This is a genomic window from Flavobacterium sp. P1_E4, from assembly GCF_056405915.1.
The window spans coordinates 288358-346028 of the sequence record NZ_JBFUBE010000002.1; the positions used below are offsets into that span (position 1 = coordinate 288358).

The following is a 57671-nucleotide window of genomic DNA, read 5'->3' on the forward strand; positions in this document are numbered from 1 at the left end:
GCCTGTGGATCTGCAGCCACAATGAATGAAGGAACACAATTATTTAAAGGTACAGATGCGCAACGATTATATGATTGGTTGAAGGATAAATAGAAATGGTTTATGACCCATTCGCGACTGTCTCATTTATACCATAGCCAACGGTTTCAACCGTTGGAGACAATGAAGAGAAATACATGGTTTCGTTAGTATATCCAACGCAACGTATCCATGGTTGAAACCTTGGGCTATAGTTGTGCTCAACAACTTGCATTTCATAAAACAAAAAACCTGATAATTTTACATCATCAGGTTTTCTCTATCATCTAAACGTCTATTCTCTATATCTATTTTCTTTCCTCTAAAAAAGATTAATCATTCAATTTCAATACCGCCATAAAAGCTTCTTGTGGAATTTCCACATTTCCTACTTGGCGCATACGTTTTTTACCTTTTTTCTGTTTTTCCAATAATTTACGTTTACGGGAAATATCTCCTCCATAACATTTTGCTGTAACGTCTTTACGTAAAGCTTTAATCGTTTCACGCGCAATGATTTTAGCACCAATAGCTGCTTGAATTGGAATATCAAATTGTTGTCTCGGAATCAACTCACGTAATTTCTCGGTCATTTTTTTACCAATATTATACGCATTGTCTTCGTGAATCAACGCAGAAAGCGCATCAACTGTTTGACCATTCAATAAAACATCCAAACGAACCAATTTTGAAGTTCTCATTCCAATTGGAGAATAATCAAATGAAGCATATCCTTTAGAAACCGTTTTCAATCTGTCGTAAAAATCAAATACAATCTCTGCCAAAGGCATATCAAAATTCAACTCTACACGCTCCGTTGTCAAATATGTTTGATTTGTAATTTGACCACGTTTTTCAATACACAAACTCATTACGTTTCCAACAAAATCAGATTTGGTAATGATAGTCGCTTTAATATAAGGTTCCTCAACTCGGTCCAGACGCGAAGGTTCTGGTAAATCTGATGGATTGTTAACTACAAAAGCATCTTCTGGATGTTTTTTGGTGTAAGCCAGATACGAAACGTTAGGAACTGTAGTAATTACAGTCATATCAAACTCACGCTCCAATCGCTCTTGAATAATCTCCATGTGCAACATTCCCAAGAATCCACAACGGAAACCAAATCCTAAAGCAGCAGAACTTTCAGGTACAAATACCAATGAAGCATCATTCAATTGCAGTTTCTCCATAGAAGAACGCAAATCCTCATAATCTTCTGTATCTACAGGATAAATCCCAGCAAATACCATTGGTTTTACATCCTCAAAACCAGTAATCATATTTGTAGTAGGCGTTTTGGCATCTGTAATCGTATCACCTACTTTTACTTCTTTGGCTTCTTTAATTCCAGAAATCAAATACCCAACATCTCCTGTCGAAATCACATTTTTAGGAACTTGATTCAATTTCAATGTTCCAACTTCATCGGCAAAATATTCATTGCCGGTAGCCATGAATTTAATTTTTTGGCCTTTTTTAATTTCTCCGTTTTTCACACGGAAAATTACTTCAATACCACGAAACGGATTGTAATGCGAATCAAATATCAAAGCCTGAAGAGGCTCGTCTTTTACTCCTTTTGGAGCTGGAATTTTTTCAATAATCGCAGCCAATATATTTTCTACACCAAAACCAGTTTTACCCGAAGCATGAATAATATCTTCCAATTTACATCCAAGCAAGTCAATAATATCATCACTTACTTCCTCTGGGTTAGCACTTGGTAAATCCACTTTGTTCAAAACAGGGATAATTTCCAAGTCATTCTCCAAAGCCAAATACAAATTAGAAATCGTCTGTGCCTGAATGCTTTGTGCAGCATCAACAATCAACAACGCACCTTCGCAAGCCGCAATAGAACGCGAAACTTCATAAGAGAAATCCACGTGACCCGGAGTATCGATCAGGTTCAAGATATATTCTTCGCCTTTATACGTATATTCCATTTGTATCGCGTGACTCTTGATTGTGATACCACGTTCACGTTCCAAGTCCATATTATCAAGCAATTGCGCCTTTTCTTCGCGAGCCGTTACTGTTTGGGTTGCCCCCAATAATCGATCCGCCAATGTACTTTTCCCATGGTCAATATGTGCAATAATGCAAAAATTCCTTATATGTTTCATCTTCTTCTGATATCAAATTTATTTGGGCGTGACCACAAGGGTCGGGCTATTCGCTACAATCTTTTCCTTTTTAAAGAAAAAAGGAAAAGGATTTCCACTTCTATCCCTCACGCAAATGCCGTAAAGCAGCAATTAATCTGCAAATATACTCTAAATTCAACAGTTTCAAAGTTTCAAAATAGGAAACTCAAGCATTTACCCAAAGTCTTTTCAAATTGTAATACATATACCTCTTAATTAGTTAGCAAATTATTCAAAATCATCTCCTTACTCATCTAATGTCATTAAGTTTTTTATCCTTTCGCTTAAAAGATGTAATTTTGCAAAAAATTTAAAGGACGATGATTAAGATTGGCAACATTATATTACCCGAATTTCCCCTACTGTTAGCACCTATGGAAGATGTGAGCGACCCTCCATTCCGCAGATTATGCAAAACACACGGCGCCGATTTAATGTACTCCGAATTTATTTCTTCCGAAGGCCTAATCCGCGACGCCATCAAAAGCCGAATGAAATTAGACATCTTCGATTATGAAAGACCAGTAGGAATTCAAATTTTTGGTGGAGACGAGGAAGCAATGGCCTTATCCTCCAAAATAGTTTCTACCGTAAACCCTGATTTAATAGATATTAATTTTGGCTGTCCTGTCAAAAAAGTTGTTTGCAAAGGTGCCGGTGCTGGCGTTTTAAAAGACGTAGATTTAATGATTCGTTTGACTCAAGCCGTTATCGATAGTACCCATTTACCTGTAACGGTAAAAACGCGTTTGGGTTGGGACGACAGCTCTATAAATATAGATGAGGTTGCCGAGCGTTTGCAGGATATTGGCGTTGCCGCTTTGAGCATCCACGCTAGAACTCGTGCCCAAATGTACAAAGGCCACTCCGACTGGTCGCATATTGCACGCGTCAAAAACAATCCAAGAATCACAATGCCAATTTTTGGAAATGGCGATATTGATTCCCCTGAAAAAGCATTGCATTACAAAAACGAATACGGTATCGACGGAATAATGATTGGTCGCGCCGCAATTGGTTATCCTTGGATATTTAACGAAATCAAACATTACTTCAAAACAGGCGAGCATTTAGCAAAACCAACCGTTGCCGATAGGGTAGAAGCAGTGCGAAATCACCTCACTTGGGCTATGGAATGGAAAGGTGAAAGACTTGGAATTGTAGAAACACGTCCTCATTATACCAATTATTTCAAAGGAATTCATTCTTTCAAAACCTACAAACAAAAATTAGTTACCCTAGACCGTCCAGAAGAATTATTCGCTGTTTTGAATGAAATCGAAGAAGCGTATGCAGATTATCAAATGGTGTAATAATTGATTCTTCTCTTTGATTTTGTAAAATAAAAATTACTTTTGCAAAAAATATAAGATGAGAAATTATTTAGTTTTAGGTTTAGTTTTAATAAGTTTTTTAGCAAAAGCACAAGAAGAAGCTTCAGTAGAAAAAAATTTATATGGTGCTCAGTTGGGTTTGCCAAGTACAGGTTTTTATTTTGAAACTCAATTACAAAGAAAAATTACACTTCGAACAGAAATAGGTTTAACATTTGCATTTTCTACGAAAGATTATGCAGATCCTGCAATTAAAGATGAAAATTCTACGCTTATTGTTCCTTATCTAACACTTGAACCAAGATGGTATTATGGTTTAGATAGACGTAAAAGACTTGGAAAAAAGACCTACAACAATTCTTCAAATTATGTTTCATTGGCAACATCCTATATTTCTACTAAAACTCCAATAATAAATAACGGTGATTTTGATGTTGTTTCAGCAATTACTTTTATTCCTAAATATGGAATTCGTAGAGCTTTTGCAAAGCATTTCAATTATGAATTTTCGGCTGGCGTGGGATATCAGTATAATATTTTTAGTAGCTCTGATGGTTGTAATTGTGATCATAACCTGATTGAAGTTGATGTTCAGGCAAGAATTGGATATGATTTTTAATCCAATAATTTCTTGCTCACTCGGCTACTCGCAATCAGCGAAGCAATAAAGCCAAGAGTAACAATAGTGGCCATAACAATCAGTACATTTTCTATTGTAAAAACCACTGGATAAGCCAGTGTAGGAGTTATCATTATCAGTTCATACTGTTGTTGTAATAATACAAACACAACACCCAACAACAAACCTATAATCCCTCCAAAAAAACTCAGTAAAACTCCTTGCAGTAAAAATATATTCCGCAGATCCTTGATAGCTGTCCCTAGATTAAAAAGGGTTTTAAGATTTCCTTTTTTATCCAAAATCATCATAATGAGCGCTCCAATCAAGTTAAAAAGTGCCACAATAATCACCAAAGTAAATATCAAATACACCGCTATATTTTCGGTGTTCAGCATTTTATACAAAGCTTCATTCAGTTGTTCTTTGTTTTTTACGGTAATTTTATTCTTGAAAATTGATTGGAGCTTCGCGATAACAGAACTTTCATCAGCACCTTGTTTTAATTTAATTTCAAGACCCGAAATCTGATCAGTTTTGTATTCTAATAATTCTTGTGCCAAACCCAAATCGGCAAACACATACTTAGAATCCAGATCTTCACTGATTGCATAAATTCCAACGGGAAAAACATCGGTTTTATTAAAAGCCTGAGCAGGATTTTCAATAGCTCCCTTGCCAGGTTTTGGAACAAAAACCTCAAAAGCATTATTGTAATCCAGCAAACCCATCGAGAATTTTTGAGCAATGCCATATCCAACAACTACCTGGTAGGTGTCTGGTTTCAGCCATTGTCCATTATAAAGTTTTTTATTATAATCACTAACAGTGTTAAAAGTAGAATCAACACCTTTAAGGAAAGTAACTTCTTGTTTTCCATTAAAAGTAAACAACACCCGCTCTTCAATAACCTTCGAAAAGGAAGCGACTCCTTCAATTGCTGCAATCTCTTTTTCCTGTTTTGGTACAACAAAAAAAGATTTCCCAAGCGTACTACTTACTTTAAGATCGGGGTCAATATCATTGGTAAACGAAAGACTAAATTCCTTCAACCCCGTAAAAACAGAGAGCACGACAAACAACGCCATTGCGCCCACAATAATCCCCATACTGGCAATACGATTAATAATATTGATAGCATTATTTTTGCTTTTGCTAAAAATATACCGCTTGGCTATGTAAAGAGGGAAATTCAAATTTTATTGAAATCTGCGTTTGTCCAACAAATCTCTATTCTCAATCGGATTTTCTTGATTTTTCAAGGCATTGTCAATCTTCTCGATATAATCCAGAGAATCATCAATAAAGAAAACCAAATTAGGTACTTTACGCAATTGCAAACGCACTCTTTGCGATAAATCGTGCTTAATCAAAGTCGAATTAGCCTTAATCCCAACTAAAGTTTCGGCCGCTTTTTCTTGGGGAAAAATACTTAAATGTACCGTCGCCACAGACAAATCTGTAGTCACCGTAACCTTGGATACTGAAATTATCAAATTTGTAATTCCATTTTTTCTCACTTCACCTTGCAAAATATCAACCAAATCTTTTTGGATAACCCCGCCTATTTTTTTCTGTCTATTTGTTTCCATAGTGCAAAAATACTATTTTTTTGAGAGACCACCTTACAAAGTCATAAACTCATAAAGTTTTTTATATTTGTTTTGTGATTTAGGAGCAGAAAATTAGGCTTTTTCAGGAGACAAAGTTCCTGCTGTCCGCTATATTCCCGATTAACAAAAACTACGGCAAAAAAGCCTTGTTTTTCTAAATCGGGAGATGCCGCTTCCATCAGGGCTAAAGAGAGACAATAGTTCTCTTTTGAAAATATTTAAAAATAATTACTACAAACAACACAATGAGAAAAATAGAACACATTGGCATTGCAGTCAAAAACCTTGAAGTATCCAACTTGTTATTCGAAAAATTATTTGGTGCACCAGCCTACAAACAAGAAGAAGTTGCCAGCGAAGGCGTAAAAACATCTTTCTTCATGAATGGCCCTAATAAGATAGAACTCCTCGAAGCCACCAATCCTGAAAGTCCCATAGCCAAGTTCCTTGAGAAAAAAGGAGAAGGAATCCATCACATTGCCTTTGATGTAGAAGACATTCTCTCCGAAATCGAACGTCTCAAATCAGAAGGATTTACAGTCTTAAATGAAATTCCAAAAAAAGGAGCCGACAATAAGTTGGTCGCTTTTTTACACCCAAAAGGTACTAATGGAGTTCTAATTGAATTATGTCAAGAAATAAAATAAAAAAATATATAATTTAGTCGATTCATAATCAGTCGTTTTCGAAATAGATTTCGGCGAACCACTAAACTGTCGAAAAATCTACTCTTAAAATGCTTGTAGCAATAAAAAAAATGTAGTAATATTGCAAACTCTTAACCGGTCCTATAGCTCAGCTGGTTAGAGCACCTGACTCATAATCAGGTGGTCCCTGGTTCGAGCCCAGGTGGGACCACTAGTAAAATAAGCCTTTGCAGCAATGTAGAGGCTTTTTTTTTTGACACAATAATTTTTTTCTTGTTTTAATCCAAACAATTCTATAGGTGTTGAGTTTTATGGTTAGTAGTTAAAAAAAAGCAGTAACTTAGTTGTATTGTTGTGAAAATTGTAAATTAAGGAATTTTTATTTTATAAGAATTTAGCTTCGTATGATTTGCAAAAGCACATTTTAACGTTAAAAAAAGCACTTAGTACAAATAAGATTTGCTCTGCAGTAAATATATGTATAGTTTTGCAAACGTTTGTTATTAGGGTTCGGAGTTTTAGATCAGAAGATCTTGTTGTTAAATGAAAATGATTTATTACTTTTTATAAAACTATGAAAATTATCAAAAATAAATTCTTTATCTGTATTTTGCTCCTTCTCATGAGTGTAGATGGATATTCTGGTGCTTCAGGTCCTAATCAGCCGAGTGTAAATCAAACGGCAGATCTTGATTGTGGTGTGGATGAGAACGGAGATCCTATACCGTGCCCTGATCCAGATCCGGGTGATGGACCTATAGATGAAAACTTAGCTCTGTTAGCATTGTCGGGAGCGTTATTCGGTATATTTGTCATGTATAAAAATAATCAAAACAAAAAAAGACCTGTTTAAAGGTCTTTTTTTTGTTTTAATAAATTATTTTAGTCTATTTATTAGAATATAGTCTAGAAACATATTTTCCAATTACATCAAATTCCAAATTTACTTTGGTTCCAACTACAAACGAATTAAAATTGGTGTGTTCGTGTGTATAAGGTATAATTGCCACGCTAAAATTACTTTTACCGGAATCCACTACTGTTAAACTAACGCCATTTACTGTAATAGAACCTTTTTCTATCGTAATGTTTTGCAAAGTCGAATCATACTCAAAAGTATAAAGCCAACTTCCATTGGTTTCTTTAACTGAGATGCAAGTCCCTATTTGATCAACATGTCCTTGTACAATATGTCCATCAAGACGATCTCCTAACTTCATTGCCCTTTCCAGATTGACACTATCACCAATCTCCCAAGTAGAAATATTGGTTTTTTTAATCGTTTCTCCTATTGCGGTAACTGTATAATGATGATCCTTAATGGCAACAACCGTTAGGCATATTCCGTTATGGGCAACACTCTGGTCAATTTTTAATTCATCTGCCACTGGAGAATCTATCGTGATATGAATATTATCTTGCTCTTTCTTAACTTCTTGGACAATCCCAAGTGTTTCAATAATTCCTGTAAACATTTCTTATTTTATTTTACTAAATTTGCACTTCAAAATTAGCAATAAATAACTAGAGGACATTATGAAAAAAGCAGAAAATATAATCGTAGGAATTTCAATAGGAGATTTAAACGGTATTGGAAGCGAAGTCATTCTAAAAACATTCGAAGACTCTCGTATGTTGGAACTGTGCACTCCTGTTATTTTTGCGAATGTAAAAATACTCTCGTTCGTCAGAAAGAATTTTGAATCTACTGTCGCTTTACACGGCATAGACAAACTGGATCAAATTGTTATTGGCAAAGTCAACGTATTCAATCTTTGGAGAGAAGGAATTGATTTAAACCTTGGAACAAATGACGAAAAAGTGGGTGAGTATGCCATAAAATCATTCGTTGCTGCTACCAATGCACTAAAAGAAGGTGTTATAGACGTATTAGTAACAGCTCCAATAAATAAGTACAATATTCAATCGGAATCCTTTAAATTTCCTGGACATACTGATTATTTAGACCAGGAATTAGAAGGAGATGCATTAATGTTAATGGTGCAAGACAATCTCAGAGTAGGTTTGTTAACAGATCATATTCCAATTAATGAAGTGGCTTCGCATTTAACTGAAGAGTTAATTTTTAAGAAAATAGAAACCATCAATCAAACTTTGATTCAGGATTTTAGCATCAACAAACCTAAAATTGCTGTTTTAGGATTGAATCCTCATTGTGGTGATGGTGGGGTTATTGGAACAGAAGATGACAACGTACTAAAACCGGCATTGAAAAAATTATTCGAAAAAGGAACTTTGGTTTTTGGACCATTTCCTGCAGACGGTTTCTTCGGTAGTAATCAATACGAAAAATATGATGCCGTTATTGCAACCTACCACGATCAAGGTCTAATTCCTTTTAAAACATTATCCTTTGGGAATGGTGTGAACTATACCGCTGGATTGAATAAGATAAGAACTTCCCCAGATCACGGAACCGCTTATGATATTGCTGGAAAAAATAAAGCCGACTATAATTCTTTCAAAGAGGCTGTTTATCTTGCTATTGATGTGTATAATTCAAGAAATCAATACGCAGAAATCAGCGAGAAGCCTTTAAAAACAAAAGAAAAACAGTTATAAACAAAAAAAGGTGAATAACATTATTAGATTTCCAATTATTTTATATCTTTGCACTCCCGAAGTTTAGGGCAAATTGTTGTTGAAATGAGCAAGACAAAAGAATATGTAATTCCTTTCGTAGGATTGAAGCTAGGGAAACACAAATTTGAGTATCAAATTAGTAACGCGTTCTTTGAAATCTTTGATTATAACGAATTTCAAAATTCAGATATCAAAGTAAATGTAGTTTTAGACAAAAAAAGCAACCTGTTAGAGATTAGCTTCAAACATCAAGGAACCATCAACGTACCTTGTGATCTTACAAGCGAAGATTTTGATTTACCAATTAAAGGTAAAATAAAATTAATTGTTCGATTTGGAGATAGTTATAATAATGAGAATGAAGAGTTGTTAATATTGCCTTTTGGAGAGTTTGAAATTGACATCGCTCAATATATATATGAGATGATTGTACTTTCAATACCACTAAGAAGGGTTCATCCTGGAATAAAGGATGGCAGTTTAAACACAGAAGCTTTGACAAAACTGAAAGAATTGACAATTAAAGAGCAAAAGAAAGAAAAGAAAGAAGAAAAAGAAGAGAATATAGACCCGCGTTGGGACAAATTAAAGCAACTATTAACGGATAAATAATATAGTAAAATGGCACATCCAAAGAGAAAAATCTCGAAAACTAGAAGAGACAAAAGAAGAACACATTACAAAGCTACTGTAGCTCAAATCGCTACATGTCCTATCACTGGAGAAGCACATTTATACCACAGAGCTTACTGGCATGAAGGTAAAATGTATTACAGAGGACAAGTTGTTATCGATAAATCTGTCGTAGCTCTTGCTTAATACGTTTTTGTAAATAATACTGGAACTCTCACTTCGTGAGAGTTTTTTTTGTTGTTTATAATTTACGCCCCAAATAAGAAAAACTTAACACAATTAGTTTGGTTTTTTTATTGTAATTTTAGAGACTTTTAAAAATTTTGCAAATGGCAACATTTGACAATAAATAATCGCATATAATGAGTACAATTACAGCCGCAATTACCGCAGTTGGTGGTTATGTTCCAGACTTTGTTCTTTCCAACAAAGTTCTTGAAACTATGGTCGACACAAATGATGAATGGATAACCACGCGCACCGGAATTAAAGAAAGAAGAATACTAAAAGATGCTGATAAAGGAACTTCTTTTCTTGCTATAAAAGCTGCAGAAGATTTGATAGCAAAAGCAAACATTGACCCTCTTGAGATAGATTTAATTTTAATGGCAACTGCAACAGCAGATATGCCAGTAGCTTCTACAGGTGTATATGTTGCAACCGCAATTGGCGCTACAAATGCATTCGCATACGATTTACAGGCCGCTTGTTCAAGTTTCCTTTATGGAATGTCAACAGCAGCTGCTTATATTCAGTCTGGAAGATACAAAAAAGTACTACTTATTGGTGCCGATAAAATGTCTTCAATTGTAGATTATAAAGACAGATCAACTTGTATTATTTTTGGAGATGGTGCAGGAGCTGTTTTATTTGAACCAAATTATGAAGGTTACGGTTTGCAAGATGAATATTTACGAAGTGATGGTGTTGGTCGTGATTTCTTGAAAATTTCAGCTGGAGGATCTCTTCTTCCAACTAGTATGGAAACGGTAAATGACAATAAGCATAATATCATTCAAGATGGAAAAACTGTTTTTAAATATGCAGTTACCAATATGGCCGATGCAAGTGAATTGATTCTAAAAAGAAACAATTTAACTAATGAAAATGTGAATTGGTTAGTACCACATCAAGCGAACAAACGTATTATTGACGCTACAGCTCACAGGATGAACTTAGAAGATTCGAAAGTATTGATGAATATTGAAAAATATGGAAATACTACTTCGGCTACATTACCTTTAGTACTGTACGATTTTGAACACGTTTTCAAAAAAGGCGACACTATAATTTTTGCTGCTTTTGGCGGCGGTTTTACTTGGGGATCCATTTACCTAACTTGGGCTTACGATAAAAAATAAAATAAACTAAAAAGAAATAATTATGGATTTAAAAGAAATTCAAAATCTAATCAAATTTGTAGCAAATTCAGGTGTTGCAGAAGTAAAATTAGAAATGGATGATGTTAAAATCACCATCAGAACTACTTTAGAAGGAAACGTTACCGAAGCAACTTACGTTCAACAATTACCGGTTCAAAACGCTCTTCCTCAAGCTGCAGCTCCACAACAAATAGCTCCTGTTGCTGCAGCTCCAGAAGCTCCAGTAGTAGAAAATGCTCACTACATCACTATAAAATCACCAATTATTGGTACTTTTTACAGAAAACCTTCTCCAGACAAACCAATGTTTGTAGAAGTTGGTAAATCTATTGCAAAAGGAGATGTTCTTTGTGTTATTGAAGCCATGAAATTATTCAATGAAATTGAATCTGAAATATCTGGTAAAATTGTAAAAATATTGGTAGACGATATGTCTCCAGTAGAATTTGACCAACCTTTATTCTTAGTAGATCCATCATAAGAAATTTTGAATGATGAATTTTGAATGATGAATTTATCTCATTCAAATAATTTAAAATTTATAATTTATAATTTACAATTTCAAGAAGATGTTTAAAAAAATACTAATAGCAAATAGAGGAGAGATAGCACTTCGTGTCATCCGTACTTGTAGAGAGATGGGCATCAAAACGGTAGCCGTTTATTCTACTGCAGATGCAGAAAGCTTACATGTGAAATTTGCTGATGAGGCCGTTTGTATCGGACCACCTCCAAGTAACTTGTCTTATTTAAAGATGTCCAATATTATTGCTGCTGCCGAAATCACAAACGCAGATGCAATACATCCAGGTTACGGGTTCCTTTCTGAAAATGCAAAATTTTCTAAAATTTGTCAAGAACATAATATAAAATTCATCGGTGCGTCTCCAGAAATGATTGACAGAATGGGTGATAAAGCTTCTGCAAAATCCACGATGATCGAAGCTGGTGTTCCTTGTGTACCAGGTTCAGTTGGAATCTTAGAGTCTTTTGAGCAAGCTGCAGAATTAGCCAATAAATTTGGATATCCTGTAATGTTAAAAGCAACTGCTGGTGGTGGAGGTAAAGGAATGAGAGCTGTTTGGGCTCCAGAAGATTTACTAAAAGCATGGGAAGGTGCTCGTCAAGAATCAGCAGCCGCTTTCGGAAACGACGGAATGTATCTTGAAAAATTAATTGAAGAGCCACGTCATATCGAAATTCAAGTTGTTGGTGATTCATACGGAAAAGCATGTCACCTTTCAGAAAGAGACTGCTCTGTTCAACGTCGTCATCAAAAATTGACCGAGGAAACTCCTTCTCCTTTTATGACCGAAGAATTGCGTACAAAAATGGGTGAAGCAGCTGTAAAAGCAGCTGAATACATTAAATACGAAGGTGCTGGAACTGTTGAGTTTTTGGTTGACAAACACAGAAACTTCTACTTCATGGAAATGAATACTCGTATCCAAGTGGAGCACCCTATTACGGAACAAGTTGTTGATTATGACTTAATCCGTGAGCAAATCCTAGTAGCAGCCGGTGTGCCAATTTCTGGAAGAAATTACCTTCCTCAATTGCACGCTATCGAATGCCGTATCAATGCTGAAGATCCTTACAACGACTTCAGACCGTCTCCAGGAAAAATCACTACGCTACATATGCCGGGTGGTCACGGAGTACGTCTTGACACACACGTGTATTCAGGCTATACGATTCCACCAAATTACGATTCGATGATTGCCAAATTAATTACTACAGCCCAAACTCGTGAAGAAGCTATCAGTAAAATGAGAAGAGCATTAGACGAATTCGTAATCGAAGGTATCAAAACAACCATTCCATTCCACAGACAGTTGATGGATGATGCTAGATACATCGCAGGGGATTACACCACTGCCTTCATGGACGATTTCAAAATGAATGACCCCGAATAAATTAATTCAAATATTCAATCCCATTCTCTCAACAGAATGGGATTTTTTTTGGCCTTCTAACAACCAAAATAGTTCTCTTTAAAATCATTTGGGCGTGCCCCCGTTGAGAAAAGGGGCTTACTTATAGCGCCGCTTATACAGCCCCTTTCCTCAACGGGGTCGGGCTATCTGCGCTACTTTGGTAGCTAGCTTCTATCCCTCACGCGACAGTACTGCTTTATTCAACTTTAATAGCAATCTCCGCAATTCACTTCCCTCAATCTTGTCATCCCGAGAAACGAGGACACGAGCGAAAGCGAATTGGCGAAGCAATCTCCACAATCCTATTTTGCAATAACTAGCTTTCAAAACCAACAGTGCTAAATACTGTTGGTTTTTTATGCTCTTTTGCCAAATTATATATAGAATTATATAGTAGTACTATATTTTTATATAACTCAATTATGAAATTCTATAATTCGATTATGATATTGTATAACTCAATTATAGATTTCTATAATTCAATTATGAATTTATATGGTTCAATATATAAAAAAACATAACTCAATTATAGTTTTATATAGCTCAATTATGAAATTCTATAATTCGATTATACCTGGATATCACTCGATGATGAATTTCTATAGTTCAATTATAGTTTTATATGAATAATTACACTTTATCAAAAATTAAAACTGCTCGAAGCCGAAAAACAACTTTTATTGCAGTTGATTGGTATAAAAGGCAGAGTGAAAAGTAATCGTTAAAAAATATTTCGGACATTCAACAAAAAATCTATTTGAAGATTTATAAGGAAAAATCTATATATTTGAAATATAATAAAGTACGATGTTTGTTATTTTTATCTATCCAAAATTGGGTGGATTTGTCTGATTTTGTCAGATCTATATATTAGTTACCTGCTATTTTGCAAAAAAAAAACGAAAGAAAACAATCAGAAAGAACAAGCTGTTTATGTCAAATTTTAGAGAATATACTTTCCATTTTTTTACAATAGTGTTGATTTTTTTATGCATTTTTTTTGTGATTCCGAATTTATCATCGGATTTAAAAAACTATAATAGTGATATTAAAACCATAGAAAGTTCAAGAATTGATGAAAGAGAATATACGGGCAAATACGGAGACAAAAGAATTGAACATACATTAGTTATTGTAATGACTGACCAAACTGAACTTGAATTCAGCGCTTCTGAATATTCTAAATTTTTTGAAGAACTACAAAGTGAAAAAAATATTGGAAAAAACATAAAATATTATCTTGCAAATTACACTGCTGATAATATGAATCCAATACAAGTCGAAATTGAAAACAAAATAATTTATGATACCAGCGAAAGTGCTAAATCAAAGTATTTTTTCCTTTTACTTACATTAGGCTTTTCATTATACTCTGGACATAAATTGAGAGAATATTTAAAGATAAGAAACATAAACTAAAAAAACAGCAGGTAACACACGCTACAAGCAATTTGAGGATTTGGCTTAATGGAAAAATTGGTTTTGTATTTGGATGATTTAGCAAATTTGAAAACAAGGCTTAATTTAACTCCAAACCTGCTTTAGTACCAAAACGTTAGTTAGAATTATAAAACCAAAAAATATGAACAAATTAAATTTAATGTTCGTGATACTTTTTCTCTTGCCAAATTTTATTTTTTGCCAAGATATTATGGATTACTCTAAATTAAAAACAAATTCCGGGGAAGTAAAAATTCCAGGAAATTGGGAGCAATTAAATAAAGAGGATGACTCTGGTCAAACTTATTTAAAAAATAAAGAGGGAGTAATTATTGCAATTGCTCAAAATCCTAAAAAAGCATATCCTTTTTTTAAAAGCAATGAATCGGATTTTGAAAACGTAAAATTGTTTTACACATGGGACTCAGACTATTATAAAGAGAATAAGTTCAAAACGGAAAAGATTAAAGAAAATACGGAATTAGAATATGTAATTTGGAAATATAATGACAAGAAACTCGATAATGTATTTCTATTCGGTTCGAGTAAAAATAATTTTTTAAATCTACTCGTTTACACAAATAAATGGAGTGAAAATGAAAAGATAATTTTTTTAGAAAATCTATATAAATTAAACAAATAACTACTCACAACAGCCACTAGATTGGATTTGTGTAATTGGCTTAATGGAAAGTTGGTCTTGTATTTGGATATTTTGCTTCGCCTGTTCCCTGTCGCTCGGGTGGCAAACTCGAAAATTGGATTAATTTAATCCCAAACCAGCTGTAGCATGAGAACGTTATACGATATTCTATAAAAATTCACTTCAAATATTATCCTATATGAAACTAAAACTTGTTTTGATAACTCTTTTTGCTATTTCTTTTAATTTCTCATTCGGACAAAATAATTTTTCAGACAATCCTTTAGATGCAGTTTTTGAAACAAAAGATTCAAAAATTTTTTGGGAAGCATTTGATAAAATGGAGAAATCAAGTGAAAATCCATTTATTGAATATATGCAAAAAGGTTCTCTAGGTGTTAAAGGATTTACTCAAAACCGAATAATAAATGCAGACTCTCTTTTTGCTGTAGTAAAGAAAAGAAAAGCAGATTATGAACTTTCAAGAAATGTTTTAAATGGTATTTCTTCAAAGGAAAAGAGAGTAAGAGCAATTTATAGTGCATTAAAATATTGGTATCCAAATGCAAAATTTCCTCCAATTTATTTTGTTTACGGAAGATTTAATTCGGGCGGGACTTCTTCTCCAGATGGAATCATCATTGGAACTGAAATGCTTAAAAATTTGGATGGAGTTTCAGGTTTAATAGCACACGAACTTATTCACTATCAACAAAATATAAAAGGTAAAGATGTGCTGTTGAAATGGTGTTTGCTTGAGGGAGGCGCTGACTTTATCGGTGAACTTATTTCAGGAGAATCAATAAATCAGTTTTCATATAAATATGGAGAGCAAAACCTAGACAAATTATGTCAAGAATTTGTGATGAGATTAAAAAATGCTGATTATCAAGATTGGTTATATGGAACTTCTAATAAAGATGACAGACCAAGTGATTTAGGATATTGGATTGGTTACAAAATAACCGAATTCTATTTCAATAAACAAAAAGACAAACAAAAAGCAATTGATGAAATACTTAATATTAAAGACCCAATGCAATTTTTAAAACAAAGCGGTTTTTTAGATTCATATATTGAAAAGTATCAGAAATCAAAAAAGGAAAGTTATGATGAATTTTTCAAATAATAAAACTGATAAAAAGAACGTCGCATAGCAGCTAGTACAATGTATTTGAGATGTTTTGGCAAATCAGAATAATGTGCTTAATTTAATCCCAAACCAGTTGCAACAAGAGGGCATTGATAATAATTTTAACAAAAAAATAAATTCAATAACTTAACTTAAAAATGAAAACAAATCAATTAATAATAATTTTAATAATAAACTTAATTATTACAGCTTGCTCTTCTGACGATGGAAATAATGAAAACTCAAATGATTCAGGGAAATTTTTAAAATCCAGAATTTACTTAAATCTTCCATCTGATGCTCCAAATTATGACGAGTTTTACCAATATGAAAATGGTCTATTAAAATCTGCTTCGGGATTTACTCACTTGCTTGGAAACTATACTTATAGTAATGGAAAGCTCATAAATTTGAAAAATCAGTATGAAGAATTCTCATATGAATATGACCAGAATGGAAGAATAAAAAAGCGAAATGAAATTGGCACAAATAATTATATCGAATTATTTTATGAACCTAATAAGGTAATAACTCATAGATTCTATGAATTTGGAGGAACTAATGGAATTCCTAATAGTGTTTTAGAAAAAAGAGAGTTATTATTAGATAATCAAGGACGAATAATAAAAATGACTGATTTAGCACAAGATCAGAGTGCAATCGATACAGAATATGAAATATATGTTTATGATAATAATGGAAATATAATAAAGCGAACAACAAAATATTTGAATAATCCACAAGAAGTTATAACAAATTATGTTTATGAGAACATTAAAAATCCTTATTACTATTCTTATAAAAAATATTATCAATTAACTTATTATCTAGAAAACTTTATAGGACTATCAATATATAATAATTTTGGATTAACACCGAATTTAATAAAATCTGCTAATTCAACTTATGAAAGTAATATTGAAAATAATCCAATCTTAGAACACAAAAACGAATTTAATATAACTTACGAATATTTTGAATAAAAACTATTGCAAACGTTTGTTATAATTGATTTGGGCAATTTTATAATCTAAATCAAAAATAAAGCAAAATTTTCTTTTTTTAATGATGGCAAAAAAGCAAAATACCTCCCTTTAGCCCAATGTCATTAAGTTAAGGAATTACTATTTTTATTTTCACGCAGATTTCGCAGATTTCCGCAGAAAAATGGGTGAAAAAATCTGCCGAATCTGCGTGCTGTTTTTTTAATTTCTCCCTTAACTTAAGGACATTGCCCTTTAGCCCTGATTGCAGTGGAAATCCTTATAAGCCGGGGTTCGGCTTATAAGATTGTAACGGAAAGCGGGATCAATGTTTCCAAAAAAGCCTAATCTTTCTGCTCTTAATCAATAACCGAACTCCGGTTTATTCCAATAAAAAAAAGCCTGTCTTGATCAATTCAAGACAGGCTTTTTATAATTGAAAGAGGTGAAAATTATGCTCCTATTTTCTTAGCAATATCAGATGGAATACCACCTTTATTAACCATCAATGAAGTCGTTTTGTATTTTACAAAATTCTTAGTTACATACAAATAACCTTTATAGTCATTGGTCGCTCCCCAAGAGTTTTTTACAATATAATATTCTTTACCCATTTGATCTTTGGCAATACCTACAATATGCATTCCGTGATCATCGGTAGTTTGATAATTATCGAATGCCTTTTGGCGAATTTCATCTGTGATTTCCAATTCTTGTTTTGGACCATTGAACATGTTTTCTTTTTCTTCGGCAGTCATTTCATCATACTTTTTGGCTGGAACATAAGCTACCCCATTTTTCCAACTAAAGCTTTTCTCACTCACATCCGTAGCCCAAGCTACTGTATAACCGTTTTTCAATGCATTATCAATGATAGCCGTCATATCGTTCATTTTTACATTGTAAACCAAATCAAATGACCAGTTATCAGGAACCATCATCATTGTTTTGGTATAAAACGGAACGCTGGCATAAGAAGCAAATTCAACATATTCATCAGGATTAATTCCTACTACCTCTTTAGCAAATGTTTGTGGAGTGTAGCTTTTTCCCTTGTACATAAATTTCTCTGGAACTTCTCCCAAATAAGAATCAATCACTGCAGCATATGCTTTTTCCCAATTAGGAGTTAATTCCCCATTTGGGTTTTTTACAACTGCTGTCAAGATAGCTTCAGTCAAAGCACCCATTTCTGCAAACTTATTTTTAGAAGTACCATAGTTCAAACCAGTATACACCTCTTGAGGTACAGCACCATATTTTTTGTACATATTAGTCACATCATGCAATTCTCCTCCGTCTCCCAATGTTACGGCACCGTGCATACGCACATAATTTTTACCTTTTTCAACATAGGCATTTCGAGCTGAGAAAACTTGTGATAATTCTACTGGTTGTTTTCCCATCCTAATCATTTCTGATTCTAAAAAAGAATTAGTAGAATAACTCCAACAAGTTCCTGAAGATCCTTGATTCTTGATAGAAGTATTTGCCAGATTAATTACGTCTGTAAACTTGAAACTTTCTGCGCTTTTTTCGCTAACATTTACTTTCAACGAATTGACTAATCCGTCTTGAGCAGTCATCGTATGCATACCAACAACTAAAGTTGTTGCAATAAAAAACGATTTAATGGGTAATTTATACATCTTTAAATAGATTAAGGTTTTGTAATATGTAACAAAAAATTTTATTTTGTTACATTGTCGTTGCTAAATTATTAATTAATTTAGGACTTACAAGGTTTCTTCAAGCCATTTATAGAATTCTTTTTGCCAAACTTGAGCATTTTGCGGTTTTAGAACCCAGTGATTTTCTTCTGGGAAATAAAGGAATCTACTTTTTATTCCGCGTATCTGTGCCGCTTGAAAAGCTTCTTGACCTTGTCCAATTGGTACTCTGTAATCAATTCCTCCTTGGATAATCAAAATTGGTGTGTTCCAGTTTTGTACATAATTTATAGGATTGAATTTCGTATACGCTTTTTGTGCAGTTGCGTTGTCTTTTTCCCAATAAGGTCCGCCAAAATCCCAATTATTGAAGAAAACTTCTTCGGTAGTTCCAAACATACTTTGAGTGTTGAAAACTCCATCATGTGCAATAAAAGTTTTGAATCTATTGTTGTGAATTCCTGCCAAATAAAACACAGAATATCCACCATAACTAGCACCAACACAACCCAAACGAGCTTTGTCAACATAACTTTCTTTTGCAACATCATCAATAGCCGAAAGATAATCGTCCATCACTTGTCCTCCCCAATCTTTACTAATTTGCTCATTCCATTCTACACCGTGACCTGGCATACCACGACGGTTTGGAGCTACAACTACATATCCATTTGCGGCCATTAATTGGAAATTCCAACGGAAAGAATATGATTGTGTTAAAGGAGATTGTGGTCCACCTTGACAAAATAAAAGAGTTGGGTATTTTTTAGTGGCATCAAAATTTGGAGGTAAAATTACCCAAACCAACATTTTTTTTCCGTCGGTTGTTGTTACATAACGTCTTTCGGTTTTGCTTAATGCCAATGTTGAATAAGTTGCGGTATTTACATTAGTCAATTGTTTCCAAGTATTTTTCTTCAAATTGTATGAGAAAATTTCAGTAGCGTGATTCATATCGGTTCTTGTAACAATCACTTCATCTCCTGAGAAACCAACTAAATCATGCACATCAAAATCACCTTTTGTAATTTGTTTTACATTAATCGCAATTTTTGTCAACCCAGGAAAATTAACTTCAAAGAGCTGTACAGTTCCATCAATTGGTGCTGTAAAATATATCTTTTTTCCATCATTACTCCATTTGAAACTACTTACTGTTCCATCCCAATTGGCAGTAAGATTCATTTTCATTCCTTTGAAACTAACAATCAAATCGTTTTTATCGGCTTCATAACCATCACGTTTCATTTGCAGCCAAGTCAAATCTCCTGAAGGAGAAAATTGTGGGGCTGTATCATATCCAAAGTTTCCTTCAGTCCTATTGATCGTTTTCCCAGTTTCAAGATTGTACTCATATATATTGGTATCTGTAGAAAGTGCATATTGAGTACCTGCTTTTTTCTTGCATACATACGCTATACTTTTCCCATCTGTTGACCAATTATAATCTTCATCACCACCAAAAGGTTTTTGAGGGCTATCAAAGTTTTCGCCCTTCAAAATATCAATCCCTTCTGCACCTTCTTTATTTTCTTTGTAAAAAACGTGATTGAATTTACCTTCGTTCCAAGTATCCCAATGGCGATAATCAAGACCATTGTAAATTTGAACATTGGATTTATCTAAATTAGGGTAATAGTCTTTCCCTAAGACATTATCAATTTTCACTTCTTGATTATAAACTATGTATTTCCCATCAGGAGAAATGTTTTTATCAACCAAAATTTCTTTTGTGTCCTTAATTTCTACAGCTGTTCCACCACTAATTGCAACAGTATAATATTTGGAATTGGATTTGTTTTCTTCGACTGAAGGCGTCGACACTTTGTAAACAATATTTTTACCGTCTTTTGAAATTCCTAAAGGAGTAATTCGTCCTAATTTCCACAGTAATTCTGGAGTCATTACATTTTGAGCACCTGCAGTTAAACTCATCATTGTTAGCATTAAAAGGATTGTTTTTCTCATAATTATTTAAAATAGATATTCAGTTTTCAAATATAACATTATAATCATCAATTAGAATAAATAGCGGCACATAAAAAAAACTTAAAAAGTGACTCTTTTTAGTGTCGAAAAAAGTTGTGGAAACTAAGTGGTTTTGAAAAATTCAACCGTTAAAAGCGTGATAAAAAAACACAACACTAATACGATGATACTGGCAATCATTATTTTTTTCAGAAATGACTGTTCAATTTTTTTGACTTGGGAATCTATATTGACTATGTTTTTGAATTTTGCAAACGATTCAACAGTTTCCTGATATTTATTCCATCCGCCACTCTCATAAATCTGTTTACCAAAATCTGTTAAATCACAACGGAAGCCTTGCTCTTTCTCTAATACGACAAGACCTTTATGGTCTAGAATTTCTGCAAACACTTTGGAATTTTTTAAATTAAAGCCACATTCGTCCTTAAAATTGATTCGCATCATAAATTGAGTTTTCGATGTATATAGCAGTTTTAGGTTTACCTCTATAAGTTCATCTATATTTTCAAACATAACCAGATATTTAATTTTATTACTATATTTTGAGTTACTCAATAGGTTTATTCAACCAATCTAAGCATTTCCACTTTTTTAAAATCTAATTTTATTACACAATTATGATGCCAAACCCCTATTGTTTGAAATCTTAATACAGTCTTGGCTTTAAAATAATATTTAAAAAAAAATAATTTGTAAAGTCTAACATATTCAAAGTGTACTATTCAAAAACTAGAAAATTTATTTAATTTTATATAAAAAAAGTCAAATGCAACTAAGCTATTGGGAATTAAAAAATTGGTTTACAAATGTAGACTTCACTATTGTGGGTAGTGGTATTGTGGGCTTACATGCAGGCTTGCGTTTACGTGAAAAATACCCTGACAGCAAAATATTGATACTCGAAAAAGGGATGCTGCCGCAAGGCGCTAGCACTAAAAATGCAGGATTTGCCTGCTTTGGAAGTATTTCTGAAATTATTGAAGATTTAAAAACACATACTGAAGAAGAAGTTATCCAACTCATCCAAAAAAGATGGAGCGGCTTACAATTATTAAGAAAACGTCTTGGTGACAGTACAATAGATTTCAAACCCTATGGCGGTTATGAATTGTTTTTGAAGGGCGACGAAAGCAGTTTTAGTGAATGTTCCAATAAGTTGTCATTTATAAATGAAATCTTAAAACCCCTTTTTAAATCAGATGTATTTGCCAAAGAAGTTGATCGTTTTGGTTTTGGAGACATTAATGAATATTTGATTTTCAATCCTTTTGAAGCTCAAATTGACACAGGGAATATGATGCAAGCTTTGTTAAAGCAAGCCGTTGAGAAAGATGTTTTAATACTGAATCAACAAACTGTTACCTCCTTTTTGGATAATGAAAACGGTGTTGAAGTTGCGCTCGACGATTTTAGCTTTACTACCAAAAAATTATTGTTTGCTACCAATGGTTTTGCTAATGAACTTACTAAAGGCGGAGTAAAACCAGCAAGGGCACAGGTTTTAATCACAGAACCTATTCCAAATTTGGACATAAAAGGAACATTTCATTTGGATAGAGGTTACTATTATTTCAGGAATATTGGTAATCGTATACTACTTGGAGGCGGTAGAAATCTGGATTTTGAAACCGAAACAACAACCGAATTTGGTCAAACAAAAATTGTGCAAGAAAAATTGGAAAATCTATTAAAAGTAGTAATTTTACCTAATTACGATGTCCAAATTGAACACCGCTGGAGTGGGATTATGGGCATTGGTAATAGTAAAAAACCAATTGTTTCCCAACTCTCCGAAAACGTCTACTGTGGTGTTCGATTAGGCGGAATGGGCGTAGCAATCGGAAGTTTAATAGGAACAGAATTAGCCGATTTGGTCTAATTGCCAATAAAAAACAGCCACCAAACATGCAAAAAACTACTTTAGTAATCCTTTTTTCTTTTTTTAATCTACTTTTTTTAAGAGCAAATAACAAAACAGAACCCATTACCGCTAATCTAGACTTTGAAATTACAGTTTCACTAACTGGTGAAACTATGATTGAATATCTTAATTATAGTGTTTATACAACTTATGAATGGGAATTTGAATATGGTCCAGAAGGATTTCTGCCTGGGCAAGGGACTTCTGTAAAGGTTTCAGGATTGGATTTTTACCGCTTTACACTAAATCCATTAAAAAAATATGTTTTTAGGATAAGGGAAAATCATTTCGATGGGACCACGATTGCATGGACTGATTGGTCGCAAACTCAAACAATATTTGCTACCAATGATAATTACTATTTTATGGGTTACACCATAGATTTTAATAATGCAACCGAAAAGGATTTGGAATGGAAAGGTTTATTATACAACAATCCTAAAAATGAAGCCAATATAGGATTGACAAATTATAATAATCATGGAGACAATTTAGGTTCTTCAATAACTATGACAAATTTGGACAATAGTACTAACGGTCATGTTGCTTTGGTTTCTCCTAAATTTAAAGATTTGGCAACTGATAGAAAGATAAAATTTTGGGTGTACAATTACGATTCAAATGAAGAGTTACTTGTAGGAACAATGACAGATCCAAATGACCCAAGCACTTTTCATTTATTATCCGAGGTTGAAAGGCCAGCTACGACTAACTGGGAACAAAGAACAATTTATTTCAATAATTATAAAGGAAATGATGAGTACATAGTATTCAAGTTCAAAAATAAATCTTACAACTATATTGGTGATGCAGAAGTTTATATTGATGACATTAGCTATGAGCAAGCTTCTAATTGTTATGATCAATCCAATTTTGCTGTTACAAATGTTCAGGAAAATACAGCTCAAATAAGTTTTGATTCTCCAAATCAAACTAATTTTCAAGTAAGTTTAAAAAATGTTTCTACAAGAACTACAGAAGTATTTAACATTCAAAGTAGTCCGTTTGTTTTAAGTAATTTGATTGGAAGTACTGATTATGAAGTAAAAGTACGAGCAAATTGCATAGATGATTTATATTCCAATTGGACTCCAACAATCAGCTTTAAAACCGTTTGCAACGATTTTTCCGGAACTTATACAACCTCTTTTGAAGGGGCTGATTATATAGATCCTTGTTGGAGTACTAATACTAATTATGCTATAATAACAAAAGATAAAAACGTTAATTGGGATTTAAAACCATTGCCCAAGACTGGTTCGCAAATGATTATTATGGATTCGTATGGTGACACATACAGTGGTCAAAAATCATATCTGATAACCCCTTATATTGCAAATTTAGAAGCTACGAAAAGAATTAGATTAAGCCTCCTCGCTTATAGTTCAAGTCAAACTTACAATGACAATTCTCTGACCATAGGAACTATGTCTGACCCAAAGGATGCTACTACTTTCATCCCTTTGAAAACAATTTCAGCATCAGAAATGAATGAGATTGACAATCCTAACAAATTAGGCATTTGGAAAGAACATACTATTTATTTAGACAATTATCTAAAAAGCAACAATCATCATTATATCGCTCTAAAACAAAATGAATCAAGTAAATCAATCTTTTGTATAGATGATTTTGTTTATGAAGATTCACCATCATGCATAGAACCTATAAATCCTAGAGCTCTTAGCACTGGTATCGATTTTGCGACCGTTACTTGGGATAATTACAAACCAGCATCAGAGTGGCAAATAGAATATGGCCCTCAAGGATTTGCTCATGGATCTGGAACTATTGCAAATGTAACCTCATTCCCATTCAAAATAACCAACTCCCTTCTAGACGACACGATATATGATTTTTATGTTCGTGCTAAATGTGATGCTGAATATAGCGGTTGGTCTGATAGAGGATATTTTAGAACCAAATGTTCAGGGGTAAATGTAGGATATAGTGATGATTTTGAAAATGTAGCTTTTGAGAAGAGTGGCTGTTGGACTAGAATTGTGCCTTATATAAATGAAAGATATTGGGATAAAAACCAATTTATAACTACGACTGCCCAACCAGTAAAAAGCGGTTCGCATTCGGTACATATGTTAAATCAATTAGACGCTCCTTATCCTCCTGGTGAGGGAGAAAAAACGGACAGAGTTATTCTTGTTTCTCCTAGATTGAAAGACTTTGATAATTATAAAAAATTTAGTTTTTGGATGCTTTCTCCAAATGATAATACCAATTCAGCATTAGAAATCATTATCGGCACCCTTTCGGATCCAGAGGACTATACTACTTTTACTTCTTACAGAACAATTGCAATTCCTATTGAAAATATAGGAAAATGGCTGAAATATGAAATTGATTTTTCAAATTATTATGGCACGGACAAATATGTTGGTATAAAGCAAAGCAAAACCAATGCCCGTTCAAGAAGATTGTATATTGATGATTTTGAATATACGCAAAATGATTGCCCAAGACCAGGACAATTAGGCGCAAGCCAATCAGGAACTGATAGTGTCTCTTTGGATTGGAAAGATAACAATACCCAAAAACAGTCTGATAGCTGGGACATTGAATACGGCCCAATAGGATTTACAGCAGGCACAGGAACTTTAATAAATGTAAAAACAAATCCGTTTAATTTAACCGGATTAGCCGAAAATTCATATGAATATAGGGTTCGAACTTATTGTGAAGCAAATATTGCAAGCGATTGGAGTGAGCGATATATCTTTAGAATCACTTGTACCAAAACAGCACCTTTTGTAGAAAATTTTGATAGTTATAAAAATAATTATGGAGATGTTGTCGATTTTTGCTGGACCTTTAATAACCATCAATATTCTCGCATTGAAGAATTTAGTTTAACAAATATAAATAGTGCCCCAAATGTTTATTCCTTACAAGACGAATCAGGTGATGCATTTTTAATATCTCCTTATTTATCTGATTTTGACAAAAATAAAAAAATTAAATTTTGGTTAATTAATGGTTTAGCCACACAAACAAAGTCAGGCAATCTAATTGTCGGAACAATAAAGAATTCTTTAGACCTTTCTACTTTTGAACCGTATCAGTCTATTTCATTTGATGAAATAAAAAAGATTCCAGCTTATGGGAAAGAATTTAATATTGATTTCTCAGGGTACAATGGCCCCAATAAATTTATAGCATTTAAATTTGAAAGTAACTCTGATCCATATGGCGGCACCAATAGGATTTTAATTGATGATTTTTATTATGACCAAACATTGGGATGCTATGAGCCAATAGATGTTGTTTTTTCTAATATTAATAATAATTCGGTTCTTATCAATTGGACATCTGGAAATCAATTGCCACAAAATGTTGAAATAGAATATGGAATTAGAGGCTTTGTTCCTGGAAATGGAACCAAAGTAAATAGTCCCCAAAACGAGATAACTATTTCTAACTTATTAGAATCAACCAAATATGATTTTTATTTTAAAACCATTTGCGATGCCGAAAATTCTGCTTTGGTTGGCCCTAAAAAAATAGACACTACTTGTGAAACACAAACTTTGCCTTGGTCTGAAAATTTTAATAATCTAAGCGAATATGGTCAAAATGTACTGCCAGGCTGTTTCAAACATTCCTATGGAGAATATTCATTGGAAAAAGAGCCTGTAAATAATTTTTCATCCTATTTTAATTCTAATGACTTTTTAATGGGATTTGATGATAGTTCCTTTATCCATATGAATGGATCATATCCTAGTTTCTTTAGTCCAATGTTTCATTTAATAGCTGGAACAACTTATAAATTCAGCATGAAAGCTGTTAAAGCTTATGAATATGCATCTATAGGAATTAGCTTGGCTATTGCTCGAGGCCAAAACGATTACAATATTGAATCAGACCTTTCTCGAATTGGAAGTTTATCAGAGTACGGCTATAATGATATTTACTATTATTATACACCACTTGTAACAGGTGACTATAGCTACCAAATAATGGCAACATATTCGGGGTCTGCAAATGCATTAATTGATAATTTTAAATTAGAAGAAGGATATTCATCTAATGTAAATGCAAAAACAACAACTAAATATGATTTTGAAAATCCATTAGATGAAGCTTTAATTTTGGAAAGCACAATCCAAAGTTCGATAATTGTGTCTCAAGATCCTTTAAACGAAATGAACAATCTAATCAAGATGAATGGAAACAGTTATTCAGAAAATTGGAAAACTGTAGCTTCATTATCAAAGAAAAAAACTGCAAAATTATCATCCGACGCATCAAATATTTGGGAAGCAAATCCGAGTTTCATAACAAAATTGAATATGAAAGTAGATGCCAGAAACGCACAAACGCTCTTTATGCAATTTGATCTCAAACAAACCTATAACCAAAATAATAACGAATCCATTTTTAGGGTTCTAGTTAATGGTAAAATGATAGGAGATGAAATTAAACCAATTACAAATGATACAGATGAATTTGCAACCCTAAAATATGATTTAACTCCATACGCAGGATCTGAAATTCGAATTTCTATACAACACATCGGAAAGTCAACTTATGACATAGGAGACAATGCTTATCTGGATAATCTTTATTTTAGCCCAACGGCAACTTTATCCATTATAGAAAATGAATTTGAGAATTTAAAATATTATCCAAATCCAATTGAAAATACTTTAAATGTAGAAAGTAATTCCTTAATTTCAAAAGTCGAGGTTTATAATTCTAATGGGCAATTACTTTTTGAAAATGAATTTTCAAAATTAAATGTTAGTATTGATTTCAAAAAATACGCTACAGGAGTATATTTGATTAATGTTACAAATGAGGATAAGAAAAAAACTTTTAAAGTCATTAAAAAATAAACGTAATAAAAACTACTTTTGATGTGAAATTTAAAATAGTTTAATAGCACTCGATTTACCATAAAAATGGCAACCAAAATAACACCCAAAAAAACAACAAAAAAACCTGTAAAAAAGCATAACAAAAGTTTTATGACCAAAGTAAAATGGTTTCTGCTAAAAGCGTTACTATGGTTTTTTGGAATATCTGTTTTTTTTGTGGTACTTTTTAAATTTGTACCCGTTCCATTCACCCCTCTGATGGTGATGCGTTATTTTGAAAATAAAGCAGCTGGGAAAGAAATATACTTCAGCCACAATTGGGAACCAATTGATAAAATTTCCATGAACCTACAAAAAGCGGTAATTGCCAGTGAAGATGGAACTTTCCTGACCCATAATGGATTTGATTTTATCGCCATGCAAAAAGCCTACAAAAGCAATGAAAGAGGACGAAAGATAAAAGGGGGGAGTACCATATCCCAGCAAACTGCCAAAAACGTTTTTCTTTGGCAAGGGAGAAGTTATGTCCGGAAAGGCTTAGAAGCTTATTTCACCGTTTTAATAGAGCTTATTTGGGGTAAAAAACGAATTATGGAAGTGTATCTTAACAGCATCGAAATGGGTGATGGTGTTTACGGAGCCTACGCGGCAACAGAACATTGGTATCGAAAAGATGCTTCAAGCTTGACAATGGTTCAAGCTGCAGGAATAGCAGCCATTTTACCCAATCCAAGAAAATTTAAAGCAACCAGTTCCTCATCCTATATCAACAATAGAAAAACAAAAATTGTTAGGATTATGAGACACATCGGAAAGATTGAATATTAAGCCCCAATTATTGGTTTTTTCATTTTGAATTCCGTAAGTATTTGAGTTTAAAACACAAAAAAAACCAGTGAATTTATTTCACTGGTTTTAATAATTTATTAGAGTCAACTATTTAATCCAATTTTCTGGTTCTTCCTGTATCTTGTCCTCCAGTACCATCGCCTTCAGCATAAGCGATTTGGCTTAATTTCATTCCTCCGCCATTAAAATCCAATTTTCTGGTTCTTCCTGTATCCTGTCCTCCAGTACCATCACCTTCATTATAAGCGATTTGGCTTAATTTCATTCCTTCACCATTAAAGTCCAATTTTCTGGTTCTTCCTGTATCTTGTCCTCCAGTACCATCATGACTTGTTTTGCTTAATTTTATTACTGCGATGTCATTAGTAAGAGTATTTGTTTCTGGTGAAGTAAAAGAAGTTAACACCATTACTACTGTAAATAATCCGATTGTTAAGGTAGTTCTTTTCATGATTTTAAGGTTTTATGTTTTTAAAAATTTTACGATTTTTGATTCCTTTTGCAGGAATTTCTTTTGTAAAACTACACAGTAAAACCTTAAATTTTCTTACAGTGAAGAGCCTTTATGGTAATTGACATTCATTTGTTAGTGGATGGGTATCAAATCTTGGTAAATAGCTTATTTTTAGACCTCTATGTAATTTTCGTTGGAAAAATCACTTATAATAAAGTCTATATTTTTCTTATAAGACTTTGAAAATGGAAGTTTTATGGTGGTGTTCTTAATATAGCAAACTGAGTTACCAGTGTGGATTCTAGCTATATAGTTGCGGTTGATTATGTAACTATTGTGAATTCTAATAAATGGGATTGATAGAACTGCTTCAAAATGTTTTAAAGTTTTGAAAGCGGTGATTACCTCTCCATTATTTAAATGAATATCGGTTGAATTATTATCGGCTTGTAAATAACAAATGTCTTTAGAGTCAATATAACGATGATCTCCATACGATTTAATGCATAAAACAAGATTTTTTTTCTTATTTGTAGTCTCAATAGTTGTATTCGATGGAGTATTTTCTTCTGGACTTGGCGCTTGAATTAAAATAATTTCATCATCCCAATTTGATTTTTTCAGTTTTAAGATTAATTTTTTAAAATCGAGACTCATTAATGGTTTTATCAAATAATCGGTTACTTCGTATTGTATTGCTTCAAAGGCTAAATCTTTTTTTGACGTAGTTATAATGATTTTTGGAATAACTTTTAAGTATCTATACAATGCATCAATTAGATTCAAGGAAAGATTACTCTTTTTGTTGGTTGGGTCTATTTCAAGAAAAACCAATTTTGGACTATGCTCAATAATAAGATTTAAAGCATCAGCATAATTATATGCGGCTGCTATAAATTGAAGCTCTGAAAAACTAGCTGTAATAGCTTTTGTTTCCAAAACACTTTCAGGATCATCATCAATTATTATGTACGAAAAATTCATTAATAGCTTTCCTAATTTGGTTAGTTGCGTAACGAACTGCTGTTCTTTTTGTAGATTATTGCTTTAGTTAATTATTATAATTCATTGGGACTAATGAAAAAAAACTAGCTAATTGTAATTTCAAAATGGAATTGATGCTATTTCGACAAAATAAAATTACATAAATCATGTTTTTTAAAACTTAGTTGTTAATATCTATAAAATGAATGTTAATAGATTGCGACGAAATGCACATAAATACGATGAACTGCATTTTTTAATTAAGGAAAAACAGTACAAATAGTTTTAGAGTCTTTTTATTAGAAGAAAATAAGAGTAAACAAGTGAAGTTGTGTGTTTGTAAACTCAATTACTTTAATATAAAAAGTGCTTCCCAAAAGAGAAGCACTTTTTATATATTATAATGAAATGATTACATTTTCATTAGCCAATTTTTCATAGAAACTTCATTTTCGATGATTGATTTCAAGTCGGCGATAGCTACACGATCTTGTTTCATCGTATCTCTATGACGAATGGTTACCGTTTGGTCTTCGATAGTTTGATGATCCACTGTGATACAGAAAGGAGTTCCCAATGCATCTTGTCTTCTGTAGCGTCTTCCTACTGCATCTTTTTCATCATAGGCCACATTGAAATCCCATTTTAAATCGTCTATGATTTTTTTGGAGATTTCTGGCAAACCGTCTTTTTTAACCAATGGTAAAACGGCTGCTTTTGTAGGAGCAAGAACCGCAGGTAATTTCAATACTGTTCTAGTTGAACCATCTTCCAATGTTTCTTCTTTTAATGAAGTAGCAAAAACAGCCAAGAACATTCTGTCTAAACCTACTGAGGTTTCTACCACATAAGGGACATAGTTTTGATTCAATTCGGCATCGAAATATTGTAGTTTTCTACCTGAATATTCTTCGTGTGCTTTTAAGTCAAAGTCAGTTCTGGAGTGAATTCCTTCCAATTCTTTGAAACCAAAAGGGAAATTGAACTCGATATCGGCAGCAGCATTCGCGTAGTGAGCCAATTTTTCGTGATCGTGAAAACGATAATTTTCTTTTCCTAGACCAAGAGATAAATGCCAGTTCAAACGAGTAGTTTTCCAATGTTCGTACCATTGCATTTCTTCACCTGGACGAACAAAAAATTGCATTTCCATTTGTTCAAATTCACGCATACGGAATATGAACTGTCTTGCAACGATTTCGTTTCTGAATGCTTTTCCAGTTTGAGCAATTCCAAAAGGAACTTTCATTCTTCCTGATTTTTGTACGTTCAAGAAATTCACAAAAATACCTTGTGCAGTTTCTGGACGTAAGTATAAATCCATTGCCGTATCAGCAGAAGCTCCTAATTTGGTACCGAACATCAAGTTGAATTGACGCACTTCAGTCCAATTTCTAGAACCAGATTCTGGACAAGCAATTTCTAATTCTTCAATTAATGCTTTTACGTCTTCTAAATCACCAGCTCCTAAAGAACGGCCCATTCTTTCCAGAATTTCTCTTTCTTTGGCTAGATATTCTACAACTCTTGCATTGGTTGTAATGAATTCTTGTTCGTTGAAAGCATCTCCAAAACGAGCTTTCGCTTTTTCGATTTCTTTTTTAGCTTTTAGATTTAGCTTTTCAGCATAATCTTCAATTAAAACATCGGCTCTGTATCTTCTTTTGGAATCTTTATTGTCTATTAATGGATCGTTGAAGGCATCAACGTGACCAGATGCTTTCCAAGTAGTAGGGTGCATCAATATTGCCGCGTCCAATCCTACGATGTTCTCGTTCATTTGAACCATCGATTTCCACCAATATTCGCGTATGTTCTTTTTTAATTCTACTCCGTTTTGTGCATAATCATAGACTGCACTTAAACCATCGTATATTTCGCTTGACGGAAAAATAAATCCGTATTCTTTTGCATGCGAAACTACATTCTTAAATAAATCTTCTTGTTTTGCCATAATAGTGCAAAAATATAAAAAGGGAAATTAAAAAAAGAAAAAAAATGAAGTTTGAAGAGGAGGTTTTCTTATTTTTATGGATAAATCATTTTTTTTATGCTTAATTCCTTGATTAATTTATTTTTCCCAAAGGTTTGCGCTGGTTGTAAATCATTTATAGGCACTAATGAATATATAATTTGTACACTTTGCCGACATGAATTGCCTCTGACGAACCATCATCTGAATCCCGAAAATGAAGCATTCAAAAAGTTTTATGGTCGAATTCCAGTCGAACATGTTTCGGCATTATTGTATTTTAATAAGAAAGGAATGGTTCAGGAAATAATTCATAATTTGAAATACAAAGGGCATGAAGAAATAGGAAGCTTTTTGGGTGAATGGTATGCATCCGATTTAAAAGACAATTCCATTATGAATAATGTGGACGTGATTATTCCGGTTCCTTTGCATAAAAAACGATTGAAAGAACGGGGTTATAATCAGGTTACGAATTTTGGACTAGCCTTGTCCGATAATTTTAAAATCCCTATGAACGATTCCATTCTAAAGCGAAAAGTTTATTCTAAAACCCAATCGAAGAAAAACCTTTTGGGAAGGACAGAAGGGATTGAAACGGTTTTTGATGTTGCCTTCACTGAAGAAGATACCAATAAGCATTACTTACTGATTGATGATGTTTTGACAACGGGAGCTACTCTCGAAGCCTGTTCAAAGGAGTTGCTGAAAATTCCGGGAGCCAAAATTAGTATTCTTTGTATGGCAATGGCACATTCCTGATGTTGTATTCGATATTTGGTTCTGCACTAAAGATGAAATTCCATCCGTAGAATATCTTGATTATGTGCGTGAAGGATGGGAGCAAGTTACCGAAGTAACGTGTACAGCCTGACAGCGTTGAGGAAAGGGGTTGTATAAGCGCTACGAAAAGTAAGCCCCTTTTCTCAACGGTGACACGCCCAACTTATTTTTGCACATAGGTTTTAAAATACCCGCATTCGTTGATGATTTCCTTATAATATTTGGTTTTTGAATAATTGGCTTTTATGTTTTTGAAGCCTTGCCAAGCGATAAAATTAGTTTTGTCGTCCTGAATATCCCAAGTGGATAAATTAAGCGAATAGTATTTTTTGTTGTAATAATCGTTTCGTTCACATTTGGCCATCATGTATTGAGTTTTGGCTTTTTGTTCATTGTTTTTAGCAGCTGAAAATGCTTTTTCGTAATAGGCTTTCGCCAAAGAGCAGTTGGTAATCATGTCACGAATTGGATCTCTGAAAAAATCGGGAGTTGAGCCAGAACCAGCAATATTTCCTTCATAAAACAGTCGGCCGTTGCCAAAATGGGTGATATTGTAAAATGCATTACCGAGCAAAAGACTGTTGTTGTACACATCGACTTTTTTCTCAACATTATCCTGCATTTTTTGGATAATGGTTAAGAAGTCAAGCATCGTATATTTCTTTTTTTGAGCGGCTTGATGGTCGCAATCGTGACAGTCTTTGATGTTGCCCAGAAATGGATTTCCATAAAAAACAGTGTTTTGAAGTTTATCCGATTGTTTTATAAACGCAATGGCCTCTGGAATTTTGTTTTCAAAAGTGGCTTTAACACCTTGAAAATAGTTAATGTCGGCCAGTTTTATTTCATAAATGGAAGCTCCAATTTTTTCTATTTCTGTTTTGTTTGCTTTGGATAAAAAAGCCTTCATGTCGAGTAATTGTTTTTCATGGTCATAAAAACTTGATTCATGATTGAAAATTTCGGTCATAACGGTATTTTTTTGAGAGCGGTATAATGCTGCCAAATAGTTTTTGCTCCAAGCGGAAGCATTTTCATAGCGGAAATTTTCAATAGGCTTTTTAGGCAATTCAAAATACAACCAAGATAAATCTGCCAAGATGGTTTTTTCGTTTTCTGGATTCAGTTGGTCAATTTTACTGAGGTTGTTTACAAATCGTAACAGTCTTACTTGATCAACAGCCAAAGGAGTCTTTGGCATTTTGCTTTCGGCTTTGTCAAAATTCTTATCGGCTTGCTTGAAGTTTCCGTTCAGTGTTTCTAGATAGCCCGCAGCCACATTCCATAAATAAGGTTTTGAAGTTTTGTCCGATTCTGCAATTTTGGTAACCAAATTGATAGTTGATTTTTGAATACTGTCTTTGGTTCTTTTTTTGTTTTCAAGTACAGTTTTGTCTTTGAAAGATTGGTCAATTTTGTTTTCCTGATTATTGATTAATCGGGTCAATAAAAAGTCAAGGTGTTGATTTTTTGGCTGCAGTTTGTAGATTTCGGCGATGGCTTTTTCATCATCATTATAATAGCCTTGAATAGCCCAAAGAGCTGCTTTTTCATCATCGGTTTTGGCCATTGACAATGATTGTTTCCAATCTTTTTGTTCTTGTGGATGAAAACAATAGGCTGAAACCACTCTCATAGTTGGGCATTTGTCAAAAACCTGACTGTAGAGAAAATTAGATTTGGCATAATGTTTTTGTTTGTATTCTACTCCGGCTACGTAGGCCAACGCTCTGTAATACAAAGTGTTTTTTGGAATTGATTTTTCTGTTTGATAAAAGAAAGACACACCATTTACCTGACGATCACTGTAAAAACTAGCTTTAATAGCCAAAAACCAATATCTGTTTTTCAGGAAAGGATCCTTTGCGTCGCTGTATTTTTTTTCAATTGATTTGATCCAATTACCATCGGTTAGGAGCTGTGGTTTTGTTGTTTCGTCATAGTTCCAAGAATCGAATTGTTGGGTAGAATAGGTTTCAACAATTTGGGCATCACTCAAAAACATTAGAAAGTCTTTTACTTTACTGTCGTTTATGTTGAATTTTTTATTCCATTTTTCAGTCCATTTATTTGTCTTTCCTTTTTTATAATAAATGTTCAAATCGGAAACATCTGTACTGCTTGAATCAGTTAGGAAAAAGGTTAGGTCTTTTTCGTTTATTTTGCCTTCAAGATACGTCGACCAGTCTTTTATATTCTCGGAGTTGAATCGTGTGCGGTGTTCAGTGTCAAAACCAATTCCATAAAAAACATCAGTAGACAAGAAAAGTGGAGAGTAGGATTTGTCCACAAAAGTTTCGGGTGTGAAGTTGGAATCAAATGACCAACCCCAATCTCCATCTGCGCATGCGTAAATTGTTCCGTAAACTAAAAGCGCAAGAGCACTAAAAGCAATTAATAATTTTTTTAAAAAGGGCTGTATCATATTTTTTTAAATTGAAATCGTCAAGATCATAAAAGATAATTTCTTTTGGATTTTGAGTTGTATTTTCTTCAAGGTTATCTGCCATCTCTAGCAAATCGTCTTCTGAAATTGTTTCTGTTTTTATCTGGTCATTTTTTTTATAAAAAACACCGTCTTTAAAGTTGGAACTTGTAACGGTGAGCCAATTGTCTTTTGTAAGAACAAAACTACTGTTATTTTTTAAATTATCGATATCAATTTTGTTTCTCAAACCAATTATTTTTCCATCTCTTATATGAATGCCCCAGGAATAAATAGGTAATGCAATATCTATAGGTAAAGGATAATTTTTTAGACTTGATAAATAACGATTGGCAATGTTTAAATCGTATATCGAATTTAAGGAATCGGTTGCTATTTTCCCCATATTGTAGTACATCAATACGCCTCGGTCTACATTTGGGATTTTTGTTTTCTTAAAATATTTTATCTGATGAAGCCGAATGGTTGCCGATAGTTTTTTATTGGAAACCTTTTTAAAAGCATCTATAAATCGCAAGTAATTGTCTTTACTTTCAAGAGTCCAATCACAATCGATTTGGATTTCCTGAATGGTAATATTGTTTTTTGAGTTTATTTGCCGAATGAAACTATTTGTTTTTTGAGCCAAATCCAACAGGTTTAATTTCTTGTCCAGCATCACCTTATTTTTGATATAAACCACAGGAATAATTTCAAAAGCTGAAGTTATATATTCAAAACGGATTGGAGTTCTTGGAAACGGTTTCTGAGTTTTCGGACTTAAGTCAATATCAAAATACCGAATATAAAGTCTCTTAACTTCGTTTGCCGTCAAGGTTTTTTTTTCTTTTGGCGAAAGCCTAAAAATGGTTTTCCAATAATAAAATGAGATTGTAGGCTGTTCCTGTTGCTGGCAGGAAATAAAGAGACAGAGGATAACACCAAAAAGGATTGTTTTTTTCAAAGAGAAGTTGCTTTTAATGAGTTACTCTTTTCTGTTTTTGGCTCGAGTGTAAGTCCAGTAGGCTAGTAAAACCAATATTACAAAGGGTAAATAGGAGCCTATAAGAACACCTATTTGATAGCCTTCATTGGGAGCATTTTTAATTTTCTCGTTAATGTTTACCTTTTGGAGCAGTAGGATGAAAGCGGTCATTATTATTTAATTAAAGCGTTTTTTGTAAAATCGGATAGGACTAGTCTGCCGGAAATGGCAGCTCTTTCTTTTAATAGTTTATCCCAATGTGCTGTTCCTTCCCAAAAGACTTTTTTCATTTCGGCAAGTGCCTCTGGATTGTAATGGGACAGTTTTTTGGAGAAAGCGGTTACTTCTTGATCTAGTTCTTCTTGGGTTTCCAGTACTTTAGCATATAATCCTTTTTGGTGGGCCCAGGAAGCTGCTTTCCATTCGTGTGCGGCCAAAGTCATTTCGGCCATTGCTGTTTTTCCAATTTTTCGACTTACGGCAGGTTCTATCACAAATGGGCCAATTCCAATTGCCAATTCCGATAATTTGATAGCGCTTTCTTGGGTTGCAATTGCATAATCACAGGCTGCAATAATGCCGACGCCCCCACCTACGGCTTTTCCTTGAATACGTCCTATGATAATTTTTTTGCAAGAGCGAATAGCATTAATCAAATTGGCAAACCCAGAGAAAAAGCGGGTACCTTCATCAAGAGTGCTTACTGCCAATAATTCATCAAAGGAAGCACCTGCACAAAAAGCCCCGACACCTTCACTTTTTAAAACAATTACTGAAATTTCGGGATTATCACTCAAAAAAGTAAGTTCATTGGTTAATCGATCCAACAATACTCTGGGGAAAGAGTTACTGGCGGGATGACCAAACTGCACCGTAGCGATTTTGTTTTCTATGGTTGTTAAGAGTGTTCCGTTTTTATCAGATGTAAGCATAAGGTGTATTTTGATGTAAAGTTAAAAAAGTAACCGAAGCAAAATGTTATTTTTTTTGGATTTAAAGAATAGTCTTTTTGAAATTTGCATATTCCTAGAATTATATGTTATATTTGCGGCACAATTGGGGGATTAGCTCATTTGGCTAGAGCGCTTGCCTGGCAGGCAAGAGGTGGTCGGTTCGAATCCGATATTCTCCACACATCAAACCCAAACTATGTTTGGGTTTTTTTATGCCTTGTTCTGAAAAGTTGACTATAAATTGAAAATATTGAACCATTAAGAAATTAAGATTCATTAAGAAAGACCATGAGCCTTAATGAATCTTAATTTCTTAATGGTTTAAATAAAAAAGAATGTCTATGATTTTTTCAGTAAATCACTAATGTTTCTTTGTTGACTTTTGATAGTTTTTCATTTTTCTCTACTGTCTAATTTTCTAAAAACTTTCCCTATTTTTGTTAGATACTTAAACTAACAATTTATGAAAAAAATCCTATTTCTGATGGCTGTATCTTCTTCATTGGCTTCTTTGGGGCAAAACCAAAAGCAAACTCCAATAACTTATCCCAAAACTGCAAAAGGCGAAACGGTTGATGTTTATTTCGATACCAAAGTTAGCGATCCGTACCGTTGGCTAGAAGACGACAAATCGGCGGAAACAGCTGCTTGGGTCAAAGAAGAAAACAAAGTAACTTACGATTATTTGTCTCAAATTCCTTTTAGGGACGCATTAAAAGCGAGGCTCGAAAAACTTTGGAACTATGAAAAAATAAGCGCACCGTTCAAGGAAGGAAATTTTATTTACTATTATAAAAACAACGGATTGCAAAATCAGGCGGTTTTGTATCGCAAAGATGCCAAGGGCAAAGAAGAAGTCTTCTTGGATCCAAATACTTTTTCAAAATTAGGAACAACCTCATTGGGCGGAGTTGATTTTTCCAAAGACGGTTCCAAAGTAGCCTATTCCATTTCCGAAGGTGGAAGCGACTGGCGAAAAGTAATTTTGATGGATGTAAACAACTTCAAAAAACTGGAAGATACTTTGGTCGATATTAAGTTTAGCGGAGTGTCTTGGAAAGGAAACGAAGGATTTTATTACTCCAGTTATGACAAGCCAAAAGGAAGTGAACTATCAGCTAAAACAGATCAGCATAAATTGTATTATCATAAATTGGGAACAGCCCAAAAAGACGATCAAGTCATTTTTGGTGCAGACCAAAAGCGCCGTTATGTAGGCGGAGGCGTAACCGAAGACAATCATTATCTAGTGATTACTGCTGCCAATTCTACTTACGGAAACGAATTATACATTCAGGATTTGACCAAACCCAACAGTCCTATTATAACGATTGTAGACAATTTCAACAGTGACAATAACATCATAGAAAACGAAGGGGGAAAATTATTTATAGAAACCGACTTAAATGCACCAAACAAACGCATTGTGAGTGTGGATGTCAACAACCCAAAACCAGAGAATTGGAAAGACGTTATTCCTGAAACCGAAAATGTGTTGACACCAACAACCGGAGCTGGGTATTTCTTCGCCAATTATATGAAAGATGCCGTATCGATTGTGAAGCAATATGATTACTCGGGTAAATTAGTGCGCGAAATTCAATTGCCGGGATTGGGGACAGCCACTGGATTTGGAAGCAAGAAAGACGAAAAAACACTTTATTATTCGTTTACCAATTATATCACGCCGGGAACCATTTATTCTTTTGAGCCAAAAGCAGGAAAATCGGTGGTTTATGACAAACCAAAAGTTGATTTCAAAAGTGAGGATTACGTTTCTACCCAAGTGTTTTATACTTCCAAAGACGGAACAAAAGTCCCAATGATAATTACCCATAAAAAAGGCCTAAAACTAGACGGAAAGAACCCAACCATTCTTTATGGATACGGTGGATTCAATATTAGTTTGACGCCAAGTTTTAGCGTTTCCAATGCAGTTTGGATGCAAAATGGCGGAATCTATGCGGTAGCCAACCTTCGCGGAGGTGGAGAATATGGCAAAAAATGGCATGATGCGGGAACCAAAACACAAAAACAAAACGTATTTGATGATTTCATTGCAGCAGCCGAATACCTAATTGCACAAAAATATACATCCTCCAGTTTTCTTGCTATTCGTGGCGGATCCAACGGTGGATTATTGGTTGGAGCTACCATGACCCAACGTCCCGATTTAATGAAAGTCGCTTTGCCGGCCGTGGGCGTGATGGACATGTTGCGCTACCACACCTTTACCTCTGGAGCCGGTTGGGCTTTCGATTATGGAACCTCGGCAGACAGCAAGGAAATGTTTGAGTACTTAAAAGCGTATTCCCCAGTTCAAAATGTGAAATCGGGTGTTCAATATCCCGCCACTTTGGTCACGACGGGCGATCACGACGACAGGGTAGTTCCTGCACACAGTTTTAAATTTGCCGCCGAGTTGCAAGAAAAACAAGCAGGAACCAACCCCGTTTTAATCCGAATCGATATCAACGCAGGTCACGGCGCCGGAAAATCACTCGCAGCAACCATTCAGGAAATCTGCGACATCCAAGCTTTCACACTCTATAATATGGGATTTACAAGCTTGTCAAAATAAGTAATCCATAATAATAATAATAAGGAGCTTGATCCTGCTGTACGCTGCAAGCTTTTTCATAAAACGCCCTTTTTCTAAGAACAAAAAGGAGCTTCCGCTGGTCGCTCTTTTTATTCAAGAAAAAGGGCATTTTATTTCAAAAGGCTTTTCGCTTCCATCAGGGCTAGGGCATCCCTTTTCATAAGAAGATTTCATTTGTAAAATAGTCATTTAATTTATTCCAAAGATTTTCGCCAAAGTTTCATCTCAAAGTTCCCCACAATCTTGTCATCCCGAGGTACGAGGGAACTCAACAAGTAGCTCGACAATCTCCACAAAAGACATTTCTCCTTTTTTTTGAGATAATTACAAAAAAGCAGAATGTTAACTCTTAGCCCCGATAGAAGTGAAAATCCCCCGCTTTTGGGGCGGGGATTGTAACGAATAGCGGGACGATGTTGCCCAAAAGCGCTAATGTTTCTGCTCCAAAAACAACAAACCAACTCCATTTTTGATGCTTTTTCGACTTTAACCATAAGCGAAATCGTTAGAAATCACTTGTTATTTATTATCTTAACAAATTAATGCTTTCATGATGAATATCATTCTTTTAAGGGACTAATTCGTTAAATTTGAGAGTAAAATTAACAACCGCATTTATATGGAAATTGTTGCAAAACCAAACAAATATGAACTGGGAGAAATGCTCCTGGAAATAGGTTCCTTACTCATGGTTTCAGGAGCCAATACCGAACGTGTCAAAGTCACCATTAGCAGAATAGCAGGTGCTTTTTGTTGCGATTCGGATTTAATGATTACCAATCATGCTTTGATGATTACTTTAACCTATAAAGACAATATCAAAACGTTTACCAGTGTAAAATGGGTGCCGAATATGCACCTCAATTTCAATCTCATTTCGGATATCAGTACGATGAGTTGGAAAATTGTAGAAGAAAAATGGTCTGTGGAACGCATCAATAAAGAAATGAAATTACTGGACCGAAAACCATTATATCCAAGATTTGCAGTTTTGTTTTTGGTGGCCTTGGCAGGAGCTTCATTTTGTAGATTGTTCGGTGGTGGATTAATAGAAATGATTCTTTGCTTTTCCGGAAGTTTCTTGGGGCTTTTTGTGAGACAGGAAACCATGAAACTCAAATTCAATTTTTATGTGTGTATTTTCTTCGCGGCCTTAACCTCTTCGTTCTTGGTCGGGCTCTATTCGTTTCTAAATCCCGAAGGAGAATTTATACATGCCTTATCCACTTCGGTATTGTTTTTAATTCCCGGTGTGCCCATGATCAATTCCTTTTCGGACCTGATTGACGGAAATATATTAAACGGAACCACCAGAGGCGTAAATGTTTTGGTCATCGCTTTTGCCATTGCATTGGGATTGATGGTTTCATTATTAATTTTTAATTTACACTAAAATGGATTTTGCATTATTAGAAAAAGGAATTTGGTTGGGTTGTGCAGGTATCGGTTTTGCCGTTTTGTTCAATGTGCCTCGCCGTACTTTAGGAGTTATATATATCATCGCAGCATTGGGCGGATTGCTCAAATTTTATTTAATATCACTCGAAGTAGGATTGGTTTTCGCGGCTTTATGCGGTGCGAGCCTTATCGGTTTTTCTAGTGTATTGGCGGCACACTATCGCAAAGCCCCGCCGATGACATTTGCGCTTCCGGCATTAATACCTATGATTCCGGGATTTTTTGCCTACAAAGCCATGGTAGGAGTAATGAAATTAACTGCCGAACAAGATCCGGATGTTTATACCAAACTCTTTTTTGAAACGGTAAAGAATGGTCTTTCGGCTTGTTTTATCATCTTGGCTTTGGCCGCAGGAGTTGCCATCCCGTTGCTCATCACCCGCAAGGAAACCGTGAAGCGAATCAAAGCGGATATAGTTTTAGAAAAACAACTCGAAAACCTAGAAGAAGAAAATTAAAAGAAACCTTTTATAAACCTAAAAACGCCAGTCGAAAGATTGGCGTTTTTTGTTTTTCAAAATTGAAAAAGGATTGAATAGAGGTGTTTAGCACCTATATTGTTGGTACTTAAAACCATCAAAGTAGGTGTTTAAAACCAATAATAGAGGTACTAAGGACCAATAGTATTGGTATTTAACACCATCAAAGTAGGTATTTAACACCAACAATAGAGGTACTAAGCACCAATAGTATTGGTATTTAAGACCAATACTATTGCTATTTAACACTAATAATAGAGGTACTTAGCACCTCTTTTTTTGATTAATAAGGCTAGTTTAGGATAAAAAATGGGGCTAAATCCTTCTTTAGCTCGTATTAGATGTCTATTGAACATTTTGGTTCCTACTTCTCAATAATTAAAACAGATATGAATCTCGATATGACACTTAAATTAACCAAACGCCAGTCGAAAGATTGGCTTTTTTTTGCTTTTAAAACTTATAAACAATAACAATAAGTGACTCTTAAGCCGTTGCACCAAAAGCAACATTCGGATAGATTTGTTTCACTTCAATACTTAAAAATTAATGGATATCAATATTAAAATTGGCGATAGAATTCGTGAATTAAGAAAAGCTAAAGGCTTGTCACAAGAGGCATTGGCGAACATTGCAGAAGTAGATAGGACATACATGACCAAAGTTGAAACTGGAAAAAGGAATGTAACTGTAAAGATTTTAGATAAAATAATCCTCGCATTGGATAGTGATTTTGCGACTTTTTTTAACGAATTAAATTTTAAGAAATGAAGAAGCTAAAAAAATATTCTGATATAAAGGAGAAACTCCAGATTGAAGTTGATAAAAAAACCGATAATGGTCTTGCTCAACTTACTCATTATTTTCAAAACCATACAAACGGAGTTTCACAATATTTCAAAGATGATGCAACTGAATATTTATTCGATATTCATGAAAAATTGAATATTGTTGAAGAGCCTAATTTTCAGTATTATTTACCGATTAAATGGGATATACCATTTCCTCCCCCTAAAAATCCAGAATTCAAATTTATTGATCTATTTGCTGGGATTGGCGGAATAAGGCTTGCATATCAAAATTTAGGTGGTAAATGTGTTTTTACTAGTGAATGGGATTCTTATTCGAAAAAAACTTATGAAGCTAATTTCGGAAAAGTTCCTTTTGGAGATATAACTCAAATCAATGAAAATGAAATTCCTGATCACGATATTTTACTAGCAGGTTTTCCTTGTCAACCATTTTCAATTGCAGGAGTTTCAAAAAAAAATGCTTTAGGAAGAAAGCATGGTTTTTTAGATGAAACACAAGGAACACTTTTCTTTGATATAGCACGTATTCTTAGACATAAAAGACCTAAAACTTTTATGTTAGAAAATGTAAAGAATCTAGTATCTCATGACAAAGGCAACACCTTTAAAGTTATCCAAAATACCTTAAGAGAATTAAATTATAACATTTATTTTAAAGTTTTAGACGGTAAGCATTTTGTTCCTCAACACAGAGAAAGAATTATTATTGTTGGATTTGATAATGACTATTTTGAAGGAAAAGAAAATTTCAAATTTCCTGAAATGGGTGATGCAAAGTTTGCATTAAAAGATATTCTTTTACCAGAAGTTGATCCCAAGTATACATTGTCAGATAAGCTTTGGAACTATTTACAGGAATATGCTAAAAAACATAAAGCAAAAGGAAATGGTTTTGGATTTGGTCTAGCAGATTTAAACGGAATTTCAAGAACTATGAGTGCCCGATATTACAAAGATGGAGCAGAAATATTAATTCCTCAAGAGGGTAAAAATCCAAGGCGATTAGTGCCGAGAGAATGCGCTAGACTTCAGGGTTTTCCTGATGAATTTGTTATTCCTGTTTCGGACAATCAAGCCTATAAACAATTTGGAAATTCAGTTGTATCTCCTTTAATGCAAGCGGTTGGTGAAAATTTAGTCGCAGAAATTGTAAAACAAAAGGCTAATCAAAAATTAAATTCTCTTAGCAATAATAGATAAATAGTGATAAATTAATTTTAACTTTATAATAATGGGAAATGGTCTTCTTTCAAAATACTTTAAAGGCATAGTCGCAAAAAAACTTAGTGAAGTTGAAGTTGATCCCCAAGTTTCTAACCAACACGAATTCAATGGTATTAATGAATTTAAATCTATTTTAGGGGCAGGAAAATCTACATATGAAGGTATTTTTATATATCTAACTGATAATGAAGAAACTATACTGAAGGAAGTAGGCTCTCTGACTTGGTATAACGCACGGGAAAATCATCCCAAAAGAAATGAATTTCGCCTTTATTATTCCACAACACAAATTATGGAAAAGGCTAATGCTGGTGATTTTTTATTAATTGGGCTCACACATGATGATAAATTAGCTGTGGTAATAGCTCCAAGGGGAACAACAGCGGAACAGCAATTGCTTTGGCTTTTTGAAATTGGAGAGATTGGAAACAAATTTATTTTCCGTGATATTTCCTCAAATGACATCAAACTTAATTTTGCAGGAAAGTATATTCTTAATTCTCTTGGCTTTGAAATTGATGAGACTGAGCCAGATTTCTTAGATTTGATACTTAAGACATTTGGAAGTCAGTTTCCTTCAACAGCGATCTTTTCAAATTTTGCCCGTTCTACAGTTGATAATGTCTCCCCTATTGAAGAACCTGATAAAACTTTAATTGCTTGGCTTGAAAGAGAAGAGATGCTTTTCAAAACGCTTGAGAAACATATTGTATCAAAAAAACTTGAACAAGGATTTGGAGAAAATAGGATAGACGTAGACGATTTTATTTCATTTTCATTGAGCGTTCAGAATAGAAGAAAGTCTCGTGCCGGTTTTGCTTTTGAAAATCATCTCGCTTCGATTTTTAAATTTCAAGAAATTAGTTTTTCTAAAGGAGCAAAAACAGAAAGGAATAATAAACCTGATTTTCTTTTTCCGTCGATAGCAAATTATCATAATCCAGATTTCCCCGTTGAATTATTGACCATGCTTGGTGTAAAGACTACAGCAAAAGATAGATGGAGACAAGTTTTATCAGAAGCAGAGAGAATTACTTCTCAGAAACATTTAATTACTTTAGAGCCAGCAATAAGCGTCAATCAGACTGACGAAATGTTTGCGCAAAATTTACAACTTGTAATTCCACAATCTTTGAAAGAAACTTTTACGACTTCCCAACAAGTAAATTTATTAAACCTTCAAGACTTTTTAAACGTAGTTCGCCAACGACAAAATAAAATCATTAAATATTAGTTAACTTAAATTGTTATGGATCGTCACACTCCTTTTCAACGTTCCAAAAACATGAGTGCCATTCGCAGTACCAATACCAAAGATGAGGTACGATTGGCTAAAGCTTTGTGGCATCTCGGCTACCGGTACCGTAAAAACAATCGAACCGTTTTCGGCACACCGGATTTAACCTTCAAAAAACTCAAAATTGCCATATTTGTGGACAGTGAATTTTTCCATGGTAAAGACTGGGAAAGCCAAAAAGACCGCGTCAAAACCAATACGGAGTTTTGGCAAAAGAAAATAGAACGAAACATTCAAAGAGATGTTGAGGTAAATAATTATCTGGAATCACAACATTGGAAAGTAATTCGTTTTTGGAGCCACGAAATTGAAAAAAAGCTAGAAGATTGTGTTGCCATAATCGAACAAGAAATCGCTTTACTACAAAAATAATGTTATCTTTTTTCATTATAAAAACACTTCCGCCTTTAAACCAAAAAATAACTTTTTTCTTTCATAATGTTTTGCTAAAATGAGATTCTTTTAGGAATTAATTTTTAACTTTGAGATATACCGTAAAAATTTAATTAAAATATTTATATATGAAAGTACAAATCAACACAGACAAGAATATTGAAGGAAGCGAAAGATTAGAATCTTATTTTTCTAGTGAAATCACAAGAGTATTATCCCGTTTTGATGAAAAGGTAACTCGCATAGAAGTGCATTTTGGTGACGAAAACAGCGCCAAATCAGGTTTTGGCGATAAGCGTTGTCTTATAGAAGCTCGTCCAGCAAATATGCAGCCTATTGCCGTTACAGAACATGCCGATTCTATTGAAAAAGCATTCAACGGAGCTTTGGATAAAATCAAAAAAGTACTTACCACTACATTCGATAAACAAAAAGTGCATTAAGCAAATTATCAATTATATATAAAATGAGGCTGTCTTTTTGGACAGCCTTATTTGTTTATAGAAAAAACCACTTTCGTTTGCCTTTCTTTTTCTTCTCTTTTTCAGTGGTGTCTTTTTCAGACTTTGACTTCTTCTTGGAAGCTAACAATTTCTTTTTGGTTTTGAGACGTTTTTCGGTTTCTTCTATTTCCTGTAAATTGTCGTTGGCGGTTATCAAAAGTTTGATTTCTTTCAACAGTTTCAAAGCCAATAGAACTTCCTGTTGTTTTTCTAACAGCATCACTTTTTTGAGCTGAATGGCTACTTTGTCTGTCCCTTTTATGGTTAAAGCAAAATCGATTAATTTCGACGCTTCCTCATAATCTTCATTCGAAAGCAACGCATCCAAGTAATACGGATAGACCGCAACAGCATGAAGATTGATGGCCAGCGCTTCTTGAAAGTAACGCTTGGCTTCCTCATAATCCTGTAACTGTTCGGATTGCACTCTGCCGTATAAGCACAGAGCGGTAGTGTCTTTTTCGTTATAAGACAAGGCATAGTCCAATGATTCTATGGTTCCTTCGAGCCAATACGGATAATTGTCTAATGCCTGAAAAATATATTTATCTACTGTTTTCATGTTGTTTTATAGTTAGAATCGTGACCTGATTTATTCAGTGTCGTGATTCAATTGTTGTTTTAATTTTTGTCTTTCGGATTTGTAGCTCTTGACTACTTTTTGATTTTTAAAATCAGATCCGCTAAAAGTTCTCGTTGGATTGCCTCTGGCCACATTCAATTGATTTTCCCATTGATTATTGGCTTGTTTCTTGATTTCTTCCAATTCAAAAATCTTGAATTTTTCAAGTAATCTTTCGGTAGCCAGTTTTTTGTTTTGGTGCTGCGAACGGGAATCCATTGCCACAGTGCTCAATCCTGTGGGAACATGTGTAGCGCGAATGGCCGAGCTGACCTTGTTTACATGCTGTCCGCCTGCACCGGAACTCCGCATGGCCTGATACTGAATGTCTTTTTCAGAAATGGTTTTTATAGCTAAAGCATCCATTTCGAATATGCCAATAAACCAGTTTTTTCTTTTGTGCATTTTTCTGAAACTGCTTTGTCCAATCCATTGAATGCTTCCCTTCCAAGAATCTACAAATTCGACAACCGTTTTACCTTTTAACAGAATCAAAGCGGTTAAGACGGTTCCATTCTCTGTTCCGGCTTCTCTTTGCAAAACTGTGGCTTCAATTTGGCTAGTCTGTGCTTCTTCCAGCATTTTTTTAAGCACTTGGGCAATCACCCAAGTGCATTCTGCGGGACCTCGCCCTGCTGTTATCTGAATTATTTTTTCCATACTTTAAATTTTTATCGGTCCATACGGACAATTTTTGGCGTAAACGTTCCTAATACAGTGACTAGTTCGGTTTGTAGCGCCATGACTTTGTGAATGTTTTTGTAGGCCATCGGCGCTTCATCAACATTGCCACCAATCAGATGAACATCATGGTCTTTCAATGTTTTTTTAATTTCACTTGGCGTAAAAGTGCTTTTGCATTTGGCTCTCGAAAACAATCTTCCTGCTCCGTGTGAAGCAGAATTTAATGATTCGGGATTGCCTTTTCCCATAACTACGAATCCTGGTGCAGTCATTGATCCCGGAATTATACCCAGTTGCCCTTCGTGGGCGGGAGTAGCGCCTTTTCTATGAACAATGCATTCTTTTCCATTTACCATTTCTTTCCAAGCAAAATTGTGATGGTTTTCGATAGTTGCAACGACTCTTTTCCCAATGGCTTTGGCTACTCTTCGGTGAATATCATCGTGGCAGGCTTTGGCATAATCTCCGGCTAAATTCATCGCCAGCCAATATTCCTGACCATCATGCGTATTCAAATCGAGCCAAGCCAAATGCTGTACATTCTTTGGCAACGGACATTGTTTGGTTGCCAAATAGGTATAATGTTTTGCAATATTGGCACCCATGCCACGAGAACCACTATGCGATAAAACACAAAAATAGTTGCCCGGTTCCAGTTTCCATTCCGGCAGAACAGTGTCTAGCTGTACAGTTCCAAATTCCACAAAATGATTTCCTCCTCCCGAGGTTCCCAATTGCTTGTATGCCTTAGAAAGCAATCCCTTAAGCAATGTTATGTCCTGAAACTCGCTTCTGCTGAAAATTTCGTGATCGGCTTTGTTAGCGTGTGTTTCGTTCATTCCAAATTTGGTATGCTCTTTTAAAATGGCTTGCAGCTGATGGTCTTTTCCTTTGATAAAAGAAGCAGGCAAATCAAATATGGATAAGCTCATTCGGCATCCAATATCGACACCAACACCATACGGAATAACCGCATTGTCTGTTGCCAAAACGCCGCCAATTGGTAATCCATAACCGGAGTGAGCATCGGGCATTAAAGCACCCGCTACAGAAATTGGCAGTTTTAAAGAATCATACAATTGAAACTTTGCTTGTTCATCGATTTCATTCTCTCCAAAAATGGAGAATGGCGCACGCGTGGTCTGCAGCTGATGCATTCTTACCGCGACAGGATTAACAAGCCCTTCAGCTACTTTACCCCAAGTGCCGTCATTTTTATAGTTTTCCGGATGGAGCAGTACATCTTTGGCTTCATTGATGATGCGCTCTTTTTTTTCTTTTTTTCGGTATCGGCTAATCTGCCCTAAGGCGATATTGATACTGTTGTTTTTAGGGAAGCCTAATTTTATTAGGTCTCTTCCCGATAATTTATTTCCCATGAATTTTTTACTACTGTTCGTGTTGTTTTGCAACGCTACAAAAGTCCAATCCTGAAATAAAGAAAGGAAATGTAACGGCAAAGCATCTTATCCCATATGGGATAAAGTAAGGAGCTGTGTTCGGGAATTTTTTGAGAAGAGTCTAGAATAAAATCAAAAAAGCCCGAATCTAAATTGCTTCGGGCTTTTTCATATAGTCTAAATTGAATTTCTAAGATTGAAATAAGCCACGAAGATGTGCTGCACCAATTCCTACTGGTGTGAAGCCTTGTAATGATGATGTGAATACAAACATTGTTCTTCGTTTTTAAAGGGTTAATTATTTTTTCGTGTGCAAAGATTTAAATATATTTTTCTAATATCCTAATTTTTTGTTAAAATAATTTTGAAAGGAGTTGATTTTTGTTTTTAAAGTATTGATTTATTCTTATTTAGAGCAAAATTTAAATTTTATTCCTCAAATAGCATCGTAGCCAGTCTATCGTCTCTTTGGTACACATCGTCATAAAAATGGATTACTCCTTCGTCATCGACCCATGCAGTAAAATAACCAATGTAAACCGGAATTTTGTTTTTTAGGGTGTACCATGATTCTTTGCCTTTGTGCATAGCGGCGTTAATCTTTTCGGGCGTCCAGTTTTTATCACCTTTTAGGATTTCATTTGCCAATTCCACAGGTTTCGCAACTCTGATGCAACCGTGGCTGAAAGCCCTTTTTTCTTCATTAAACAGCCCTTTTGAAGGTGTGTCGTGCAAATAAATAGAGTTTGAATTTGGGAACAAAAATTTCACTAAACCTAATGAGTTCTTTGGTCCGGGTTTTTGTCTAACTGTACCATTGTTCCATTCCATGTTATGTTGGGCAAGATAGTTTGGGTTTTTGGCCATACCGGGTTTGATTTCTTTGGTGATAATACTGGTGGGAACATTCCAATAGGGACTAAAAACGATGTAACGCATATCGGCACTAAAAATCACGGTTTTGTTCATGTCTTTCCCCACAACCACATTGGAGGTTAAAACAGGTTTTCCTTCCTTGAAAAAAGTCAATCGATAGGAGGGAATATTCACTACAATTAATTCTTTGGATTTAGCAACATCGACATCAATCCATCGACAGCGTTCCATATTGACCATAATGGTTTTGATGCGGTTTTCTATTGGGATATTTAATGAAGCTATGGTTTTTGGGGTAATCGTTTGGCTCTCTTTTATGCCATTTCTTTTTTGGTATTTTAGAATTCCAACGGAAAGTGTGTCATCGTATAAATTACTTTTTGAGTCGGTTGAAATGTCTTCCAGTATAAACAGGCGTTGTCTAATTTGAGCAATAGTTTGAGAAGAATCTCCAGGCTTCAAGGAAGTACGACTGGAATCCATTTCTATTGGGTTCCAAGCATTGTTTTTTTGAATCTTTCTGTATTTATGGAGCACTTCTTTAAGACTGTAATACTCATTCAACACTTCCTTACTGTTTTTTTTAAATAAGGAAGGATTGGCAATTATTGAATCCAAATAATTAACGTAGGATTGTTTTTTTCGAGGTAAATACCAACCCAATTCGGCTGTTTTTTTAGCATCCAATCCTTTTAAAACGGTATTGACATAAAAGAAATAAAGAGAAGAAATCAATAATTCATTATCGATAGTGCCACTTTGTTTTTCTGTAGTATTTTGGAAAAGAAGATCTAGTTTTTCTTTGTATGGAATAGTGATTTTAATTCCCTCTTCTTCCATATCATTCAATTTATTATACAGCAAATGACTAACTTCCAGCATGCCTTTGGTGTCAAACCAAACATATTGATAATTCCTTTTTTGATACAATTCGGTTGTTTCTTCTTGGTATTTTTGAAGTTCAGGATATTTAGTAAAGAAAGAACTAACCAAGGTGCTGTCAAATGGAGGCAGACTTTTTACTTTTAAGGAATCTTTAATGGTAATTGCTGGCTTTGGATTTTCATCGGCTGTTTTTTTACAGGAAATAGAAGAAAAGGAGAAGCCAAAAATAAATAGGATAAGCAACAAAATAGATTTTCTCATAAGGGAGTGTTTATTTGAGACAACTATAAATGTACAAAAAAAAATGCCTTAAAGAAATGAACTTTAAGGCAACTTTTAGGTGGTAGGTTGGTATTTTTTTAAAATTGGAAAGCGGCTCCTATTTGAAAAACTTGATTTTTTCCTGAAAGACTAGGATTGTCGAACGTATCATCCAACCCAGAAATATATCTAGCATTTATAGACAATCCAAGAGGTAGGTTAAGAGACGTTCCAAAAGCCCATGAAGGCACAAAACTGTTTACATCAGTGTAGTCAACATTGTCTGAAACTACAAATCCAAATTGTGGTCCTGTTTCAAAACTCAATAATTTAACAACATATATTTTTGCTAAAATAGGCACAGTAAGGTAATCAATTTTCGTGTCTTTTGCATTGTCAAGCTCAAAACCTTCTTGTGAATACTGTACTTCGGGTTGTATGAAAAGTAAACTCTTTACCAATGGAATTTCTTTGTAAACACCAACATAAAGACCTGTTTTGGCATCTGTGTTCCAGCCATTTCCGCTAATATCTGAAATATTGGCTCCTGCTCTAACTCCCCAAGCTTGTGCTGAAGCTGCATTAGATACTAATACTATGAAAGCACTTAACAGTAAAATTTTTAATGATCGCATATTTTTTGTTTTTTAAATTAGTAACTCATTTAATAGAGTTTATTGATCTCAAAAGTAGTATAATTTTTCAATTTTTACATCAATATACTACAAAATTACCTTTAAGTAAGAATTGTAATTTTGACCAATACAGTCTTCAAATAGCTGAATATAATTACAATACAATGTTAAAGTTTTTAAGATATAACGCACCTTTTTGTAATATATTATGTTAACTTTGATTCAGGTCGAGTTATGTTGCAGATTATTCAATTCGAATATTTGAAATCAATAAGGAATGTTTTTTTACATATAATATCTAAATAACTAGTATGAAAGAATTTATAGAAAAAGTGAAAGGTTTTTTTAAAATAAGTACTGTTAGAAAAATTTTGAAAAGAGTAGGTTTTTTTATTATTGGTTTTTTAGGATTGATACTTATTTTCTTTATTGGATTGAGGATTTATTTTATTCAAAATAAAGAGAGTATAATGACCGAGATCAATCAAAAAATCAATGATAATATTTCGGGTCATGCTAGTATTGGAGATGTGGGATACAAATTCTTAATAGGGTTTCCCAACTTTACGGTAGTTTTGAATAAAGTAGAACTGCAGGACAGTTTATACGCGGTACATAAAAGAAGTGTACTAAAAGCAGAGGAAATTGAAGTAAGATTAAATGTGTTGAGTTTGTTGCATAAAAAGGTAGATATTGAAAAAGTAGTTTTGATAGATACTAAAATCGATTTGTTTAAAGATAAAAATGGCGTTTCCAATTCGAATATCTTTAAACCCAAACCCAAAACTAACAAACCCAAAAGCAAAACAGAGACCGAAATAGGAGAAGTTGATTTTAAGAATGTAGTTTTTATTTCCCAAAATTTACAAAGAAATAAATTGTTCCACTTTGAGGTGAATTCTTTAAAATGTAAAATAAATTATACTGATGACGGTTGGGAAACCGATTTGTCTTTGGATGTTTTTGCCAAGAGTATGGCATTCAATACCAAACACGGAAGTTTTATAAAAGACAAAAGAGTAAAAGGAAAACTAGCGGTTCAATTTTCTAAGGCGAAAAATAAAATTGACGTAGTTGCTGAAGGGCTTGGGATTGGCGACGATGATTTTGATATCAAAGCGAGTTTTGGTCTAGAAAAAGAACATCCAATAATGAATATTAACATCAAAACAAAGATTTTATGGCTGAACGCAGCTCATTTGCTGGATCCGCATTTGTTTAAAATTCTGAATCATTTTAATATAACCAAACCTCTCGATGCTCAATGCAGTATTATTGGCGACATGAATGCCGAAGGAGATCCAGAAATTATTGTGGATGCCCAAATCAAGGATAATGTCTTGGTTTCTTCAGAAGGGGAAACCAAAGATTGCAGTTTTGAAGGACGATATATCAATAATTTCAAGAACGGTTTAGGGAATAATGACATCAACTCGGCTGTTATCATTAAAAATTTCACAGGAAACTACAAGGGAATTCCAGTAGTTATTCCTAATGCAGCAATTAATAATTTAGAAAAACCGATTGCAACGGGAGACTTGCATTCTAAGTTTGATGTCGAGAAATTGGGAAATGTTTTTGGTGATGAATTTATAAAGTTTAATGGAGGAACGGCCAATGTGGATTTTAAATTCAATGTCAATATTGTGGACTTACGAATTTCGAAACCTCGTTTTACAGGAAAAGTAAATATAGAAAAGGCAAACATGATTTTAAAGTCTAAAAACGTAACTTTTCAAACTAATATTCTTCTTGATTTTACTGATGAGGCATTATTTATTAGAAATATTAAATACCAAAGAGATAAAAATATTTTTTTCTTAGATGGGAAAATAGACAATTTTCTTAATCTCTATTACGATGATCCCGCTAAAATGGTGGCTGTCTTGAATATCAACAGCCCTTTTATGGATGTGAAAAAATTAATGAGTGTTTTAGCCTATAGTGAAAAAAAGAAGGAAGTAAAAAAAGTAACCACCAAAGCAGATATTAAAAAACGAATAACACTTGTTGAAAAATGTCAAATAGTTTTAAATTTGAATCTTGACAAGATGGTGTATTCTAACTTGGCGGCCAAGAATGCCAAAATTATTATTGTAGCCAAGAATAGACAATTTTTTATCAAACAAGGAGCAATTGAAACTTGCGGAGGGAAAATTACATTTGCTTCTCAATTAATTCCAAACGGTAATTTATTTGATGTAAAAACAAATGTAAATATTGCAACGGTTAATATTCCTCAATTTTTAACATCTTTCAAAAATTTCGGAATTACATCCTTTCAGCCTAATGATATAAAAGGAAATCTTTCGGCAACGGCTGACATGTCGCTAAAAATGACTCAAAATGGAGATTTGGTTGACGATTCGGCTAAAGGAAATTTGTATTATGATATCAAAAAAGGGGAACTGAACAATTTTAAGCCAATAATAAAAATTGGCAAGTTTGCTTTTCCAAACAGAGATGTAAAACATATTGTTTTTAATGATTTGTCAGGACGATTGAATATGAGCGGTAGCTTTGTAAATGTTGATTATTTTAAAGTGAGTTCAAATGTGCTGAATTTTGATGTTGAGGGTATTTATTCATTTAAGAAAGGAACTAATTTAGGGTTGACGATTCCGTTAAGAAATCCAGAGGATGATTATAAAATAAAAGACCCAAGAGAAAGAGAAGCCAAACGATACAAAGGAATAGTGTTGCATTTGTTGGTTGTGGACGGGAAAAATGGTGAAATGAAAATTAAAATGGGAAGTCTTCCAAAGAAATAATATAAAAGTAAAATATGAGAGCACTCTTTTTAAGTTTAGCAGTATTGATATTAGTTAGTTTTGATTCTTTGCAGTATAAAGAATCCGATGAAAAAGAACAGGTTAATAGAACACTTGATGCCTGGCATAAAGCGGCGGCCGAAGCCAATTTCAAAGCCTATTTTGGAATGATGACAGAAGACGCCATTTTTATTGGAACAGATCCAACCGAAAATTGGGATTTGAAAGCGTTTCAAGCATTTGCAAAACCTTATTTCGACAGAGGTAAAGCTTGGAGTTTTAAAGCTATTGAACGTCATATTTACTTTGATAAATCAGGTAAACTAGCTTGGTTTGATGAACTGTTGAATACTCAAATGAAAATTTGTAGAGGTTCAGGAGTTTTAGTAAAAATAGGTAAAGAATGGAAAGTTAAACACTATGTTTTGTCGATGACTGTTCCAAATGACAATACAGATGAGGTTGTCAAAATTATTGCTCCAATTGAAGATGCTTTGATACAAAAGATGCAATCCAAATGATAATTTTTGATTTTTTCTATACTTAAGCTTTCATTCTTATATAATTCCTTAATTTTGCCGAAATAGTAATTATATCGTGGGAAGTAAAAATAAATTAAAAAGGTTCAAGGAAAACGAAACATTCAACAATGTTTTTCAACCAACAAGAGAGGAAGTAGTGGGGAATTTATTTCCGCTAAGAGGGAAATGGAATTCGGATTTTTTTAAAAATGAAAATCCATTAGTACTTGAATTAGGTTGTGGCAAAGGAGAATATTCGGTTGGATTGGCCGAGAGATATCCCAATAAAAACTTCGTAGGAATTGATATCAAAGGAGCTCGCTTTTGGCGTGGTGCAAAAACTGCTGTTGAGACAGGATTGCATAATGTGGCTTTTATTCGAACTCAAATCGAATTAATCAATCATATTTTTGCCGAAAATGAAGTAGATGAAATATGGATTACTTTTCCAGATCCCCAAATAAAATACAAAAGAACGAAGCATAGAATGACGAATTCAGAATTCCTGCAATTATATAAGAAAATTTTGAAGAAAGAAGGAGTTGTTAACCTTAAAACCGATAGTGAGTTCATGCATGGCTATACATTAGGATTGCTTCATGGTGAAGGTCATGAGGTTTTATATGCTAATCATAACGTGTACGTAAATGAAGGAAGCCCTGAAGAAGTTACTGCTTTTCAGACATTTTACGAGAAACAATATTTGGAAATTAACAAAGCAATTACGTATATTCGTTTTAAAATCAAATAGTTTTCAAAGATGGTTTTCAGTTTGTAAGCTGAGACTGCAAACTGAAACTGCAAACTAAGTATGACTCTATTATTGCCTTTTTTTCTCGGATTTATTGTAGCTGCAATAGGAATTACACCTCCAGGTTTGATTAATATGACTGCCGCAAAAGTAAGTTTGAAAGACGGTAGAAATGAGGCCATTTCTTTTGCTATAGGCGCTACAGTAATTGTTTTTTTTCAGACATTTTTAGCTTTATTGTTTGCTAATTTCATCAATAGTCATCCTGATATAATCAACCGTCTTCAAGAAATTGGACTGTTTATATTTATTGCGCTAACCATTTATTTTTTTTGGAAAGCAAAAAAACCAAAATTGTCTAAGTCGGAAACCAAGGTTCGCAGTAAGACGAATCGTTTCTTTTTAGGTATGTTGTTGTCGGCTCTGAATTTATTCCCCATTCCGTATTATGTTTTTGTGTCGATTACGCTTTCCACTTATGGGTATTTTTATTTTTTAGAATCTTTTATTTACGCTTTTGTGGGAGGAGTGGTTGCTGGTTCTTTCTTGGTTTTTTATCTTTATATAGTATACTTCAAAAAAAGAGAAGCAAAATCCTCTTTTTTAATCAATAATGGAAATTATATTATTGGCGCCATTACGGGATTGGTTTCTATAATTACACTTTTCAAACTCATTAAAGGATATTTTGGATAAAAAAAATGGAAACAACAAACGACAATTTTTTTGAAAGAGTTTACGCTGTCGTTAGACAAATTCCATATGGAAAAGTAACATCCTATGGTGCAATTGCCAAAGTTTTAGGGGCTGCACGTTCTGCCAGAATGGTAGGTTGGGCAATGAATGCTGCCCACAACCTTGAAGATGTTCCCGCGCATCGAGTCGTTAATAGAAAAGGATTGCTAACAGGAAAACACCATTTTGACGGGACCAACCTGATGCAACAATTACTGGAAAGTGAAGGTATTGTTGTTGAGGATAATCAAATCATGAATTTAGAGTCTGTTTTTTGGGAGCCAGAAATGAAGGTCTGATTCGTTTATTAACTTATTTGTAGTCCTGGGTTTTAAAGAACTTTGTGACTGTAAAAATGACTACTGTTATTATAGATGTTATTATGTAGCACTATCAATAAATCCAATCCAAATCCTTTATAATAAGAACATAATCCGTTATCTTTGCAATCTAAAATTAGTTTAAATAAAGACAGCTTTTAGAGGTGTTTTAAGCTAAAAATCTTTAATAGTGAAATCATCTGATTCAAATTAAAATCAATTTTAGGTGATTGAATGTTCCAAATAAAAATAATAATTACGCATGAAATTAGATAGAAAAGATATTCTTAAGGCATTAGAAACAATAACTATTGCTGGTGAAGGTAAAAATATGGTGGAAAGTGGTGCCATTGCAAACGTGGTTACTTTTGGAGATGAAGTGGTTGTGGACTTGTTATTGCATACACCAGCGATGCATATCAAGAAAAGAGCTGAGGATGATATTAGAAAAACGATACATGAGTTAGTCTCGCCAGATGCCAAAATTAAAGTTAACATAAAAGTAGAAGTTCCGGAAAAGAATGAAATCAAAGGAAAGGCTATTCCGGGTATAAAAAATATTATTGCTGTAGCTTCAGGAAAAGGAGGTGTAGGAAAATCTACTGTTACGGCAAATTTAGCAGTAACATTAGCCAAAATGGGATTTGCAGTAGGAATATTGGACGCTGATATTTACGGTCCATCTATGCCTATCATGTTTGATGTTGAAAATGAAAAGCCAATTTCTGTTGAAGTTGATGGGAAATCGAAGATGAAACCAGTAGAAAGTTATGGAGTAAAAATACTTTCTATCGGATTCTTTACTTCACCAAGTCAAGCTGTAATCTGGAGAGGTCCAATGGCTTCTAAAGCGTTAAATCAAATGATTTTTGATGCCAATTGGGGAGAATTAGACTTTATGTTGATTGATTTGCCTCCTGGAACAGGCGATATTCATTTGTCAATTATGCAATCACTACCTGTTACAGGTGCTGTTGTGGTAAGTACTCCACAAGCTGTTGCACTGGCAGATGCTAAGAAAGGTGTTTCTATGTTTTTATCAGAAGCGATAAATGTACCAGTTTTGGGAATTGTAGAAAACATGGCCTATTTTACTCCAGAAGAATTGCCTAACAATAAATACTATATCTTTGGAAAAGAAGGAGCTAAAGAGCTTGCAGAAGATTTAGGAGTTGCTTTTCTGGGAGAAGTACCAATCGTACAGTCTATTCGCGAAGCGGGTGATTATGGTCGTCCAGCAGCATTACAAACTGGTTCTATTATTGAAAATGTTTTTGACGAGATAACTCGAAACGTAGTTACTGAAGTAGTCAATAGAAATGAAAATTTGGAACCTACTGAAGCTATCAAAATTACTACAATGGCCGGATGTTCGGCTGTTAAAAAATAAGAAGCCGATTTTTTTTGAATAGCAATTCAAATAGGATAAACTAAGAATTACTAATGCGTGATTCCTTCCTAAAATATTGATTGGCCGAAAAAGA

Annotated in this window: 52 protein-coding genes and 2 tRNA genes (1 of these 54 running past the window's edge); 35 read left to right on the forward strand and 19 right to left on the reverse strand. The window is 34.0% G+C overall.

The features are described from left to right. Window positions 1–93, forward strand: the end of a protein-coding gene (locus AC1DY0_RS03015) for a 1-phosphofructokinase family hexose kinase (protein ID WP_477187199.1). 840 nt of this gene lie to the left of the window's left edge; 93 of the gene's 933 nt are visible here — the last part of the coding sequence; its start codon lies off the left edge, out of view; its stop codon occupies window positions 91–93. A 257-nt stretch (window positions 94–350) separates the two neighbouring features. Here the strand turns inward: AC1DY0_RS03015 and lepA are convergent, their stop codons facing one another. Further along, the gene (gene lepA, locus AC1DY0_RS03020; RefSeq protein ID WP_100432924.1) at window positions 351–2147 is read right to left on the reverse strand and encodes a translation elongation factor 4; all 1797 of its coding nucleotides are present in this window, start codon (window positions 2145–2147) and stop codon (window positions 351–353) included. Window positions 2148–2488: 341 nt separating this feature from the next. Here lepA and dusB point away from each other — a divergent pair, with 341 nt between their 5' ends. Next, window positions 2489–3481: a tRNA dihydrouridine synthase DusB gene (dusB, locus tag AC1DY0_RS03025; RefSeq protein WP_477187200.1), complete on the forward strand. Its 993-nt coding sequence runs from the start codon at window positions 2489–2491 to the stop codon at window positions 3479–3481. A gap of 58 nt (window positions 3482–3539) precedes the next feature. After that, a complete protein-coding gene (locus AC1DY0_RS03030) occupies window positions 3540–4121 on the forward strand; it encodes a hypothetical protein (protein ID WP_477187201.1) in 582 nt (193 codons plus the stop codon). Here the strand turns inward: AC1DY0_RS03030 and AC1DY0_RS03035 are convergent. Then, a complete protein-coding gene (locus AC1DY0_RS03035; protein WP_477187202.1) occupies window positions 4118–5317 on the reverse strand; it encodes an ABC transporter permease in 1200 nt (399 codons plus the stop codon). The genes AC1DY0_RS03030 and AC1DY0_RS03035 overlap by 4 nt on opposite strands. A 3-nt stretch (window positions 5318–5320) precedes the next feature. Next, window positions 5321–5713, reverse strand: coding sequence for a 30S ribosome-binding factor RbfA (gene rbfA / locus AC1DY0_RS03040; RefSeq protein ID WP_310005602.1), 393 nt, complete (start codon window positions 5711–5713; stop codon window positions 5321–5323). A gap of 266 nt (window positions 5714–5979) precedes the next feature. Between rbfA and mce the strand changes: the two genes are divergently transcribed. The 3 genes from mce to AC1DY0_RS03055 all read left to right on the forward strand — a co-directional run bounded on the left by mce (window position 5980) and on the right by AC1DY0_RS03055 (window position 7234). Next, window positions 5980–6381, forward strand: a complete 402-nt coding sequence (mce, locus tag AC1DY0_RS03045) for a methylmalonyl-CoA epimerase (RefSeq protein WP_477187203.1) — start codon at window positions 5980–5982, stop codon at window positions 6379–6381. 137 nt (window positions 6382–6518) lie between these two features. Next, a tRNA-Ile gene (locus AC1DY0_RS03050) sits at window positions 6519–6592 on the forward strand. 363 nt (window positions 6593–6955) lie between these two features. Next, window positions 6956–7234: a hypothetical protein gene (locus AC1DY0_RS03055; RefSeq protein WP_477187204.1), complete on the forward strand. Its 279-nt coding sequence runs from the start codon at window positions 6956–6958 to the stop codon at window positions 7232–7234. Window positions 7235–7268: 34 nt separating this feature from the next. Here the strand turns inward: AC1DY0_RS03055 and AC1DY0_RS03060 are convergent, their stop codons facing one another. Beyond that, window positions 7269–7856, reverse strand: coding sequence for a riboflavin synthase (locus tag AC1DY0_RS03060; protein ID WP_477187205.1), 588 nt, complete (start codon window positions 7854–7856; stop codon window positions 7269–7271). A gap of 58 nt (window positions 7857–7914) precedes the next feature. On the opposite strand from AC1DY0_RS03060, the gene pdxA reads away from it, so the two are divergent. The 10 genes from pdxA to AC1DY0_RS03110 all read left to right on the forward strand — a co-directional run bounded on the left by pdxA (window position 7915) and on the right by AC1DY0_RS03110 (window position 17135). Then, window positions 7915–8964 (forward strand): 4-hydroxythreonine-4-phosphate dehydrogenase PdxA, encoded by a 1050-nt coding sequence (gene pdxA, locus AC1DY0_RS03065; protein ID WP_477187310.1) that lies wholly within the window; start codon window positions 7915–7917, stop codon window positions 8962–8964. Between the two features lie 84 nt (window positions 8965–9048). Next, window positions 9049–9597: a YceD family protein gene (locus AC1DY0_RS03070; protein WP_477187206.1), complete on the forward strand. Its 549-nt coding sequence runs from the start codon at window positions 9049–9051 to the stop codon at window positions 9595–9597. 9 nt (window positions 9598–9606) lie between these two features. Continuing rightward, the gene (gene rpmF, locus AC1DY0_RS03075) at window positions 9607–9804 is read left to right on the forward strand and encodes a 50S ribosomal protein L32 (protein WP_100432852.1); all 198 of its coding nucleotides are present in this window, start codon (window positions 9607–9609) and stop codon (window positions 9802–9804) included. 176 nt (window positions 9805–9980) lie between these two features. Further along, window positions 9981–10979 carry a beta-ketoacyl-ACP synthase III gene (locus tag AC1DY0_RS03080; protein WP_326401204.1) on the forward strand — a complete coding sequence of 333 codons (999 nt, stop codon included), beginning with the start codon at window positions 9981–9983 and terminating at the stop codon, window positions 10977–10979. Between the two features lie 22 nt (window positions 10980–11001). Then, window positions 11002–11481, forward strand: a complete 480-nt coding sequence (accB, locus tag AC1DY0_RS03085; protein WP_477187207.1) for an acetyl-CoA carboxylase biotin carboxyl carrier protein — start codon at window positions 11002–11004, stop codon at window positions 11479–11481. 88 nt (window positions 11482–11569) lie between these two features. Continuing rightward, the gene (accC, locus tag AC1DY0_RS03090) at window positions 11570–12916 is read left to right on the forward strand and encodes an acetyl-CoA carboxylase biotin carboxylase subunit (RefSeq protein ID WP_477187208.1); all 1347 of its coding nucleotides are present in this window, start codon (window positions 11570–11572) and stop codon (window positions 12914–12916) included. 954 nt (window positions 12917–13870) lie between these two features. Continuing rightward, window positions 13871–14356 carry a hypothetical protein gene (locus AC1DY0_RS03095; RefSeq protein ID WP_477187209.1) on the forward strand — a complete coding sequence of 162 codons (486 nt, stop codon included), beginning with the start codon at window positions 13871–13873 and terminating at the stop codon, window positions 14354–14356. Window positions 14357–14519: 163 nt separating this feature from the next. Continuing rightward, window positions 14520–15020 carry a hypothetical protein gene (locus AC1DY0_RS03100; protein WP_477187210.1) on the forward strand — a complete coding sequence of 167 codons (501 nt, stop codon included), beginning with the start codon at window positions 14520–14522 and terminating at the stop codon, window positions 15018–15020. Between the two features lie 199 nt (window positions 15021–15219). Then, entirely contained in the window at window positions 15220–16149 is a 930-nt protein-coding gene (locus AC1DY0_RS03105; protein WP_477187211.1) for a DUF2268 domain-containing putative Zn-dependent protease, read from the forward strand. Between the two features lie 161 nt (window positions 16150–16310). After that, window positions 16311–17135: a hypothetical protein gene (locus AC1DY0_RS03110; RefSeq protein ID WP_477187212.1), complete on the forward strand. Its 825-nt coding sequence runs from the start codon at window positions 16311–16313 to the stop codon at window positions 17133–17135. Between the two features lie 452 nt (window positions 17136–17587). Here the strand turns inward: AC1DY0_RS03110 and AC1DY0_RS03115 are convergent, their stop codons facing one another. From AC1DY0_RS03115 to AC1DY0_RS03125, 3 genes are all read right to left on the reverse strand, one after another. After that, a complete protein-coding gene (locus AC1DY0_RS03115; protein ID WP_477187213.1) occupies window positions 17588–18784 on the reverse strand; it encodes a C1 family peptidase in 1197 nt (398 codons plus the stop codon). A gap of 87 nt (window positions 18785–18871) precedes the next feature. Continuing rightward, on the reverse strand, window positions 18872–20773 hold the full coding sequence (locus AC1DY0_RS03120; protein WP_477187214.1) for a S9 family peptidase: 1902 nt from the start codon (window positions 20771–20773) through the stop codon (window positions 18872–18874). Window positions 20774–20896: 123 nt separating this feature from the next. Next, complete coding sequence (locus AC1DY0_RS03125) at window positions 20897–21310, reverse strand: hypothetical protein (RefSeq protein ID WP_477187215.1); 414 nt, start codon at window positions 21308–21310, stop codon at window positions 20897–20899. 253 nt (window positions 21311–21563) lie between these two features. Between AC1DY0_RS03125 and AC1DY0_RS03130 the strand changes: the two genes are divergently transcribed. The 3 genes from AC1DY0_RS03130 to mtgA all read left to right on the forward strand — a co-directional run bounded on the left by AC1DY0_RS03130 (window position 21564) and on the right by mtgA (window position 28381). Beyond that, window positions 21564–22676 carry an NAD(P)/FAD-dependent oxidoreductase gene (locus AC1DY0_RS03130; RefSeq protein ID WP_477187216.1) on the forward strand — a complete coding sequence of 371 codons (1113 nt, stop codon included), beginning with the start codon at window positions 21564–21566 and terminating at the stop codon, window positions 22674–22676. 26 nt (window positions 22677–22702) lie between these two features. Next, a complete protein-coding gene (locus AC1DY0_RS03135; RefSeq protein ID WP_477187217.1) occupies window positions 22703–27571 on the forward strand; it encodes a choice-of-anchor J domain-containing protein in 4869 nt (1622 codons plus the stop codon). A gap of 66 nt (window positions 27572–27637) precedes the next feature. Beyond that, a complete protein-coding gene (mtgA, locus tag AC1DY0_RS03140) occupies window positions 27638–28381 on the forward strand; it encodes a monofunctional biosynthetic peptidoglycan transglycosylase (protein ID WP_477187218.1) in 744 nt (247 codons plus the stop codon). A 112-nt stretch (window positions 28382–28493) separates the two neighbouring features. Here mtgA and AC1DY0_RS03145 read toward each other — a convergent pair whose 3' ends face one another. The 3 genes from AC1DY0_RS03145 to AC1DY0_RS03155 form a co-directional block, all read right to left on the reverse strand. After that, complete coding sequence (locus AC1DY0_RS03145) at window positions 28494–28853, reverse strand: hypothetical protein (protein WP_477187219.1); 360 nt, start codon at window positions 28851–28853, stop codon at window positions 28494–28496. 174 nt (window positions 28854–29027) lie between these two features. After that, window positions 29028–29840: a LytR/AlgR family response regulator transcription factor gene (locus tag AC1DY0_RS03150; protein WP_477187220.1), complete on the reverse strand. Its 813-nt coding sequence runs from the start codon at window positions 29838–29840 to the stop codon at window positions 29028–29030. A 412-nt stretch (window positions 29841–30252) separates the two neighbouring features. Next, entirely contained in the window at window positions 30253–31794 is a 1542-nt protein-coding gene (locus AC1DY0_RS03155) for a glycine--tRNA ligase (protein ID WP_477187221.1), read from the reverse strand. A gap of 96 nt (window positions 31795–31890) precedes the next feature. Here AC1DY0_RS03155 and AC1DY0_RS03160 point away from each other — a divergent pair, with 96 nt between their 5' ends. Then, the gene (locus tag AC1DY0_RS03160) at window positions 31891–32574 is read left to right on the forward strand and encodes a ComF family protein (protein WP_477187222.1); all 684 of its coding nucleotides are present in this window, start codon (window positions 31891–31893) and stop codon (window positions 32572–32574) included. Between the two features lie 184 nt (window positions 32575–32758). On the opposite strand, the gene AC1DY0_RS03165 is transcribed toward AC1DY0_RS03160, so the two are convergent. The 4 genes from AC1DY0_RS03165 to AC1DY0_RS03180 are packed head-to-tail and all read right to left on the reverse strand — an operon-like array spanning window position 32759 to window position 36937. Then, the gene (locus AC1DY0_RS03165) at window positions 32759–35020 is read right to left on the reverse strand and encodes a hypothetical protein (protein WP_477187223.1); all 2262 of its coding nucleotides are present in this window, start codon (window positions 35018–35020) and stop codon (window positions 32759–32761) included. Beyond that, window positions 34980–35984: a hypothetical protein gene (locus AC1DY0_RS03170; RefSeq protein WP_477187224.1), complete on the reverse strand. Its 1005-nt coding sequence runs from the start codon at window positions 35982–35984 to the stop codon at window positions 34980–34982. Before AC1DY0_RS03170 ends, AC1DY0_RS03165 begins: the two co-directional genes overlap by 41 nt. A 21-nt stretch (window positions 35985–36005) precedes the next feature. Then, on the reverse strand, window positions 36006–36176 hold the full coding sequence (locus AC1DY0_RS03175) for a hypothetical protein (RefSeq protein ID WP_477187225.1): 171 nt from the start codon (window positions 36174–36176) through the stop codon (window positions 36006–36008). A 2-nt stretch (window positions 36177–36178) separates the two neighbouring features. Next, entirely contained in the window at window positions 36179–36937 is a 759-nt protein-coding gene (locus tag AC1DY0_RS03180; RefSeq protein WP_477187226.1) for an enoyl-CoA hydratase/isomerase family protein, read from the reverse strand. A gap of 126 nt (window positions 36938–37063) precedes the next feature. On the opposite strand from AC1DY0_RS03180, the gene AC1DY0_RS03185 reads away from it, so the two are divergent. The 9 genes from AC1DY0_RS03185 to AC1DY0_RS03225 all read left to right on the forward strand — a co-directional run bounded on the left by AC1DY0_RS03185 (window position 37064) and on the right by AC1DY0_RS03225 (window position 45666). Further along, window positions 37064–37137, forward strand: a tRNA-Ala gene (locus tag AC1DY0_RS03185). 305 nt (window positions 37138–37442) lie between these two features. Beyond that, window positions 37443–39539, forward strand: coding sequence for a prolyl oligopeptidase family serine peptidase (locus tag AC1DY0_RS03190; RefSeq protein ID WP_477187311.1), 2097 nt, complete (start codon window positions 37443–37445; stop codon window positions 39537–39539). 640 nt (window positions 39540–40179) lie between these two features. Next, the gene (locus AC1DY0_RS03195) at window positions 40180–40953 is read left to right on the forward strand and encodes a threonine/serine exporter family protein (protein WP_477187227.1); all 774 of its coding nucleotides are present in this window, start codon (window positions 40180–40182) and stop codon (window positions 40951–40953) included. Window position 40954: 1 nt separating this feature from the next. Further along, window positions 40955–41476 (forward strand): threonine/serine exporter family protein, encoded by a 522-nt coding sequence (locus tag AC1DY0_RS03200; protein WP_477187228.1) that lies wholly within the window; start codon window positions 40955–40957, stop codon window positions 41474–41476. A gap of 570 nt (window positions 41477–42046) precedes the next feature. Beyond that, window positions 42047–42268, forward strand: coding sequence for a helix-turn-helix domain-containing protein (locus tag AC1DY0_RS03205; RefSeq protein ID WP_477187229.1), 222 nt, complete (start codon window positions 42047–42049; stop codon window positions 42266–42268). Continuing rightward, the gene (gene dcm, locus AC1DY0_RS03210; protein ID WP_477187230.1) at window positions 42265–43509 is read left to right on the forward strand and encodes a DNA (cytosine-5-)-methyltransferase; all 1245 of its coding nucleotides are present in this window, start codon (window positions 42265–42267) and stop codon (window positions 43507–43509) included. Before AC1DY0_RS03205 ends, dcm begins: the two co-directional genes overlap by 4 nt. Window positions 43510–43540: 31 nt before the next feature. Continuing rightward, window positions 43541–44767, forward strand: coding sequence for a type II restriction endonuclease (locus tag AC1DY0_RS03215; RefSeq protein WP_477187231.1), 1227 nt, complete (start codon window positions 43541–43543; stop codon window positions 44765–44767). 15 nt (window positions 44768–44782) lie between these two features. Beyond that, window positions 44783–45202 carry a very short patch repair endonuclease gene (locus tag AC1DY0_RS03220; RefSeq protein WP_477187232.1) on the forward strand — a complete coding sequence of 140 codons (420 nt, stop codon included), beginning with the start codon at window positions 44783–44785 and terminating at the stop codon, window positions 45200–45202. A gap of 149 nt (window positions 45203–45351) precedes the next feature. Then, the gene (locus tag AC1DY0_RS03225) at window positions 45352–45666 is read left to right on the forward strand and encodes an HPF/RaiA family ribosome-associated protein (RefSeq protein WP_477187233.1); all 315 of its coding nucleotides are present in this window, start codon (window positions 45352–45354) and stop codon (window positions 45664–45666) included. A gap of 55 nt (window positions 45667–45721) precedes the next feature. Here AC1DY0_RS03225 and AC1DY0_RS03230 read toward each other — a convergent pair whose 3' ends face one another. From AC1DY0_RS03230 to AC1DY0_RS03250, 5 genes are all read right to left on the reverse strand, one after another. Next, complete coding sequence (locus AC1DY0_RS03230) at window positions 45722–46288, reverse strand: tetratricopeptide repeat protein (RefSeq protein ID WP_477187234.1); 567 nt, start codon at window positions 46286–46288, stop codon at window positions 45722–45724. Between the two features lie 30 nt (window positions 46289–46318). Beyond that, window positions 46319–47008 (reverse strand): peptide chain release factor H, encoded by a 690-nt coding sequence (gene prfH, locus AC1DY0_RS03235; protein WP_477187235.1) that lies wholly within the window; start codon window positions 47006–47008, stop codon window positions 46319–46321. A gap of 11 nt (window positions 47009–47019) precedes the next feature. Beyond that, the gene (locus tag AC1DY0_RS03240; RefSeq protein ID WP_477187236.1) at window positions 47020–48411 is read right to left on the reverse strand and encodes an RtcB family protein; all 1392 of its coding nucleotides are present in this window, start codon (window positions 48409–48411) and stop codon (window positions 47020–47022) included. 450 nt (window positions 48412–48861) lie between these two features. Beyond that, window positions 48862–50454 carry a L,D-transpeptidase family protein gene (locus tag AC1DY0_RS03245; protein WP_477187237.1) on the reverse strand — a complete coding sequence of 531 codons (1593 nt, stop codon included), beginning with the start codon at window positions 50452–50454 and terminating at the stop codon, window positions 48862–48864. Window positions 50455–50552: 98 nt separating this feature from the next. Next, window positions 50553–51089, reverse strand: a complete 537-nt coding sequence (locus tag AC1DY0_RS03250; protein WP_477187238.1) for a porin family protein — start codon at window positions 51087–51089, stop codon at window positions 50553–50555. A 311-nt stretch (window positions 51090–51400) separates the two neighbouring features. Between AC1DY0_RS03250 and AC1DY0_RS03255 the strand changes: the two genes are divergently transcribed. The 6 genes from AC1DY0_RS03255 to AC1DY0_RS03280 all read left to right on the forward strand — a co-directional run bounded on the left by AC1DY0_RS03255 (window position 51401) and on the right by AC1DY0_RS03280 (window position 57577). Further along, window positions 51401–53860, forward strand: a complete 2460-nt coding sequence (locus tag AC1DY0_RS03255) for an AsmA family protein (protein ID WP_477187239.1) — start codon at window positions 51401–51403, stop codon at window positions 53858–53860. Between the two features lie 14 nt (window positions 53861–53874). Then, window positions 53875–54381: a nuclear transport factor 2 family protein gene (locus AC1DY0_RS03260; RefSeq protein ID WP_477187240.1), complete on the forward strand. Its 507-nt coding sequence runs from the start codon at window positions 53875–53877 to the stop codon at window positions 54379–54381. A gap of 76 nt (window positions 54382–54457) precedes the next feature. After that, window positions 54458–55132: a tRNA (guanosine(46)-N7)-methyltransferase TrmB gene (gene trmB, locus AC1DY0_RS03265; RefSeq protein WP_477187241.1), complete on the forward strand. Its 675-nt coding sequence runs from the start codon at window positions 54458–54460 to the stop codon at window positions 55130–55132. 60 nt (window positions 55133–55192) lie between these two features. Then, entirely contained in the window at window positions 55193–55828 is a 636-nt protein-coding gene (locus AC1DY0_RS03270; RefSeq protein WP_477187242.1) for a LysE family transporter, read from the forward strand. A 5-nt stretch (window positions 55829–55833) separates the two neighbouring features. Then, window positions 55834–56166, forward strand: a complete 333-nt coding sequence (locus tag AC1DY0_RS03275) for an MGMT family protein (RefSeq protein WP_477187243.1) — start codon at window positions 55834–55836, stop codon at window positions 56164–56166. Between the two features lie 283 nt (window positions 56167–56449). Then, on the forward strand, window positions 56450–57577 hold the full coding sequence (locus AC1DY0_RS03280; protein WP_477187244.1) for an Mrp/NBP35 family ATP-binding protein: 1128 nt from the start codon (window positions 56450–56452) through the stop codon (window positions 57575–57577). Window positions 57578–57671 lie beyond the last annotated feature (94 nt).

Coding starts and splice junctions, on each gene's coding strand:
- AC1DY0_RS03255 (WP_477187239.1), top strand. CDS start 51,401: ATGAAAGAATTTATAGAAAAAGTGAAAGGTTTTTTTAAAATAAGTACT.
- AC1DY0_RS03260 (WP_477187240.1), top strand. CDS start 53,875: ATGAGAGCACTCTTTTTAAGTTTAGCAGTATTGATATTAGTTAGTTTT.
- AC1DY0_RS03270 (WP_477187242.1), top strand. CDS start 55,193: ATGACTCTATTATTGCCTTTTTTTCTCGGATTTATTGTAGCTGCAATA.
- AC1DY0_RS03095 (WP_477187209.1), top strand. CDS start 13,871: ATGTCAAATTTTAGAGAATATACTTTCCATTTTTTTACAATAGTGTTG.
- AC1DY0_RS03115 (WP_477187213.1), bottom strand. CDS start 18,784: ATGTATAAATTACCCATTAAATCGTTTTTTATTGCAACAACTTTAGTT.
- AC1DY0_RS03105 (WP_477187211.1), top strand. CDS start 15,220: ATGAAACTAAAACTTGTTTTGATAACTCTTTTTGCTATTTCTTTTAAT.
- AC1DY0_RS03145 (WP_477187219.1), bottom strand. CDS start 28,853: ATGAAAAGAACTACCTTAACAATCGGATTATTTACAGTAGTAATGGTG.
- AC1DY0_RS03190 (WP_477187311.1), top strand. CDS start 37,443: ATGGCTGTATCTTCTTCATTGGCTTCTTTGGGGCAAAACCAAAAGCAA.
- AC1DY0_RS03275 (WP_477187243.1), top strand. CDS start 55,834: ATGGAAACAACAAACGACAATTTTTTTGAAAGAGTTTACGCTGTCGTT.
- AC1DY0_RS03175 (WP_477187225.1), bottom strand. CDS start 36,176: ATGACCGCTTTCATCCTACTGCTCCAAAAGGTAAACATTAACGAGAAA.
- AC1DY0_RS03230 (WP_477187234.1), bottom strand. CDS start 46,288: ATGAAAACAGTAGATAAATATATTTTTCAGGCATTAGACAATTATCCG.
- accB (WP_477187207.1), top strand. CDS start 11,002: ATGGATTTAAAAGAAATTCAAAATCTAATCAAATTTGTAGCAAATTCA.
- AC1DY0_RS03195 (WP_477187227.1), top strand. CDS start 40,180: ATGGAAATTGTTGCAAAACCAAACAAATATGAACTGGGAGAAATGCTC.
- AC1DY0_RS03130 (WP_477187216.1), top strand. CDS start 21,564: ATGCAACTAAGCTATTGGGAATTAAAAAATTGGTTTACAAATGTAGAC.
- AC1DY0_RS03120 (WP_477187214.1), bottom strand. CDS start 20,773: ATGAGAAAAACAATCCTTTTAATGCTAACAATGATGAGTTTAACTGCA.
- dusB (WP_477187200.1), top strand. CDS start 2,489: ATGATTAAGATTGGCAACATTATATTACCCGAATTTCCCCTACTGTTA.
- AC1DY0_RS03055 (WP_477187204.1), top strand. CDS start 6,956: ATGAAAATTATCAAAAATAAATTCTTTATCTGTATTTTGCTCCTTCTC.
- AC1DY0_RS03250 (WP_477187238.1), bottom strand. CDS start 51,089: ATGCGATCATTAAAAATTTTACTGTTAAGTGCTTTCATAGTATTAGTA.
- AC1DY0_RS03030 (WP_477187201.1), top strand. CDS start 3,540: ATGAGAAATTATTTAGTTTTAGGTTTAGTTTTAATAAGTTTTTTAGCA.
- AC1DY0_RS03205 (WP_477187229.1), top strand. CDS start 42,047: ATGGATATCAATATTAAAATTGGCGATAGAATTCGTGAATTAAGAAAA.
- AC1DY0_RS03200 (WP_477187228.1), top strand. CDS start 40,955: ATGGATTTTGCATTATTAGAAAAAGGAATTTGGTTGGGTTGTGCAGGT.
- AC1DY0_RS03155 (WP_477187221.1), bottom strand. CDS start 31,794: ATGGCAAAACAAGAAGATTTATTTAAGAATGTAGTTTCGCATGCAAAA.
- AC1DY0_RS03100 (WP_477187210.1), top strand. CDS start 14,520: ATGAACAAATTAAATTTAATGTTCGTGATACTTTTTCTCTTGCCAAAT.
- rpmF (WP_100432852.1), top strand. CDS start 9,607: ATGGCACATCCAAAGAGAAAAATCTCGAAAACTAGAAGAGACAAAAGA.
- AC1DY0_RS03280 (WP_477187244.1), top strand. CDS start 56,450: ATGAAATTAGATAGAAAAGATATTCTTAAGGCATTAGAAACAATAACT.
- AC1DY0_RS03215 (WP_477187231.1), top strand. CDS start 43,541: ATGGGAAATGGTCTTCTTTCAAAATACTTTAAAGGCATAGTCGCAAAA.
- AC1DY0_RS03225 (WP_477187233.1), top strand. CDS start 45,352: ATGAAAGTACAAATCAACACAGACAAGAATATTGAAGGAAGCGAAAGA.
- AC1DY0_RS03080 (WP_326401204.1), top strand. CDS start 9,981: ATGAGTACAATTACAGCCGCAATTACCGCAGTTGGTGGTTATGTTCCA.
- AC1DY0_RS03180 (WP_477187226.1), bottom strand. CDS start 36,937: ATGCTTACATCTGATAAAAACGGAACACTCTTAACAACCATAGAAAAC.
- AC1DY0_RS03150 (WP_477187220.1), bottom strand. CDS start 29,840: ATGAATTTTTCGTACATAATAATTGATGATGATCCTGAAAGTGTTTTG.
- prfH (WP_477187235.1), bottom strand. CDS start 47,008: ATGGAAAAAATAATTCAGATAACAGCAGGGCGAGGTCCCGCAGAATGC.
- AC1DY0_RS03135 (WP_477187217.1), top strand. CDS start 22,703: ATGCAAAAAACTACTTTAGTAATCCTTTTTTCTTTTTTTAATCTACTT.
- AC1DY0_RS03160 (WP_477187222.1), top strand. CDS start 31,891: ATGCTTAATTCCTTGATTAATTTATTTTTCCCAAAGGTTTGCGCTGGT.
- AC1DY0_RS03240 (WP_477187236.1), bottom strand. CDS start 48,411: ATGGGAAATAAATTATCGGGAAGAGACCTAATAAAATTAGGCTTCCCT.
- AC1DY0_RS03060 (WP_477187205.1), bottom strand. CDS start 7,856: ATGTTTACAGGAATTATTGAAACACTTGGGATTGTCCAAGAAGTTAAG.
- mtgA (WP_477187218.1), top strand. CDS start 27,638: ATGGCAACCAAAATAACACCCAAAAAAACAACAAAAAAACCTGTAAAA.
- dcm (WP_477187230.1), top strand. CDS start 42,265: ATGAAGAAGCTAAAAAAATATTCTGATATAAAGGAGAAACTCCAGATT.
- lepA (WP_100432924.1), bottom strand. CDS start 2,147: ATGAAACATATAAGGAATTTTTGCATTATTGCACATATTGACCATGGG.
- AC1DY0_RS03245 (WP_477187237.1), bottom strand. CDS start 50,454: ATGAGAAAATCTATTTTGTTGCTTATCCTATTTATTTTTGGCTTCTCC.
- rbfA (WP_310005602.1), bottom strand. CDS start 5,713: ATGGAAACAAATAGACAGAAAAAAATAGGCGGGGTTATCCAAAAAGAT.
- mce (WP_477187203.1), top strand. CDS start 5,980: ATGAGAAAAATAGAACACATTGGCATTGCAGTCAAAAACCTTGAAGTA.
- AC1DY0_RS03125 (WP_477187215.1), bottom strand. CDS start 21,310: ATGTTTGAAAATATAGATGAACTTATAGAGGTAAACCTAAAACTGCTA.
- accC (WP_477187208.1), top strand. CDS start 11,570: ATGTTTAAAAAAATACTAATAGCAAATAGAGGAGAGATAGCACTTCGT.
- AC1DY0_RS03110 (WP_477187212.1), top strand. CDS start 16,311: ATGAAAACAAATCAATTAATAATAATTTTAATAATAAACTTAATTATT.
- AC1DY0_RS03070 (WP_477187206.1), top strand. CDS start 9,049: ATGAGCAAGACAAAAGAATATGTAATTCCTTTCGTAGGATTGAAGCTA.
- AC1DY0_RS03220 (WP_477187232.1), top strand. CDS start 44,783: ATGGATCGTCACACTCCTTTTCAACGTTCCAAAAACATGAGTGCCATT.
- AC1DY0_RS03165 (WP_477187223.1), bottom strand. CDS start 35,020: ATGATACAGCCCTTTTTAAAAAAATTATTAATTGCTTTTAGTGCTCTT.